Below are 55,169 nucleotides of genomic sequence, written 5' to 3' on the forward strand. Positions count from 1 at the left end.
CAATTTCCTGCTCGCTCCCGATTGGTCCGCCGGAGACGACACGCAAAACATCGCCCAAAATCTGCTTGCCCGTCTCGACGACCTGCCCGATCTTCCTCCCAAGATCGGCATTGCCATCGACACCGGCCCTGCTCCCTGCCTCACCCGCGTCCCCGCCGATTTCCGCTTCGAACGCAGTTCCCCTGGCGCCCTGCTGCTCCGCGCCGAAGGACACGCCTTCGGCACGCCCACCTCTGCGGAAACGGCCGTTCAGGATCTGATCGCGCTCACCCGCTGGTTCCTGGCAACGGACGGAGCCACCTCCGGCCGTATGGCGCGGCACAAAGCACCGCTGCTAGTACATCCCAAGGTCGCTCCCGCTGCGGCACGCCCGATTCCGCAGCTTCTCACCCAGGCTCCCGGTCCCTTTCACGGCATCCCCTTCGGTCGGCTCGACGCTGACAGCCTCACCGCTCTGGCCGGACAGCAAGGCGTTGTCGCGCTGCGCCTTACCCCATGGCGCGGCCTGATTCTCGAAGGCGGCACGACCAGCCCCGATCACGCCTTCACCGACCCGTTGCTCCGCATCGACGCATGTCCCGGCGCACCGGCCTGCCCGCAGGCCAGCGTAGCGACCCGCGGCCTCGCCACCCGGCTTGCACCCCTTGTCGACGGCTCGCTGCATGTTTCCGGCTGCGCCAAGGGCTGCGCGCGTCCAAGGCCTGCCGACATCGTCCTCACCGGCAATCGGGGCCGCTTCGACCTTTCCCGCAAGGCCCGCGCCGGATCGCCGCCCGACCAGGCCAGCCTTGCCCCCGACCAGATTCTCGCCCTCTTCGGAAGCCACTAATGCCCCATATCTACGAAACCGATGGCGCCGCCATCTACCGGCAATCCTTCCGCACCATCCGTGCCGAGGCCGATCTCGCTCGCTTCTCGACGGAGGAAGAACGCATCGCGGTCCGCATGATCCACGCGGCGGGGCTGGTCGGCCTGGCTTCCCACATCCGCTTTTCCCCTACTTTCGCCCGGACCGCCATCGCTGCGCTGGAGGCAGGGGCGGCGATCCTATGCGATGCGCGCATGGTGTCCGAAGGCGTCACCACAAGACGCTTGCCTGCCCAAAACCCGATCCTTTGCACGCTGAACGATCCACAAGTTCCAACGCTGGCGGCGCAAATGTCGAACACCCGCTCGGCGGCCGCGCTCGAACTCTGGCGCCCGCATCTGGAGGGGGCGCTGGTCGCGATCGGCAATGCCCCCACAGCGCTTTTCCATCTGCTCAATATGCTGGAAGACCCCGCCTGTCCCCGCCCCGCCGCGATCATCGGTTGCCCGGTCGGCTTCGTCGGCGCGGCGGAGTCCAAGGAAGCGCTCTGGCAGAGTCAGCCCGTCCCCTGCTGCATCGTGGAGGGCCGTCTGGGCGGCAGCGCCATCACGGTCGCGGCGATCAATGCGATAGCGAGTCCGGCAGAATGACCAACGGCATCATCCATGGCGTAGGCCTGGGCCCCGGCGCGCAGGACCTGATGAGCGTCCGCGCCGACCGCCTGATCCGCGAAGCCAGCCATGTCTCCTATTTCCGCAAAAGGGGAAAATCCGGCCATGCCCGCCGGATCGTGGAGGGCATGTTGCGTCCTGACGCCATCGAATATCCGATGGAATATCCGGTGACGACGGAAATCCCGCTGTCCGACCCGCGCTATAATGAAGTCCTGTCCGGCTTCTACGCCGATTGCACCGCCCATCTGGACCGGCTTTCCGCCACTGGCGAGGATGTGGTGGTCCTCTGCGAAGGCGATCCCTTTTTCTACGGCAGCTTCATGCACCTGCACAGCCGTCTCTCGGCGCCCGTAAAGATCGTCCCCGGCATCACCGGCATGTCCGGCGCCTGGACCGCCAGTGGCACGCCGATCAGTTGGGGCGACGATGTGACGACGGTGCTGATGGCTACCTTGCCTGAAGAGGAACTGGCCCGCCGTATCCGTGACACAAACGCGCTGGTCGTCATGAAGATCGGCCGCAACCTCCCCAAGCTCCGCCGCGCTGTCGAAGCGGCCGGCAAGCAGGACTGCGCCTGGCTGGTGGAATATGCGACCATGGCCGATCAGCGGATCACGCCTTTGGCGGAGGCAATCGATGTCACCGCCTATTTCTCGATCCTGCTGATCCACGGGCAGGGCCGCCGTCCATGACGGGCTGGATCGCCATAGCAGGCCTCGGCCCAGGAGCGGACGCGCTCATCACGCCGGAGGTATCGGATGCGCTGGCGGAGGCGAGCGACGTCATCGGCTATATCCCCTATGTCGCCCGCATTGCGGAACGTCCCGGCCTGACGCTCCATGCCACGGACAACCGCGTCGAACTGGATCGCGCCACCCACGCATTGACCCTCGCCGCGCAAGGGAAGCGGGTGGCGGTCGTGTCCTCCGGCGATCCCGGCGTCTTCGCCATGGCCTCCGCCCTGTTCGAGGCGCTCGAAGCGGGTCCGAAGGAATGGCGCATGCTCGACATCCGCGTCCTCCCCGGCATCACCGCCATGCTCGCCGCCGCCGCGAAGGCGGGTGCGCCGCTCGGCCATGATTTCTGCGCCATCAACCTGTCCGACAATCTCAAGCCCTGGCCGCTGATCGAGCGCCGCCTGCGCCTCGCTGTACAGGCCGATTTCGCCATGGCCTTCTACAATCCGCGCTCCAGGTCTCGCCCTGAAGGCTTCGGACGCGCATTGGATGTCTTGCGCGAGGAATGCTGCGAGGATCGCCTCATCCTGTTCGCCCGCGCCGTCTCGACACCGGAAGAGAGCCTGCATATCGTCCCCTTGAGCGGGGCCACTCCGGACATGGCCGACATGCGCACCATCGTCATCGTCGGGTCCAGCCGCACCCGCCTGATCGAGCGGCCCGGCCAGCCCATCCTCTACACTCCCCGCTCTGCCGCATGACCCAGCCATTCCAGCACCCCGGAGACCTCATGCGTCACCTGCGCGGCGGGACAGGGGGGGCGGTCGATCATCACGACCGGCAGTCCCAGCGACCGAGCCGCGATCAGCTTCGCTTGCGCGCCGCTGCCCCCCGCATTTTTCGAGATGATGATGTCGATGCCATGATCGCGCATCAACCTTATGTCTCCATCACTGGTGAAAGGGCCCCGGTCGACCACCAGACTATGGCGCGGCAGTCCCGGCGCAACGACCGGCATGTCGACGAAGCGCAACAGATAATGATGCTGCGGCTGTACGGCGAAAGCGTCGACATGCATTCGTCCCAACGCCAGCATCACATTCCGGGCGGACCCGTTCAGCGTCGCCACGGCTCCGGCAATGTCCGGCACATGCGTCCAGCGATCCCCCTCCGCCGCGACCCAGGACGGCCTGGTCAGCATGATATGCTCCACTCCGGCCTCTCGCGCAGCCGCCACGGCATGCTCGCTCATCGTCGCGGCGAAGGGATGGGTCGCATCGACCAGATGGGTGACGCGCTCGTCCCGCAGATGGCGAACCAGCCCCGCGACGCCGCCGAAACCGCCGACGCGCACCGGGACGGGCTGCGCTCGTGGCCTGTCCGTCCGCCCGGCATAGCTCAACACAGCGGGCGCGTGTCGCTCGGCCAGTGCCGCAGCAAGCGCGCTGGCCTCGGTCGTCCCGCCCAATATGAGGATATTGGAAATGCCCGAAGCTCCTGAAGGTCACTGGCCTGACGGTCCCTGGCTGACGATCGTCGGGATCGGAGAAGACGGCCTGGATGGCCTGTCGTCCGCCGCCCGCGACGCGCTGGAGGACGCCGCGCTCATCATGGGAGCGCCGCGCCATCTCGCGCTGCTGCCTGCCTTTAAGGCGGAAACCCTGATCTGGCCAGTCCCGTTCGAAGAGGGCGTTCGGGCGTTGCTGGCCCGGCGTGGCAAACCCACCGTCATGCTGGCCTCGGGCGATCCCTTCTGGTTCGGCGCGGGCGCCAGCGTCACGCGACATCTGGAGCGGCAGGAATGGACGGCGCACCCCGCACCGTCCACCTTTGCTCTCGCCGCCGCCCGACTAGGCTGGCCGCTTCAGGATATGGAATGCCACGGTCTCCATGCCGCGCCGCTGACACGGCTGCGCCCAAGCCTCGTGCCGGGCCGCCGCGCCATCCTGCTGCTGCGCGACGGCCCGGCGGTGGGCGAACTGGCTGCCTGGCTGAAAGAGCAAGGATTCGGCACCTCGACCATCCATGTGCTGGAAGCGCTGGACGGCCCGCGCGAGCGCATCCGCCAAAGCACGGCGGAAACGCTGGACTTTGCCGACATCGCCCATCCCGTCGCGGTCGGCCTGTCGATGACGGGCGAAGGCCGGACACTTCCCCGCTCCAGCGGTATCCCCGACGACTGGTTCGACCATGACGGCCAGATCACCAAGCGCCCCGCCCGCGCCCTGACCCTGTCCGCGCTGGCGCCCCGCCCCAGTGAAACGCTTTGGGACATAGGGGCAGGGTCCGGCTCGATCGCCATAGAATGGCTTCTCGCCCATCCCTCGACGGATGCGGTCGCTTTCGAAGCCGATCCCGAACGCGCCGCCCGTACACGCGCCAACGCCTTCGCGTTGGGGGTGGACCGCCTGGCCGTCATCGAAGGCAGAGCCCCGGACATTCTGGGCGGCCGGTCCCGCCCCGACGCCGTCTTCATCGGTGGGGGTCTCAGCCAAGCTCTGCTTGAAACGCTGTTCGCCCTGCCCGGCGGACCCACGCGCCTCGTCGCCAACGCCGTTACACTGGAATCCGAAACGCTGCTTGCCCAATGGCATGCCGCCAAGGGCGGCGAGCTGCTCCGCATCGAACTATCGCAGGCAGCGCCCCTCGGCACCCGTCGCGGCTGGCGTTCCGCCTATCCGCTGGTGCAGTGGAGCGTCACGCTATGATCGTCGCCGGCTTCGGCTTCCGGACGAGCGCGTCCATTGCCTCGCTGGAATCTGCGCTGGAAGAGGCGACGGGCGCAAAGATTACCGTGGATGCGCTCGCCACGCTGGATCGCAAAGCCGACCAGCTCGCCCCATTGGCGCACAAGCTGTCCCTCCCCCTCATCGCCATCACAGCGGACCGTCTGGCCAATCAACCAACGATCACCCGATCTCCCGCCAGCATCGCAGCCTATGGCACCGGCAGCGTGGCCGAAGCTGCCGCCCTCGCCGCCCTCGCCCCCCATGCGCGCCTGCTCGCTCCCCGCGCCTTCTCACCCGATCGCCTTGCGAGTTGCGCCCTAGCCGAAAGCCGCCGCCCATGACCGTCCATTTCATTGGCGCAGGTCCCGGCGCGCCCGACCTCATCACCCTGCGCGGGCGCGACCTGATCGCAAGCTGCCCCGTCTGCCTCTATGCCGGTTCGCTCGTGCCCGCCGCCTTGCTCGATCACTGCCCGCCGGGTGCGCGAATCGTGAACAGCGCGCCGCTCACCCTGGACGAAATCATCGCCATCATGGCTGAGGCCGATGAAGCAGGGCAGGATATCGCCCGCCTCCATTCCGGCGACCCGTCTGTCTGGTCGGCCATGGGGGAGCAACTCCGGCGCCTGAAAGCACTCGGCATCCCCACCAGCATCACGCCCGGCGTCCCGTCCTTCGCCGCCGCCGCCGCCGCGATCGGCGCGGAACTGACCCTGCCCGAACTCGGCCAGTCGCTCGTCCTCACCCGCACCCCCGGTCGCGCCAGCGCCATGCCGCCCGGCGAAAGCCTGACCGCCTTCGGAGCGACGGGCGCCACGCTCGCCATCCATCTTTCGATCCATAATCTGGCTCAGGTAGTAGGCGACCTTACGCCGCTTTATGGCGCCGCATGCCCCGTGGCCGTGGTCTGGCGCGCAAGCTGGCCCGACCAGAGGATCGTCCGCGCCACGCTCGCCACCATCGCGCAAGCCGCAGCCGATGGCCCCGAACGCACCGCCATCATCCTGGTCGGCCCGGTGCTGGGCAATGAGGATTTCATGGAAAGCAGCCTTTATGCCCCCAGCTATGACCGCCGGTTCCGTCCGGCCAGCGCCGATTCCGTCTTCATCGACAAGCCATGACGCCCGGCTTGCTCATAGCCGCCCCCCGCTCCGGATCGGGCAAGACGACCGTCACGCTCGGCCTGCTGCGCGCCTTCACTCGCATGGGGCTCAGGGTTCAGCCGTTCAAGTCCGGCCCCGACTATATCGACCCCGCCTTTCAGCAGGCCGCAGCCCGCCGTCCGTCCTTCAACCTCGATAGCTGGGCCATGTCCCGCACGCGAATCGCCGCCATCGCGGACGGGCCGGATGCCGATCTTATCCTGACGGAAGGCGTGATGGGTCTGTTCGACGGCGCGCCCGCCAGCGGAGAAGCAGGCACCGGCTCCAGCGCCGACATCGCCGCCCTGTTCGGCTGGCCGGTCGTCCTCGTCATGGACGTGTCGGGCCAGAGCCAGTCCGCCGCCGCCATCGCCAGCGGCTTCCGGAGCCTGCGTTCCGATATCGCCATGGCAGGCGTGATCCTCAACCATGTCGCCAGCGAGCGTCATGAAAGGCTGATCCGCGCAGCAATGGCGCAGGCGGGCATAGCGGTCCTCGGGGCCATCCCTCGCTCCGCCGAACTCGGCTTGCCGGAACGGCATCTCGGACTGGTCCAGGCCAGCGAACAGACCGATCTCGACCGGGTCATCGATCGCATGGCCGACATCGTCGCCGCTCATGTGGACCTGAACGCGATCCGCGAGGCTGCCTGTCCGACGATACCGCAAGACCGTTGCGCAGTCCCGTCGATACCGCCCGGCCAGCGCATCGCCATCGCCCAGGACGAAGCCTTTTCCTTCACCTACGCGCATCTTCTGTCGGACTGGCGAAGCGCGGGGGCGGAAATCCTGCCCTTTTCCCCTCTGGCCGACGAAGCGCCCGCCGCCGATGCCGATGCCGTCTGGCTCCCCGGCGGCTATCCTGAACTGCACGCCGCCCGCATCGCCCATGCGCACCATTTCCTGTCCGGCCTGCGCCGCCATGCGCAAGACCGGCCCGTCCATGGCGAATGCGGCGGCTATATGGTCTTAGGCCAAGCGCTGATCGACGCGCAGGGCCAGGCTCACGCCATGGCGGGCCTGCTCGGCCTGGTCACCAGTTTTGCGGAGCGGCGCCTGCATCTGGGCTATCGCCGGGCACGCCTGCTCGCGCCCATGGGCGGCATGCCCGCCGGTGCGATGCTGAACGGCCATGAATTTCACTATTCCACGATCGTCGAGCAGCCCGACAGCCCGCTGGCGCGCGTGACCGATGCGGAAGGTAACGCCGTCGCATCCAGCGGATCGCATCGCGGCCTCGTCACTGGCAGTTTCTTCCACCTCATCGCCCCCGCATCGGAAGCCTGACATGATCACCCTCCACCTCATCGGCATCGGCACGGGCAATCCCGACCATCTGACTTTCGCGGCGGTGAAGGCGATGAACGCGGCCGACCTGATCCTGCTGCCCCGCAAGGGCGACGAGAAATCCGACCTTATCGACCTGCGCCGGACGATCTGTGCCGAATTGCTGACCAATCCAATCAGGATCGTGGAATTCGATATGCCCCGGCGCGCTGACCGACAGGATTATGTCGACGCCGTCCTCGACTGGCACGACGCTATCGCCGCGCTCTGGATGGAGCAGATCGTTCGGAACCTTCCCGACGGCGGCACGCTTGCGCTGCTGGTCTGGGGCGATCCATCGCTTTACGACAGCAGCCTTCGCATCGCCGCGCGCCTGCCGAACGTCAGGGTCCGCGTCACCCCCGGCATCACGAGCATCCAGGCGTTGACCGCCGCCCACGGCATCTGCCTCAACGATCTGGCAGAGCCCGTGCTGATCACCACCGGCCGCCGCCTTCGCGAACAGGGCTGGCCGGACGGCGCCGACAGCCTTGTCGTCATGCTGGACGGCGATTGCGCCTTCCAGACCTTGGCGGCCCAAGGCATCGACATATGGTGGGGCGCCTATCTGGGCATGCCGCAAGAGACGCTGGCGTATGGCCCGCTGGCCATGACCGGACCAGATATCATCCGACGCCGCACCATGCTCCGCAAGGAACAGGGCTGGATCATGGATATCTATCTTTTACGCAAGCGCGGTCGAGCCCAACGGCCCTGAAGCCGTCAAGCGACGTTGGGCATCAACTCGATGATAGGCCTGCTGGCTACCTGTCGCATGCCGTCGACCGCCATTTCGGCCCGGCGGCGGAATTCAGCGGCCATGGCCTGATGCATCATGCGCGCCGAGGCATCGGCGGTCGTCGCCGCCAGTTGTTCATGCATCCTTGCCCGGTCAAGACACTCTTCTGGTGTAAGAGCATTCGTCATGAATCGAACTCCTGCCTGTCGCGGGGGCTCATCCTCTCCATCGCCTTGGCAGAGCGACAGATCAAACTTCGCCCACGAAAAACCGGCCGTCAACTTAGCCGTTCCTAACACGGATTGAAAACGGAATCTTGCCTGCGCCCAGCACCCGTCCCCCCCCGCGCACCGGTTTAGCGCAACCACCCTGCGGTGGGCTGCGCGCTGTGGCTCTTCAACGCCTTGCGCGTTTCGGAGTCGACCTCCGTCAACAGCACTTCATAACCCCAGAGATTTGCCAGGTTTTGCAAGACCATGGCAGCATCGCCCGCGTCCAGTTGCACGCCATCCAGGACGGCATGCTCCACGATCAGCTTGCGGTCGCCGGCCAGGTCGACATCGACCACCTGGATGTCCGGTTCCTGCCGCCCGATTTCATATTCCCGCGCCAAAGAGCGCCGAATCCGCCGATAACCGCGCTCATCATGAATGGCGTCGACCCGCAACTCCGACTCGCCCTGCCGGTCGAGAATCTTGAACAGCCGCCATTGCCGGATCAGATGAGGACTCAGAAATTGCGAAACGAAGCTTTCATCGCGATAATTGGCCCAGATATCCTTCAACACCTCCATCGCGTCGCCCGATCCGGCGATTTCCGGGAACCATTGCCGGTCCTCCTCCGTCGGCTCGCGGCAGATGCGCTCAATGTCCGACATGATGCCGAAACCCAGCGCATAGGGATTGAACCCACTAAAATGTCCTGAATCATAAGTAGGTTGATAGACGACATTGGTATGGGATTGCAGGAATTCCATGAATGAACCGTCGGTGATCCAACCCCGTTCATGCAGTGTCGTCATGATGCGATAATGGGTATAGGTGGCGCATCCCTCATTCATCGCCTTGGTCTGGCGCTGAGGGTAGAAATATTGCGCGATCAGCCGCACGATCCGCAATATTTCCCGCTGCCAGCTTTCCAGCCGGGGGCCGGTCTTTTCAAGGAAATAGAGGATATTCTCCTGCGGCAGCCCAAGGGCCGCCCGCCTTGCGTCGCTGGGGATCGCGTCGGCCTTGGCTCCTGTGGGTACTGTGCGCCACAGATCGTCATAAATCCGGTCGCGATAGGCCTGACGCTCCGCTTCCCGCGCTGCCTCGGCCTTGAGATCCCTCGGCCGGACGCGAGGATAGCGGTGCACGCCTTGGTTCATCAGCGCATGGGCAGCATCCAGCACCCGCTCGACCGGCAACTGGCCATAGCGCTCCTCGCATTGCGCGATATAGCGCTTGGCGAACTCCAGATAGTCGAGAATCCCTTCCGCATCGGTCCATTGCTTGAAGACATAATTATTCTTGAAGAAATGATTATGTCCGAAGGCGGCATGCGCGATGACCAAAGTCTGCATCGTCGCGCTGTTTTCCTGCATCAGATAGTTGATGCAGGGATCGGAGTTGATGACCAGTTCATAGGCCAAGCCCCGCAGCCCCTTGCGGTACATCATCTCATTGGTCACGAACTGCTTGCCGAAGGACCAATGCTTGTAAAAAAGCGGCATGCCTATGGAGGAATAGGCGTCCAGCATCTGTTCCGCGCTGATGATTTCTATCTGGTTGGGATAGATATCCAGCTTCATTTCCTTGAGCGCGATCGGCTCGATCGTATCATGGATGCGGTTGATGAGCGAAAAGTCCCAATCGCTCCCCGTGAACAGCGGGGCCGGTGCCAAAGCGCCCGTCATGCCAACTCCACCATCATGAACTCCGCTCCGCCACGCCCTTGCGCTGGAACAATTCGCGGAAAACGGGATAGATTTCGCGCCGGTGATGCACCTTGCGCATCACAAAATTGCGGTGGGCCTCGCTGACCGGCGCATAGGCTTGCCACAGCCCGGTCGCCGTACCGACCGTCTCGATATCGGCAAATTCCTCGCGTCCGACCTCCAGATAGGCGAAATATTGGCTGAACGGCAGGATTTCCTGCTGCATCAGGCTGACCACCCGGCCATTGTCGGATTGCATGGTGTCGCCGTCCGACGCCTGCGCCACATAGATGTTCCAATCGTCCGGCCGGAAACGTTCCTGCACCACCTCGATCAGCTTTTCCAGCGCGCTCGATACCAAAGTCCCGCCCGTCACCGTGCTGTAGAAGAAGGTCTGCTCGTCCACTTCCGCCGCCCGGTCGGTATGGTGGATGAACACCACCTCGACATGCTCGTAGCAGCGCGTCAGGAACAAGTGCAACAACGCGAAGAAACGCTTCGCCAGATCCTTCATATGCTCCGTCATGGAGCCGGATACATCCATCAAACAGAACATCACTGCCTGGGCCACCGGCTTGGGCACCGTTTCGAACCGGCGATAGCGCAGGTCGACGGGATCGATATAGGCGATCAGATTGCGCCGCCGGATGATCGTCGAGCGCTCCTCCCGCAAGGCCTCCAGCCGCACGGCGTCGTCGGGCAAGGCGGGATCGCGTGCCTCGATCAGCGCAATCTCTTCCTCGATCCGCGCAAGATCGGCGCCCTTGGGACGACGCAGCGCCAGCCGCCGCGACATCGCCTTCTGCATGGTGCGCGGCACGGACAGGTTGGATGGATTGCCGGCCGTCGAATAGCCAGCGCGCCGAATTCCGTCGACCGCCCCGCCGATCAGCCGCCGCTTGGCCAGGTCCGGCAGCTCCAGATCGTCCAGGAACAGGTCCAGAAACTCTTCCCGGCTGAGAGCGAACTGAAAATCGTCATTCCCCTCACCCTGCCCGGCTTTCGATCCCGCACCCGCGCCGCCGTCGGGCCGCTTGATCCGGTCGCCTTCCATATAGTCGTGATTGCCGGGGAACACCCGTTCGCGATTGCCACCCTGCGCGGCGCGATGCAGCGTCGGTTCGTGGATGACGTCGCGCTGGATCGAAATCTGGCCTTCCTTGTCCAGATCCTTGATGCTGCGGTCCTTTAGACTATCGCGCACCGCCTGCTGCACATAGGCTCTTGCCCTCCGCAAGAAGCGTTGCCTGTTGACCAGGCTCTTGCCTCCTGGATTCAGCCGTCTGTCGACTATGTGCATGGTGGCTTATGCGCCCTCCATCAACCGGCCTGTTTCACGCGGATATACCATTCGACAAGCCGCCGGACCTGCCGCTCAGTATAGCCTCTTTCGATCATCCGCGCGACGAATTCGTCATGCTTGCTCGCGGTGTCGCCATCCTTCTTCGACCCAAAGCTGATGACCGGCAACAGATCCTCGACCTGGCTGAACATCCGCTTCTCTATGACTTCGCGGATCTTCTCGTAACTGGTCCAGGACGGATTGCGCCCGTCATTGCTTGCCCGCATGCGCAGCGCGAATTTCACGACCTCGTTACGGAAATCCTTGGGATTGGCGATGCCTGCGGGCTTTTCCGTCTTAGACAGCTCCTGGTTGATGATTTCCCGGTCCAGCAACTGCCCGGTGTCGGGATCCTTAAAGTCGAGATCTTCGATCCACGCGTCGGCATAGGCGACATAGCGGTCGAAAAGATTCTGCCCATAATCATGGTAGGATTCGAGATAGGCCTTCTGAATCTCATTGCCGATGAACTCAGCGTAGCGCGGCGCCAGCTCGCCCTTGATGAACTCCAGATAGCGCGCCTCGACCTCGGCCGGGAACTGCTCCTGCCGTACCATGCCTTCCAGCACATACATGAGGTGCACCGGGTCGGCCGCGATCTCGATCGTGTCATGGTTGAAGGTGGCCGACAGCGCCTTGAAAGCGAAGCGGGTGGAAATGCCCGACATGCCTTCATCCACGCCCGCGGCATCGCGATATTCCTGCAAGCTCTTGGCCCTGGGGTCGATCTCCCGCAGCATTTCGCCGTCATAGACGCGCATCTTGGAATAGAGATTGCTGTTCTCATGCTCGCGCAGCCGGGTCAGCACCGAAAAGCGCGCCAGCATGTCCAAAGTCCCCGGCGCGCAGGGCGCCTTGCTGAGATCGGATTCCCTCAGCAATTTCTCGTAAACATGCCGTTCTTCAGTGGACTGCAAACTATAGGGCACCTTGATGACGTAGATGCGGTCGATAAAGGCTTCATTATTCTTGTTATTCTTGAAATTCGCCCATTCCGATTCATTGGAGTGGGCCATGATGATGCCGTTATAGGGGATGGCGCCGATATTCTCCGTGCCGATATAATTGCCCTCCTGCGTCGCGGTCAGCAACGGGTGGAGCATCTTGATCGGCGCCTTGAACATCTCGACGAATTCCAGCATGCCCTGGTTCGCCCGGTTGAGACCGCCCGAATAGCTGTAGGCATCGGGATCGTTCTGAGAGAGCATCTCCAGCTTGCGGATGTCGACCTTGCCGACCAGCGAACTGATGTCCTGGTTGTTCTCGTCACCCGGCTCGGTCTTGGCAATGGCGACCTGCCGCATGCGCGAGGGCATCATCTTGACGACCTTGAACTGCGAGATGTCGCCGCCAAACTCGTCCAGCCGCTTACGGCACCAGGGGCTGATCATGCCGGTCAGCCGCCGCCGGGGGATAGCGTAATTTTCCTCGATGAAATCGCCATGCTGCTCGGCATCGAACAGCGCGAGCGGGCTTTCGAAGATCGGGCTGATCTCGTCCCCTGCCTTCAGCACATAGATGGGATGGACCTCCATCAACGCCTTGAGCCGCTCCGCCAGCGACGACTTGCCGCCGCCGACCGGACCCAGCAGGTAGAGTATCTGCTTGCGCTCCTCCAATCCCTGGCTGGCATGGCGCAGGAAACTGACGATATGTTCGATCGTCCCTTCCATGCCGTAGAAATTGGTGAAGCTCTTATAGCGTCGGATCGTCCGGTTCATGAAGATCCGGCCCAACCGCTGATCGCGCGAGGTGTCGATGATCTCCGGCTCGCCGATCGCCGCCAGCAATCGCTCCGGCGCTGATGCATGCATCAATGGATCGTTGCGACACCCCAGCAGATAATCTTCGACGGACATTTCGGCCTGACGCCGATCATCGAACTTCCGCGTAAAGCTGGAAAACAGCTCATTTTTTGTCACTGGCGACTCCCGCTAAAGTAGCCACGGAATGTATATAGACCCATATGGTCCGTAAAAACAGTGTAATAGAAGGATGATAGAGTAAAAAATTCAAATCTGTCCGAAAGTTAATCTGCATAGTTCTATAAAAAAGAACGCACGATGCTCGTCCGGCGAAGCGAAAGCATTTCCGGCATTTGCACGACGGTAATCCTGCGACCGGCAAGACCTTACCGCGCCGCCGTCATGCAGCATCTTCAAATCGGCGCGACGTTCCCCCGCCGCGATCTAATGCATAGTGTCACCTGAGGCCTTGAGAGGGAAGAGGGTAATGGAGATAATCTCGTCAAGGTTGCATTGGTTCCACTGCGCTCTCCCGCCCTGAGTCCGGATCGATCGGTCAGAGTCTGTTTGGAAACGCGCGGAAGAGCGCATTTTAGCGCCGCACCAGCCCTCCCCCTCACCCGGCCACCCATATGATACTGCCGTTGGGTGGCCGGGTGAGGGAGAGGGCTGGTGCGGCTATGCGTCCAAGGGCGCATCTCAGGCCTTCATATCGATCGTGGCTGCCAGTCCCCCATCCGATGCATTGGTCAACCGCACCGACGCTTCGAAACTCAGCGCCAGCGACCGCGCGATGGTGAGGCCGATTCCCGTCCCCGGCCGCCCGCCCGGCTGACCGGCCGTTCCGCGGGTGAAGGGCTCGAACATCTGATCCAGTTGATCGGGCGCTATGCCCGGCCCATGGTCGCGCACCTCGATCAGCACGCGCCCCGCCTGCCGCGCGCAACTGATGTCCGCGCTGCCGCCATATTTGACCGCATTGTTCACCAGATTGCTGATGCAGCGCGTGAGCGCATTGGGCTTGACCCGCACGGTCCCGCCACAGCCCGCCAGGAAACGGACCGGCGATCCCAGATCCTGCGCGTCCTCCGCCATGCTGGTGAGCAGCGAATCGATGTCGATCACCGACCAGTCCTCCTGCGCTTCCGTGCTTGCCGCCAGGTCCAGCCCCTCGCGCACCAGCGTCATCATAGCCTGATGATCCTGCAGCAGCCGCGCCCGCAATTCCTCATTCTCGACCAGTTCCAACCGCAGGCGCAGGCGGGTGAGCGGCGTCTGAAGGTCATGGCTGATCGCGGCAAGCAATTGCGTCCGCTCGGCAAAGCCAGCCCGCACCCGGCGCTGCATCAGGTTGAAGGTGGACAGCGCCGCCCGCACCTCTTCCGGCCCCCGTTCGGGAATTTCCTCCGGGTCGATCGATATGGAGAAGGCCTCGGCCGCCCGTTCCAGCCGGCGCAGCGGCTTGGCGACGAAGCGCGCCACGACGATCGCCAGACCCGCCGAAGAGAGCAGGATCAGCAGCAGATAGACCGGCTTGGCAAGATTGCTGGGCGGCTTGACCAGGCGCGGCAGATAGAGCGCGAGCGACCGCCGCTCGCCCGTGCTGTCGGTAAAGCGGACGACCCAGCAATCGGGCCGCGGCGCGCCGATCAGTCCGGCCGCACGGTTATTCGGATCGGCCTTGCTCGCAGGGAAGCAAAGCCCCGCAGGCACCTGCCCCGCCTCCGGGTTGGAACGCGGCCCGAACCGCGCCTCCAGCGCGTGCGCCAAGGCCGGGTCCGGATCGGTCAGGGCGATTCCGCTCGGCGCCGTCCTGGCGCCCATGATCTGCTGGTCCTTGAGCATCGCCTCGATCCGCACCGGGTCATGACTCAGGCGCTGCGCGATGTCGACGGCGCTCGCCACCACGCGCTGCAGGCGCCAGCGTTCGAAATCGAGATGCCGGGCCTGCTCCGCGACCAGCAGCGCCAGGATGGCGGCGGTCATCATGCCGACCGTCAGCAACAGGAATATCTGTCCCACCAGCGACCGGAAGAAATTGCGCGCCCGCGCCACGACCGGAACCATCATTCGTATGTCACCGTGCTGGCCAGGACGTAGCCTTCGCCGCGCACAGTCAGGATCAGGCCGTCGCCGCCGGGGCTGTCGGCCAGCTTCTGCCGCAACCGGCTGACCTGCAAGTCGATCGACCGATCGAACGCGGCCGTCGCCCGCCGCTCCGGCACCAGCGCCTCGCGGGAAAGCACCATATTGGGCTCCTCTATGAAGCGGGAGAGCAAGCGGAATTCAGCGGAGGACAGCATGATCAGCCGGTCGTCGATGGCGATCAGGCGGCGCTGGAACAGGTCCAGCCGCCAGGGTCCGAAACGCGCGATCCGCGCCGTCTTTTGCCGCACGGGCTCTTCGTTCCGCGATCGCCGCAACAGGTTGCGGATACGCACCAGCAGTTCACGCGGCTCGAACGGCTTGGTCAGATAATCGTCGGCGCCCAGCTCCAGCCCCAGCACCCGGTCGATGGCGCTGCCCCGCGCCGTCACCATGATGATCTGAACGCCGCTGCCCTGCGCCCGCAATTCCCGACACAGCGACAGCCCGTCGCCGTCGGGCAAGTTGAGGTCGAGCACGATCAGGTCGACCGCCTGCGTCGCCAAGAGCGCTTGCAGTTCGCCAAGGCTCCCTGCCGCCAGCACCTCATAGCGTTCCTGCGCAAGCTGGCCGACGATCAGATCCCGGATATCCTCATCATCATCGACGACAATCACGCGGGGCGGACGGGACGGATCGGGCATGGGCGCCTTCTAGCCGCATTTTCGCGTCAAGTCTGCGCCTGCCGCCCGCGCAGATACATAAAGATACAATCCGCTACAGATTGAACCATCGGGACAATAAGTCGCGCTGGAATGGTGCGCGCCAAACGATCATGAGGGCAAGGTCGGCGCCGGATGACGGAGCCGACCTTCGCCCGGCGCGTCCCTCCCCTCCCCCTGCGCCGGGCGAAGATCCCTCTCGTCATTTGGACCCGTCCACCGACCATGCCCAGCCGCCTCTCTGCCCTCCGGATCGCCCCCATCGCGCTTTGTGCGCTGGTCGCCGCCTGCGGTCACAGGGAACCGCCGAAAAAAGGGCCGGTCGAGGTCGGCGTGGTGACGCTGACGACGCAGAATGTCACAGTGTCCACCGAATTGCCCGGCCGCACCGCCTCCACCATGATGTCGGAGGTCAGGCCGCAGGTGGCGGGCGTGGTCCAGAAGCGCCTCTTCACCGAAGGCTCTTATGTGACGGCGGGCCAGCCGCTCTACCAGATCGACCCTTCGCTCTACCGCGCCTCCCGCGACGAGGCGCAGGCGACGCTGGCCAGCGCGCAGGCGACCGCCGCCGCCGCCCAGGCAAAGGCCAATCGCTACCGCACCCTTGGCCAGAGCGAGGCAGTAAGCGCGCAGGATCGCGACGATGTGATCGCCACCGCCCGCCAGGCCGCCGCCGCCGTGAGCCAAGCCCGCGCCACGCTCCAGACCACCGGCATCAACCTCAATTTCACCCAGGTCCGCGCCCCGATCAGCGGGCGCATCGGCCGGTCCTCGGTCACGCCCGGCGCGCTGGTGACCGCCAGCCAGACGACAGCGCTCGCCACCATCCAGCAGCTTGACCCGATCTTCGTCGATGTGACGCAGTCCAGCGCAAAGCTGCTCCAACTGCGCCGCGCCCTCGCCGCCGGCAACGCGCTGCCCGCCAGCGCCACGATCCGGCTGAAACTGGACGACGGCACCGACTATCCGCTCGAAGGCCGCATTGAATTTGCCGAGCCGATCGTCGATCCAGACAGCGGCACCGTCACGCTGCGGGCGCGCTTCCCCAATCCCGACAGCCTGCTGCTGCCGGGCATGTTCGTGCGCGTCGTCGCGCCGCAATCGGTCGTTCCGGGCGCCATCCTCGTGCCGCAACAGGGCATCAGCCGCGACCCCAAGGGCAACGCCACCGCCCTGATCGTGGACAAGTCGGGCAAGGTCGAACGCCGCATCGTCACCGCAGCGCAGGCGGTGGGTGACAAATGGCTGATCACCAGCGGGCTTATAAAAGGCGACAGACTGATCGTGGAGGGCACCGACAAGGTGCAGCCCGGCGACGCGGTGAAACCCGTGCCCGTCGATCAGGCCGCGAAATAAGGGGTCGAGACCTTGCTCAGCCGCTTTTTCATCGAACGGCCCATTTTCGCCTGGGTCATCGCCATCGGCATCATGATGGCGGGCCTGGGCGCGATGCTGACCCTGCCGATCGCCCAATATCCCGACATCGCCCCGCCGTCGGTCAATATCAGCGCCAACTATCCGGGCGCTTCCGCCGAAACCGTCGAGACCAGCGTCACCCAGGTCATCGAGCAGCAACTCACCGGCATTGACGGCCTCATGTATTTCTCCTCCTCGTCGACCGCCAACGGTCAGGCGCGGATCACCGTCACCTTCAAGAAGGGCACCGATCCCGACACCGCGCAGGTGCAGGTGCAGAACAAGGTGCAGCAGGCGCTGAGCCGCCTGCCCAATGCCGTGCAGCAACAGGGGCTGACCGTCACCAAGTCGCAGAATGACTTTTTGATGGTGGTGGGCCTCTACGACCGGACCGACACGGCTTCGCAGGCTGATATTGCCGACTATCTGGTCAATAATTTCCAGGATCCCATCGCCCGCGTCGACGGCGTGGGTTCCTCGCAGATCTTCGGATCGCAATATGCGATGCGCATCTGGCTGGACCCCTATAAGCTGGCGACGGTCAAGCTGATGCCTTCCGACGTGCAAAGCGCCATCGCCAGCCAGAATGTCGAAGTGTCGGCAGGCCAAATCGGCGCCGATCCCGCGCCGGAGGGGCAGCAACTCAACGCCACCGTCACCGCCCGCGCCCGCCTGCAAACGCCCGATCAGTTCCGCAACATCATCGTCAAGACGCAGGGCGACGGTTCGGTCGTCCACCTGTCCGACGTGGCGCGTGTGGAGCTGGGCAATGAAAGCTACACCTCCTCGGCGCGCCTGAACGGCCATCCCGCATCCGGCATGGCGCTTCAGCTCGCTCCGGGCGCCGACGCGCTCAAGACCGCGGAACTGGTCAAGGCCAGGGTGGCGGAACTGTCGACCAACCTGCCGCACGGCTACACCGTCAGCTATCCCCGCGACACCACGCCCTTCATCAAGCTATCGGTCGAGGAAGTCGTCCAGACACTGATCGAGGCGGTCGGGCTGGTCGTGGTGGTGATGTTCCTCTTCCTGCAAAGCTGGCGCGCCACTTTGGTGCCCGCCATCGCCGTGCCGGTGGTGCTGCTCGGCACGTTCGGCGTGCTGGCGCTGTTCGGCTATTCGATCAACACGCTGACCCTGTTCGGCATGGTGCTGGCGATCGGCCTGCTGGTCGACGACGCCATCGTCGTGGTCGAAAATGTCGAACGCATCATGGAGGAGGAAGGGCTTTCCCCCCGTGACGCCACCATCAAGTCGATGGAGGAAATCGGCAACGCCCTGATCGGCATCGCCCTTGTCCTGTCCGCCGTGCTGCTGCCCATGGCCTTTTTCGGCGGGTCGACGGGCGTCATCTACCGGCAATTTTCGATCACTATCGTTTCCTCCATGCTGCTTTCGGTGCTGGTCGCGCTGATCCTCTCCCCCGCGCTCTGCGCCACGATCCTGAAACCCATAGGCGAGGAGCATCGCGAACGCGGCTGGACCGGCAGGTTCAACCGCTGGTTCAGCCGCGTCACCAACGGCTATATGAGCCAGCTCAACGGCTTCATCGGCCGCCGGACCTTTTTCTGGATCGGCTATGCCGTCATTCTCGCCCTGCTCTGGCTGCTGTTCGTCCGCTTGCCGACCAGCTTCCTGCCGGTGGAGGATCAGGGGCAGGTGATGGTCCAGATCACCCTGCCCGCCGGCGCCAAATCCTCCCGCACGGCCGCAGCGGTGGAGCGCGTCCAGAATTATTTCATGAGCGATGAGAAGGACAATGTCGCCTTCGCCTTCGTGACCCAGGGCTTCAGTTTCGCGGGACAGGGCGAAAATACCGCGCAGGGATTCATCAACCTGGCCCCATGGGACGAGCGCAAGGGGGCGGCCAACAGCGCGACGATGATCGCGAACCGCGCCACCAAGCAGCTCGCCGCGATCCGCGATGCGAAGGCGCTGGCCATGACCCCGCCCTCCATTCGCGGCCTGGGCCAGTCCAACGGCTTCACCTTCGAGCTGCTGAACACCGGCGGCCTCAGCCGCGAGCGCTTTCTAGCGCTGCGCAACCAGCTTATGAAGGCCGCCGCGAACGACCCGAAACTGGCCGGCGTGCGCGCCGCCACGCTGGAGGACACGCCGCAACTCAAGGTCGACGTTGATTCCGAGAAACTCGCCGTCCTCGGCCTTACCCAAAGCAGCGTCGACAATGTGCTGAGCGCCGCCTGGGGCAGCACCTATATCAACGATTTCGTCGACCGTGGCCGGGTGAAGCGCGTCTATATGCAAGCCGACGCGCCATATCGCGCGCTGCCGACGGACCTCGACAACTGGCAGGTGCGGTCCAGCACCACCGGCGAAATGGTGCCCTTCTCCGCCTTCGCCACCACCCATTGGACGATGGGGCCGACCACCGTGTCGCGCTATAACGGACAGTCCTCCTATGAAATCCAGGGCCAGGCCGCGCCCGGCGCCAGCTCGGGCGAGGCGATGGACGAGATGGTGAAGCTGCAAAAGCAGCTCCCCGCAGGCACCGGCTATGCCTGGAGCGGCCTGTCCTATCAGGAGCAGCTTTCCGGCGGGCAGGCGCCACTGCTCTATGGCCTGTCGGTGCTGGTGGTATTCCTGTGCCTCGCCGCGCTCTATGAAAGCTGGTCGATCCCGCTCGCGGTGCTGCTGGTCATCCCGCTCGGCCTGATCGGCGCGGTGCTGGCGGTGACGCTGCGCGGGCTGGAGAACAACATCTATTTCCAGGTCGGCCTGCTCACAACCATGGGCCTGGCCGCCAAGAACGCGATCCTGATCGTCGAATTCGCGGAACTCGCCTATCTGCAAGGCAAGGACGCCACGACCGCCGCTCTGGAAGCGGCGCGCCTGCGCTTCCGGCCGATCCTGATGACTTCGCTGGCCTTCATCGCAGGCGTCATTCCGCTGGCCATCGCCACGGGCGCGGGCGCGCAGAGCCGCGTCGCCATCGGCACGGCGGTGGTCGGCGGCATGCTGACCGCTACCGTGCTCGCCATCTTCTATGTCCCTCTCTTCTTCCTGACGATCATGCGCATCTTCAACCGCGAGAATCCGCCGCCCGCCGCTGCCCCCGCCACGGAGGTTCCGGCATGAAGCGCGCCCTCCTCGCCCTGACCTCGGCCGCCGCATTGTCGGCCTGCAACATGGCGCCCCATTATGTCCGCCCCACGCCGCCCGTGCCCGCCAGCTTCCCCAGCGGCCAGGCCTATGCGCCGACGGTCGCCACGGAAAAGCCCGGCCTGCCCTGGACCGCATTGGTGGGCGACCAACGCCTCAGGACGGTGATCGAACGCGCCCTCGCCAATAATCGCGACCTGCGCGCCGCGCTCGCCAATGTGGAGGCTGCCCGCGCCCAATATCGGGTCCAGCGCGCCGCCCAGCTTCCCGCCGTCACGGGCGAGGCGGCGGCCAGCTTCGTCCGGCGGAACGACGACCGCCAGAACAGCTACAGTGCCGACATCGGTTTCAGCGCGTTCGAGATCGACCTGTTCGGCCGGGTGAAGAACCTCACCCGCTCGGCGCTCGAATCCTATCTCGCGACGGAGGAAGGAGCGCGGGCGACCCGCATCACCCTGATCGCAGAGACGGCCAGCGCCTATGCCACCCTGGCCGCCGACCAGGAATTGCTGGCGCTTTCCCGCCAGACACTGGCCAGCGCGGAACGCACGCTGGCCCTCACCCGGTCTCTCAATGGTGCGGGCCTGATCGGCAAGCTCGACGTGCATCAGGCCGAAACCACGGTGGAGCAGGCGCGCAGCGATATTGCCGCGACAATCACCCAGGTCGCTCAGGATCGGAATGCGCTTGATCTTCTCGTCGGTGCCCCGGTCGAGGACGCCTTGCTGCCCCAATCGCTGCAAGAGCTGACCGGCAGCGTCGCAAAGGTGCCCGCAGGCCTTTCTTCCGACGTGCTACTCCAGCGCCCCGACGTGTTGCAGGCCGAACATCAGCTCAAGGCCGCCAATGCCGATATCGGGGCAGCGCGGGCGGCGATGTTTCCGAAAATCAGCCTGACCGCAGCCATCGGCGTGGCGAGTTCGGCGCTGTCCTCGCTCTTCACCGGCGGGGGCTTTGCCTGGTCCGCGGCGCCATCTGCGACCATGCCGATCTTCGGTGGCGGCGCACGCGGCAATATTGACTATAGCAAGGCGCAGCGCGACATCAGCCTCGCCCAATATGAAAAGGCGATCCAGACGGCCTTTCAGGAAGTGTCCGACGCCCTCGCCCGCGAAGGCACGATCGACGACCAGCAGGCTGCCCAGCAACGTCTGATCCTTGCCAGCCGGCGCAGCTACACACTGGCCGAGGAACGCTATCGCGCGGGCATCGATACCTTCCTCAACAGCCTGACCAGCCAGCGCAGTCTCTACAATGCTCAACAAAGCGCCATCGCGACGAACCTGACACTGATCCGGAACCGCATCCTGCTCTATCGGGTCATCGGCGCGGATTTTGCGAGCGGACGATAGGCCGCCGTCCACAAAAAAGAAGCCCGCCGAACATGTCCGGCGGGCTTTTTCTGTTCAAGCTTCTGTCAACTTGCCCTCAATGCAATCCTGAGCCACCGCCTGCGAGTTCCTTGGCGATGGAGCCGACCATGTCCTTGGCGTCACCGAACAGCATCTGGGTATTGCTGTTATAGTAGATCGGATTGTCGATCCCGGCGAAGCCCGCATTCATCGACCGCTTGATCACAAACACCGACTTGGCGCGATCCGCCTCGATGATCGGCATGCCGGCAATGGCGCTCTGCGGATCGTCGCGCGCCGACGGGTTGATCGTGTCGTTCGCCCCGATGATCAGCGCCACGTCCGCCTGGGGCAGTTCCGGGTTGATGTCGTCCAGCTCGATCAACTGCTCATAGGGCACATTGGCCTCGGCCAGCAGCACGTTCATGTGCCCCGGCATGCGGCCCGCCACGGGATGGATCGCGAACTTCACGTCCACGCCCTTCTTGGTCAGCGCCTGATACAGCTCGCTCACCTTATGCTGCGCCTGCGCCACGGCCATGCCATAGCCGGGGATGATCACGACGACACTGGCATTTTCGAGCTGCATCGCCGCTTCCTCGGCGGACGCGGAGCGCACCACCCGATCGTCCTTGCCGCCCGCCACGCCCGCCACGACCTTGCCGAAGCCGCCGAACATGACGTTGGCGAAGCTGCGGTTCATCGCCTTGCACATGATGACCGCCAGGATGAAGCCCGAAGCACCGTCCAACGCGCCCGCCACGATCAGCAGCTTGTTGCCCAGCGCAAAGCCCATGGCGCTCGCCGCCAGACCCGCATAGCTGTTCAGAAGCGCGATGACGGTCGGCATGTCCGCGCCGCCGATCGGGATCACCAGCAGCACGCCGAACAGCAGAGCCAGCGCGACGAAGGCAGGGAACAGCCAGGTCTGCGTCGGATCGATCGCCAGCATGGCCCCGATCACCACCGTCGCCAGCGCCACGCCGCCGTTCAGCACGCGCTGACCAACGAAGGACACCGGCCGGCTGCCCATGATCTCCTGCAATTTGGCAAAGGCGATGACCGATGCGGTGCAGGTCAGGAAACCCAGCAGCATCTCGAACATCAGCGCCCACATGATGAAGCCGCCCGCATATTCGGCATGGGCATGCTTGTAATATTCCGCCGCACCGATCAGACCGACCGCCAGCGCGCCGAAAGCGTGACTGATCGCGGTCCGCTGCGGAATGGCGGTCATCGGCATCAGCAGCGCCATCGGAATGCCCGCCGCCGCGCCCGCGATCATCGCGATGATGATGAGATTATAGTCGACCACCTCATGCTGCACGAGCGCGCCGATAATGGCCACGACCATGCCGATCTCGCCTGCCCGCACGCCCCGGCGCGCGGTCGAGGGGTGGCTCATCCACATGAGCGCCAGGATGAACAGCGAAGACGAGAGGATCGCCGCAAAGGGCACGAATGCGTTCATCTCACTTCCCCCGCGGCTTGAACATCTTGAGCATGCGGTCGGTGATCATGAAGCCTGAAACCAGGTTCACCGTCGCGCAGAACACTGCGATAAAGCCCAGCGTCTTCGCCAGCGGCGTCGCGCCTTCCTCCCCCGTGATCGTGATCGCACCCACGACCACCACCGCCGCAATCGCATTGGTCAGCGACATCAGCGGCGAATGCAGCAGCGGCGATACCTTCTTAATCAACTGAAAACCCACAAAGGCCGCCAATATGAACACGAACAAATAATCGGGATTAAGCGAACTCACAGACCATCCCCCTGATTGAGCAGGCACGAAACCGAGCGAAAATGCCGCCCATCATATTCAGCCAATAATGATTGGTGGTAGCGTTTACGACGCTCATGCCGCCTGCCGGACCAGCCGCCTTCCATAAACCCCTCCACAGCTTTTCAGCCGTCTCCGCCTTTATTGCCTCGGATGGCAGCAGGCAAGACGCACGAACCCAAATATTACACGGGCATTTTGCGCAACGAAGTTTTCTTATCCCCCCGTCTAGGTCGCGTTTCTGTTCACCCACAGAATGGCGATCAGCTTGCAATTCCGTCGGTTGATCATTAAAATTCTATACTATGGTGCAATATTAAGCTTTCAACGTCAAGGGCAACCCCGCCGCCAGCAATATGACCTCCCGGCACAGGGTCGCCATTTGCTGGTTGAGCCACCCCGCCTCGTCCCGGAATCGCCGGGCCAGGGCGTTATCGGGCACGATGCCCAGTCCCACTTCATTGGCCACCAATGTGACGGGGATGGGACAAGCGACGACAGCATCCGCCAAAGCGGCCCGGGCCGCCGCAATATCCGCCTCAGCCAGCATGAGATTGGAAAGCCAGAGGGTGAGGCAGTCGACCAGGATCGCGTCCGCCCTCCCAGCGGCTTCGGATAACGCCTCAGCCAGGTCCATGGGCGCGTCGATGGTCAGCCAGCGGCTGCCGCGCTCGCTCCGGTGGCGCGCGATCCGCTCCTCCATCTCCACATCGAAGGCCTGCGCCGTTGCGATATAAGCCAGGCTGCCGCCCGAAATGGCCTCGCACCGCTCCTGCGCATAGCGGCTCTTGCCGGAACGGCATCCGCCCAGCACCAGCAACGTCGTCATCCGATTCCCTCCCCGATCGCGGCCAGACCCCACAACATCAGGCAGGCCCATAAATAGATTCGAAGCGCGGCCCGCAGGGCGCGGACATCCGCTTCGCCACCCGTCCCGATCCATGGCTTGTCATGCAGCACGCCGTCATAGCGGATCGGCCCGGCCAGCCTGATCACCAGCGCTCCGGCCATGGCGGCCTCCGGCCAACCCGCATTGGGCGAGGCATGGCGTCCATGGTCCCGCCACATCACGGCCCATCCTCCGCCGCCCGCGATGCAAAGGACAAAGGCCGCCAGCCGCGCCGGCGTCCAGTTCAGCAGATCGTCGAATCGCGCTGCAGCCCAGCCGAAATCCGTGAAAGGCGCCTCCTTGTGCCCGATCATGCTGTCAGCGGTGTTCACGGCCTTATAGGCCCAGATTCCCGGCAGCCCTAACAGCAGGAGCCAGAACAGCGGCGCGACGATTCCATCGCAGAAGCTTTCGGCCAGGCTCTCGATCCCGGCCCTGGCAACGCCCGCTTCGTCCAGCGAATCCGTATCGCGTCCCACGATCCGGCCCACCGCGCGTCGCGCGGCATCCAGCTCTCCCCTCGCCAGCGCGCGCGCCACGGACGCCACATGCGCATAAAGGCTGCGCTGCGCCAGCGCCGGCCAGGCCGCCAGCGCGAGCCAGATCCACGCCATATCCCCCGCCCACCTGCGGATTACCCATTCCAACGCGAGACCGGAACCTCCCGCAACGCCCAGCAACAGCAACAGCAGGGCAATTCCGGCCCATCGCCGGGTCGGGTTGCTCCAGGCTTCCCGGTTCCACCGCCGCTCCACCGCGCCGATGATCCGCGCAAAACCACCCACCGGATGCCCGATCCGCGCATATAGCCAGACCGGCCAGCCTAGCGCGGCATCCAGCATCAGCGCCGCCAGCGCCACCGGCTCAGCCATCCGCCAAGGCCCGGCCGAGCCGCGCCAGCGCGATCGCATCGCCGGGCAGACCAAGCCGCAGCCAGCGCCGATTTTCCTCAAAGGGTCGCGTCAGGATCGCTCGTCGCGCCAGCCGGTCGAACAGGGCCGGTCCATCCTCCACCTCCACCAGCCGGAACAGCGGACATTCCCCCCGCGCCGCCAGTCCGTGCCGCGCCAGCACTTCATCCAGTTGCGCCGCGCGTTCCGCCAAAGCCACAATCGCCTCTTCGATCCATGCCCGGTCATCATAGGCCGCACGCCCGAACGCGATCGCCGCAGCAGAGACCGGCCATTCCCCCAGCATCCGCCGCGCTTCCGCGACGATCGCGCGCGGCCCGATGAGAAAGCCCAGCCGCACGCCCGCCAGCCCGAAGAACTTGCCGAAGGATCGCAACAGGATCAGCCGCCGCTCGTCCCCGACCACATCCGCCAGGCTGCATGACGGCATGGCATCGGCATAGGCTTCGTCGATAATCAGCCATCCCCCGGCCCGCTCCAGTCCCACCAGCCATTCCAGCAGACGGGCAGGCGGCAGGATGCGGCCATCAGGATTGTTGGGATTGGCGAGCAGCAGGGCGACCGCTTCCCGAGGCGCATCTTCCCCGGCGGCGATCGGGTGGCCCTTCGTGAAAATCTCGGCATGGGTGCGATAGCTTGGCAGCCGCCAGCGACCGGGCATGTCCAGCATCCGGCCCATCAGCCGCAACCCGGCTTCGCTCCCCGGCACAGTGCAGAGATGATCGGGATCGACGCCGAAATGTGCCGCCGCCGCCGCTTCCAGGGCCGCCAGATCATGCGGGTCGGGCAGGCATCGCCAATCGACCGAGATGCGATCGGCCCCCGGCCATGTCAGAGGGCTGATCCCCGTCGACAGGTCGATCCAGTCCGCGCCGCCATAGACCGCCCGCGCCTCGGCCAGTCGCCCGCCATGCCAGGTGAAGCCGCTCATCGCGCCAGCACCATCACGGCCAGCAGGCCGCTTTCCAGCAGTTCGATGCCAGCGCCATGTCCATCCCCGGAAATGCCGCCGATCCGCGACCGCAGCCACAGTCCCCAGAGCGGAATCAATATGACTGCCGCCCATAAGGCAGGCACCCAGAAACCCAATATCAGCCCCAGCGCCGTCCAGAGGATGAGGGGTACCGGCCGCCAGCCTGCTCGAAATCGGCTCGCCAGCCCTTCGTGCAGTGGCGGCAACCATCGCGTCCAGACCAGCGGCCCGATGCGCGCCGCCATCGCCACGGGAACCAGCATCCACAGCGGGAAATTTTCCACCCACAACCGCAGCAGCACCAGCTTGGCCAGCAATTGCAGCCCGATGGCGACCACGCCGAAACTGCCGATATGCGGATCGGCCAGAACGGCGGACAGGCGTGTCCGGTCGCCATGCGCCGCCCCCGCCGCGTCCGCGATATCGCCCAATCCGTCGAGATGCAGCGCGCCGGTGACGGCAACCCAGGCGATCAGGCCGAACAGGGCGCCCGCCCATGGATCGATCCGGAGACCGAGACCGGCCCCGCCAGCGACGATCAGGCCCACGGCGATTCCCGTGGCGGGAAACCAACGGATCGCGGCGGCGAAATCGAATTCATCGACGTCCAGCGCGGGCAAGGGCAAGCGCGTCATCAATTGCAGGGCCAGCACCAGCCGCTTCATGGCATCAGCCCTGTGATCTGCACCGACGGCTGCTCGCCGGGCCAGACCCGCAGGCTCAGCACCGCGCCATAGGGCAGGTCGACCGCCCAACCCTGCCGCACGTCGAAGTTGCACAGGACAGCCAGCGCCGCCCGCATCGCTCCGGCATGACAAATCACCAGCACCGGCTCGCCAAGGTCGCCCAGCCCGTCCCGTATCCGGCCGCAAAGATCGGTCCAGCTTTCGCCCTCCGGCGGTGGAAAGCCATCCGGATCGTCCCAGAAGCGGGCCAGATCGGCAGAAGGAAGAGTCGCCGGGTCGGCGCCCTCCCAACGTCCGAAATACAGTTCCCGCCAACGGCTGTCGACACCATGGCCGACGCCTCGCTCCGCCGCTATGACCTCCCCCGGTGCCCGCGCCCGGGCAAGGTCGGACGTCACCACCCGCGCAAAGTCCAATCCTCGCGCGCGCTCAACGCACAGCGCGATCCCGTCGGCTTCCGGCGGTGCATCCAAATGCCCCAGCAACCGCCCGGCAAGCTGCGGCGCGCCATGGCGCATCAGGTGGAGCGGAAAAGCCTTCACAAAGCACCAGCCACTGCCGCTTCCGCAAAGGTCGCCATGCCGGCATGGGCAGCCAGCGCCGACCGCACGATCTGCGTCGCCACCGCAGCGCCGCTGCCCTCGCCCAGCCGCATGTCCAGCCGCAGCAGCGGGTCCAGCGTCAGCGCCGCCAACAGGCGCTCATGGCCTGCCTCGGCCGACATATGCGCCGCCAGGCAATGGCCGACGATCGCCGGACTGTCCTTCGCCAACGGGGCGACCGCCGCGCAACCGATGAAACCATCCAGCATCACCGGCACGCGCAACATCCGCGCCGCCAGCACCGCACCCGCCAGCGCCGCGATCTCGCGCCCGCCCAGCCGCCGCAGCGTTTCGAAGGCGTCGGCACAATGCATCCCATGCAAGGCGAGCGCCTGCGCCACCGCTTCGGCCTTGCGCGCCAGTCCATCGCCGTCCACGCCCGTGCCGCGCCCGACCCAATGCGCCGCCGCGCCGCCAAAGGCCTGCGCGCAAAGCGCCGCCGCTGGCGTGCTGTTGGCAATGCCCATCTCGCCCAGCAGCAGCAGGTCGAGGCCCGGTTCGACCGCCGCCGCCCCGGCATTGATCGCGGCCAGGCATTCCGCCTCGCTCATCGCCGCTTCGACACAAATGTCTCCTGTCGGCCGTTCCAGATCGAGCGCCGCCACGGTCAGTTCCGCGCCGCAGGCTTGCGCCAAAGCATTGATCGCCGCGCCGCCATGGCGGAAATTCGCGACCATCTGGGCCGTGACCTCCGCCGGGAAGGCGCTGACCCCCCGCGCCGCCACGCCATGATTGCCCGCGAAGATCGCCGCACGGATGCGCTCGGCCCGAGGCTTTTCCCGTCCTTGCCAGCCCGCCATGAACAGGGCGATCTCTTCCAGCCGCCCCAGCGATCCGGCGGGCTTCGTCAGCACCGCCTGCCGCGCCGCCGCCGCTGCGACGGCGCTTTCGTCCCGCAAGGGCAAATCCGCCAGCGCAGCGGCAAAGGCCGCACGATCATCGAACCGGATCATGAGCAGATGAAGCCTTCGGGCGGCGTTCGGACGATGAAATGCCCCTTCACCCCCTGCGGCCAGTCGGCATAGCGCACCACGCCCTCCTCGCTTGCGGCATGGCGCACCGCATAATCCAGTATCGCGCGGGCGGCCTCCTCATCCGGCGTGAAGTCGCCCAGAACATAGCCGACCTTGCCGGTCCCCCGGATATGCACGGTGCAATGCCGCTGGCAGGCGAAGAGGCAGGGCATGTCCTGCACCACGACCGCCGCATAGGCGGGGTCGCTCTCCTGCATTTTTTGGAGCGCCTCGGTCAGCAATGCGCCGCCACGCCGACCATCCTCATCCTCCCTGCTCTCCGCCGACAGACGGCAGGTCGAACAGACCACCACCGACGCCCCGCGCCCGACGGCCCGCAACATCAGCGACAGCTCCACATATCAGTCATTCCGCTTCCTCCAGCCCGACGGCAAATGCCCGGCCAGGAAACCAGGCAGAGGAGGACAGGCCGACACCGGACGGGCGACAGAACTCCCCCTGCACGGTCACGCCGGCAAGGCGATGGCTGTCGCTTCGCGAGGGAAAACCCCGTTCGGCCGGCGCACCCTGTCCGGTCGAAGAACGACTGCGTCAGGCAGGTCTCCTGGCTCACGGGTCGATGCTTCCCGGCCGCCTTCTCGGAACCTTGTCCCAATGGCGTGATGGCCGGATCGCTCGCCGCTTACAGTTGCAGGGGCAGCGCGGGCCTTCCACCCGACTTCCCTTTTCATCCCCTTTCGGGGAACCTGTCGCGCCGATGCTGATAAAGACCCCGTCGTTCCATCGCAAGGGGGGTAGAAAAGCATGGTCTTTCCTGACGCCGCAGCACGGAAATATGCGGCGGCGCTACCATGGTTAGACTTCTCTTCACCTCCCCAAACTGCTATCATCCGACAAAATAAGGGAGAGGGTCATGGCTATTCTGACGCGCTGGATGGACTGGATCTGTCGGCTGTTCGCCTGCACGGCGGAAAACGATATGCGGGTCAACAGGTTGATCGCGCACATCCCTTCCGACACCAACGACCGCTAAGCCGCCCGCGCTGGGTGTCTCTCGCGCCGCTTGACGCTCCCGATGGAACGGCGGCGCCTCTGGCCGATATTATGGCCATGTTGGCCAACGACCTGGTCGCCACTCTCATCCGCCTCTGTCTCGCCATGCCCAACCGCCGCGGTTCCGCTGCCCGGGATCAAGAGCGCTGACCATTGCACGTGCCTCCGCGATAGGGGAAGAGGCTGCACGATGCCGACGGAAATCCAGATTGCGATTCGGGGCATGGCCGGACTCGGCCTCATGGGCATGACCCCGCCCAAGGCGGTCGGTGGCCCGGGCACCCGTTGAGGAGAAAGATATGACCGATATACACGACCGGGACATCATCATCGCGGGCTATGCCCGAACCCCGATGGGCGGTTTTCAGGGCGCGCTCTCCGGCGTGTCCGCTACCGAACTGGGCGCCGTCGCGGTGAAGGCGGCCGTCGAACGCTCCGGGGTCGCGCCCGAAGCCATCGACCGCATCTATATGGGTTGCGTCCTCCCCGCCGCTCTGGGCCAGGCTCCTGCACGCCAGGCGGCATTGGGCGCGGGCCTTCCGCAATCGATCGAGGCCACCACCGTCAACAAGATGTGCGGGTCCGGCATGCAGGCGGCGATCATGGCGGCCGAAGCGCTCTCCGCAGGCTCCGTCGACGTCGTCGTCGCGGGCGGCATGGAAAGCATGACGAACGCGCCCTATGCCTTGCCCAAGCATCGGTCCGGCGCGCGCATCGGCCATGACCGGGTCATCGACACGATGATGATGGACGGGCTGGAGGACGCCTATGATCGCGGCAAGCCCATGGGCGCCTTTGCCGAGGATACGGCGCGCGATTATCAGTTCACCCGCGCAGAGATGGACGCCTATGCGATCGAGAGTCTCGCCCGCGCCAATGCCGCGATCAGCAGCGGCGCCTTCGCCGGGGAAGTGGCGCCCGTCACGGTCAAGACCCGCAACGGCGAAGTCCAGGTCGATAAGGACGAACAGCCGGGCAATGCGAGGCCGGAGAAAATCCCGTCCCTGAAACCTGCCTTCGCCAAGGATGGCGCGATCACCGCGGCTTCCTCCGCCTCGATTTCGGACGGCGCGGCGGCGCTGGTGCTGACCCGTGCCGATGTGGCGGAGAAGCTGGGCCTGACGCGGGAAGCCCGCATCGTCGCCACCGCCGCCCATGCCCACGCCCCGGCGCTGTTCACCACCGCCCCGGTCTTCGCGATCCGCAAGGCGCTGGAAAAGGCGGGCTGGTCAGCTGGGGATGTCGATCTCTACGAAGTCAATGAAGCCTTCGCCGCCGTCGCCATGATCGCTATGCGCGACCTGAGCATTCCGCATGACAAGATCAACGTCAATGGCGGCGCCACCGCTCTCGGCCATCCCATCGGCGCGAGCGGCGCGCGTATCATCGCCACGCTGATCGCGGCTCTCAAGGCGCGCGGCCTGAAGAAAGGCGTCGCCGCGCTCTGCATCGGCGGCGGCGAAGCCACGGCGGTCGCCCTGGAAGTCCTGTAAGGGGGAACGGATATGAATATCGAAGGACTGGCCGCCATCGTCACCGGCGGCGCATCCGGCCTGGGCGCCGCCACCGCTCGCGCCCTCGCCGCCAGGGGCGCCCGCGTCACCCTGTTTGACCTCAACGAAGAGGAAGGCGTGAAACTCGCGGCCGACATTGGCGGCCTGTTCCAGCGCGTCAACGTCACCGACGAGGACAGCGTCAATGCCGGCCTCGACGCGGCGGAGGCCGCCCATGGCACTGCCCGCATCGCCGTCAATTGCGCGGGCGTAGCCCCTGCCATCAAGGCGGTCGGGCGCGAATTCGTCCCCCATCCGATCGACAGTTTCCGCAAGGCGGTGGAAATCAACCTTACCGGCACATTCCTGATCGCCTCGCGCTTTGCCGCCCGGCTGCAACAGGCCGAAGCGATCGGTGAGGAACGCGGCGTCATCGTCAACACCGCGTCGGTCGCGGCTTTCGACGGGCAGATCGGCCAAGCCGCCTATGCCGCATCCAAGGGCGGCGTGGTCGGCCTGACGCTTCCCCTCGCCCGCGAATTCGCGCAGTCGCTGATCCGCGTCGTCACCATCGCGCCGGGTATTTTCTGGACGCCGATGCTGGCGGGACTGCCTCAGGCGGCGCAGGATTCGCTCGGCAAGCAGGTTCCGCATCCCAGCCGCCTGGGCAAGCCGGAGGAATATGCGATGCTGGTCGAATCGATCATCGCCAACCCCATGCTGAACGGCGAAACCATCCGCCTCGACGGCGCCATCCGCATGGCGCCCAAATAGGCCACGAGCCGTCTTTTACGCTCTCGCGCAAGGTTAAGGCGTTTCATTCACGCTTCTTTCCGCCTGGCAGTTGTCGACGCAGCCACCAGAAACCTTTTCCGGTCCTTCACACGTTCGCACAGAAGGAGAACCAGAGCGGGAACCAGAACAAGGAAGGACAGGTCCGCCGGTTCCAGTGGAGCGAAGTGGAGTATGCGACGCAGCGGCTCCACGGTCAGGATCAATGCGCAAGCTATCGACACCACGGCCGCGACATAGCGCAGTGAAGGGTTGTTGCGCCAAACGGCGCGCGTCAGGGATGTGCTGAAGGATCTGTTCACCAACACCAGCGCCATGATGGAAGCGACCAGGGCGAAGAAAAGGAGCGCCCTCACGCGATCGGGAGCGAAGCCCCAATATGTCGTGGCGATGTGAAGCCCAAGAAGCAGCGCGAAAGCGATCCCGCCATAGAGGATGCTCGGCAGGACCAGCGCCGCGGAAAAGAGGCGTTCAGCCGGATCACGGGGCGGTCTCTGCATGATGCGGCTTTCTTCCCGTTCGGCTTCGAAGACGAGCGCGCAGACGGGATCGATGATCATTTCGAGCAAGGCGATCTGGATCGGCCCAAGTACCAGCGGCAGGTTCAGCAGCAGCGGCGCCACAGCCAGACCCGCGATCGGCACATGGACGGCGAAGATGAAGCCGATGGCCTTGCGGATATTGTCGTAGATGCGGCGGCCCAGGCGAATGGCGACGATGATCGCGCCGAAATCATCCTCCACCAGGACAATGGCCGCCGCCTCCCGCGCCACATCGGTGCCGCGCCTGCCCATGGCGATGCCGATATGGGCCGCCTTGAGCGCAGGCGCGTCGTTGACGCCATCTCCGGTCATCGCGACCACTTCGCCCGCCGCCTTGAGCGCCGAGACGATCCGCAGTTTCTGTTCCGGCATCGTGCGCGCGAAAATGGCCACGTCCTTCACCCGCGCGCGCAGCTCCCCGTCTGACAGTGCCTTGACTTCATCGCCTGTCATGAGCGCGCCTGAGCCAATCCCCGCTTGTGCCGCAATCGCCTGCGCGGTGACGGGATAGTCGCCGGTGATCATCACAACCCGGATTCCGGCCGAATGACTTTGGGTTATCGCTTCGGGAACTCCCGCCCGCAGCGGGTCGGACAGGCCGACCAGTCCCAGAAGGCTGAAGTCATGCGCTTCATGCCCCTTGCCAAGATCATCCCCGACCGTGTTCGCATAGGCCACGCCCAGAACACGCATGCCGCGGGCCGCCATGGCGTGGACCGCCCGCTCCAGCGCCAGATGGGCCTCAGCATCCAGCCGGCAAAGGCGCGCGATCGCTTCCGGCGCGCCCTTGGCGGCGGCGAACAAAGGCTCACCGGCTTCCACCGGCCGCCACACATTGGACATCGCCAGCAGGTCCGGCCGAAGACCATTGGTGTGAACCAGTTCCCAATCCTCGCGAGCGGGAACCCTGGCATCCCTTGCGGCGGCGTGGAAGGCCACCTCCATCGGATCGACCGGGACCGGCGCGCTCGCCAGGGCCGCCGCGCCGATCAGCTCATGGAATTCGGGCCGTGGAGACCCGTCGCTCAGTGCCGCCATGCTGCCGGACGGGAGCCAAAGCTCCATCACCGTCATACGGTTCTGGGTCAGCGTTCCCGTCTTGTCGGTGCACAGCACTGTAGCGGCGCCCAGCGCTTCTATGGCCGAAGCCCGTCGGGTGAGCACGCCGACCTGCGCGATGCGCCAGGCGCCCATGGCAAGGAAGATGGTGAGGACCACCGGGAACTCTTCGGGCAACAGCGACATGGCGGTCGCGATGCCAGCCAGCAATGCGGCCATCCAATCGCCGCGCAACGAGCCATAGAGCAGAACCACCAACAGCGCGATGGTCACGCCGCCAATGGCGCACAGGCTGACCATCCGGGCAGTTTCCCTCTGCAGATGCGGAGCCTCGGTTTCCAATGTTTCCAGAAACCGCCCGATCTGGCCGATGCGGCTGCGCATGCCGGTAGCGGTCACCCGCGCGATGCCGCCGCCACGCGTGACGACGGCGCCCGAAAAGAGATGAGGCGTGTCGTCACCGCCCGGTTCTGCCTGCTCCGGATCGCTTGCCTGCGCGGCGCGTTTATGTACCGGAACCGCCTCGCCGGTCAGCAGGGATTCGTCCGCCTCCAGTTCCTGGGCTTCGACCAGCAGCGCATCCGCTGCGATGCGGTCGCCCGCTTCCAGCACCAATATGTCGCCGTTCACGACCTCGCGGCCTGGGACACGCAAGGTCTCCCCATCGCGTATCACGAGCGCGCGCGGCGCCGACAGGTCGCGAAGCGCCTCCAGCGTGCGTTCGGTGCGCGCCTCCTGCACGATCGTGATGATGATGGACAAGCCCGCAAATCCCAGCAGGATCAGCGCCTCCGTCCTGTCGCCGAGCAGCAGATAAATGGCGCCCGCCGCCAGCAACATGGCGAACATGGGTTCGCGCAGCACTTCCATCGTGATCCGCAGGGGCGTCCGCCGGTTCGGCCGGGGAAGCTCATTGGGGCCATCCTCGGCCAGCCGCTCACGCGCCTGCGAAGTGGAAAGGCCGGTAAGACCAAGCTGTCCACCCACCATCACCACGCCTCATCTCCCCCGATATGGTTGGCACTGGCGCCGTTGACTGCTGGAAAATCAATAAGCCCTGCATTGCCGTCTATCAGGATAACTACGGACTGCCCCAGCCGTGATATGATCTATTGATCATGGAGATGCCGCAAGTGGGAGAAGTTCGGTTGGACACATCATCGCTCACGCTCACATTTCACGGCGCCGCTGGCACGGTCACCGGCTCCTGCATGGAATTGCGGCTGGGCGATCGCAGCATCCTTGTCGACTGCGGTCTGTTCCAGGGGTCGCGCAGCCTGGAAACCCTGAATCATGGCGACTTCAGCTTCGATCCGCGAAAGATCGACGCGGTCGTGCTGACGCATGCGCATATCGACCATTGCGGGCTTCTGCCGAAGCTTTCGGCCCAGGGATTTGACCGGCCGATCTGGTGCACGCCCGCGACGTCGGACCTGCTGGAATATATGCTGGCCGATGCGGGGCGCATCCAGGAAAGCGAAGCCGACCGCCGCAACCGGCGGCGCGACCGGGCGGGCGAGCGGAACTTCGTGCCGCTCTACACCGAAGAGGATGCCTTGCGCGCATGGCGGCTGAGCCGTCCTGTGCCCCTGTCAGACTGGTTCGATCCGGCGCCCGGCTTCAGGGCGCGATTCTGGAACGCGGGCCATATATTGGGCGCTGCATCGGTGGAGATAGAGGCAGCGGGCGTACGACTGCTCTTCTCCGGCGATCTCGGCCCGGACAACAAGGCCTTTCATCCCGACCCGCAGGCGCCGTCCGGCCTAGATCATGTCGTCTGCGAATCGACCTATGGCGACCGGGCACGCGACAAGTTCACGATCGAACAGCGCCGCAGCCAATTGGAAGCGGAGATCAAGCAGGCGCTGGCCAACGGCGGCAATCTTGTCATTCCCAGCTTCGCGCTGGAAAGGACGCAGGAATTGCTGCTCGACCTTGCCAGGCTCGCGGACGCCAACCGCATCCCCAATGTGCCGATCTTCGTCGACTCTCCGCTCGCCAGCCGCGCGACCAAGGTCTTTGCGGCCCATGCCTCGGAGATGGAAGATATGGATGGGCAGGACGTCTTCCGTCACCCGTCCATCCATTATGTCGAGGATGTGGCGGAATCGATCCGGCTCAACACCATCTCGGGCGCGATCATCATAGCGGCGTCCGGCATGTGCGAAGCTGGACGCATCCGGCACCATCTGAAGCATAATCTGTTTCGGCGGGAATCCACCGTGCTCTTCATCGGCTTCCAGGCCAAGGGCACATTGGGCAGGGTATTGCTGGACGGGGCGCAGCGCGTGCGCATTTCCGGCGAGGACGTGAATGTGCGGGCGCGCATCCGGCGCATCGACAGCTATTCCGCCCATGCCGACCGCGACGAATTGCACCGCTGGATCGCCGACCGCCGGCCCATTGCGGGCAGCCTGTTCCTCGACCATGGGGAGCAGGAAGCGGTCGCTTCGCTGCGCGAACTCGTCCAGGCGGACGATCCGGCCGCCAGCATCGTCACGCCGCAGATCGGAGAGACCTATGCTCTGGAACCGGGCGCACCCGCGCGCAGGATCCAGACGGGCCGCGTCGACATGGACCTGCTCGCCGGGCCGGACTGGCAGAATGACTATGCCGATTTCGTCACCCATCTGAAACAGCATCTGGGCCGGATCAGGAGCGAACGGGCACGCCGCGAGGCGCTCGCCCAGATGCGGCGCGTGCTCGACACATATGAGGATGCGAGGCATCGTCGCTCGACGGCAAAATGATGGAGTTTTCCATGAACAGCGCCTCTCCTTCCGGCATCCGCCACGCCGTGGTGCTTGCTCATCCCGATCCGAAGAGCTTCAACGCCGCCATCGCCACGGCCTATTGCGAGGCCGTTAGCCAGGCAGGCCAGGAAGCCGTGCTGCGCGATCTGTATCGCATGCGCTTCGATCCGGTCCTGAAGAATGAGGAGCGGCCTGACCGGAAGGGATACCGCATGTCGCCCGATGTCGGCGCAGAGCGTGAACTGCTGGACGGCGCACAGGTCTTCACCCTTATCTTCCCGATCTGGTTCGGCATGCCGCCAGCCATGATGACGGGCTATGTCGATCGCGTATTGGGGGCAAGCGTCACGGCCCGTCAAATCCAGGAAGGATCGGACACGGGCCTGCTGGGCAAGGGCCATCTGTGCACCATCACGACCTCCGGCGCTTCGGAGGACTGGCTGGATGCCCAGGGCCAGACCCAGGCGCTACGAGAGCTGTCCGGCACCTATCTGTTCCGCGGCTTCGCCATGCGATCGAGCGAGACATTGCACATCGGTGACGTGGTCGAGGGCGCGACCGCCGCCTTCATCGAAGCCAATCTGGATCGGGTGCGCAGGCGTGCGCGAAACATCTGCGCTCGGGTGGCGCAGGAAATCTTTGGAACGCCGCTTCCACCGGAAACCAGCGACGGCAGTTGACGCACCATTTCGTTCCGAGGAAGACATGCTGACCATAAAGCGCCTCGCTATCGACACTTATCCGGAAAACACCGCCTTCCTGCTGCGCCGGAGCAACGGCTATTCGGCGGAACAGTTTCAGGCTCTGCGCAAGATACGGGTCAGCGGCGAGAGTGCGGAAATCCTGGCCACCCTGGCGCTGGTCGATGAACCTCTGCTGCTGAAGCCGGGCGAAATCGGCTTGGGCGAACAGGCGTTCAGGCGGCTTGGCCTGCCCGAAGGAACGTGCGTCGCCGTCGAGCAGGCCAGGCCGCCCGCCAGCCTGGAATTCGTCCGCCGCAAGATTGACGGCGACACGCTGGAAGATGACGAGATCGCGGCCATCATCCGGGACATCGCCGCACATCTTTATTCGCCGATGGAGATAGGGGCATTCCTGGTCGCCTGCGCCGGCTTCATGAGCACGCAGGAAACGCTGGCGATGACCCGCGCCATGGCGAAGCTTGGCAACCGCTTCGACTGGAAGGCGCCTCTGGTCGTCGACAAACATTGCATCGGCGGCATTCCGGGCAACCGCACCTCGATGATCGTCGTGCCCATTGTCGCGGCGCACGGCCTCATCATGCCCAAGACGTCCTCGCGCGCGATCACTTCTCCGTCCGGCACGGCCGACACGATGGAAGTGCTCGCCAATGTCGACCTGTCCGAAGAAGCCATGAGGGCCATAGTGGCGCGGGAAAAGGCCGTGCTGGCATGGGGCGGCCGGGTGAACCTGTCGCCCGCGGACGATGTGCTGATATCGGTCGAACGGCCGCTGCGCATCGATACGTTCGATCAGATGGTGGCGTCCATTCTCTCCAAGAAGCTTTCCGCCGGTTCCACCCATCTGGTGCTCGACATCCCTGTCGGTCCCACTGCCAAGGTCCGCACCCAGGATGAGGCGGTGCGGTTGCGCAAGCTGTTCGAGCATGTCGCAGACAAGCTCGGCCTCGTCACCGACATCGTGATCACGGACGGATCCCAGCCGGTCGGTAACGGCGTCGGGCCGGTGCTGGAGGCCCGCGATGTCATGGCCGTGCTCCGCAACGATGCCGATGCGCCGCCGGACCTGCGCGAACATGCGCTGTTCCTGGCGGGGCGTGTGCTGGACTTCGATCCGGCCCTTCGCGGCGGCAGAGGCTATGCGCGGGCGATGGATCTGCTGGCGTCGGGCAAGGCGCTCGCCGCGATGGAGCGGCTGATCGAGGCGCAGGGACGCCAGCCGATCCGCTATGCTCCGGGAGAGCATGTGCATGAGGTCCGCGCAGAGGAAGGCGGGCGGGTGACCGCCATCGACTGTCACCGCATCGCCCGCATCGCCCGGCTTGCCGGGGCGCCGATGGACAAGGGGGCGGGCATCGACCTGCTGCACAAGGTCGGGGCGGAGGTGCGCAAGGGCCAGTCGCTCTACCGCATCCATGCACAGTCCGCGACGGGCCTGGGCTTTGCCCGCGATCTGGCCGCAGAAGATTCCGGCTATGAGGTTACGCAGTGATCACAGTCGTCTTTGGCTTTGAGGATAGCATGGCGGCAGCCGAAAGGCTCGGCGTCCTGCTCGAGCTGCCCACCTTCCAGGTCGAAACCCGCCGCTTTCCCGATCGGGAATGTCTGGTCCGGATGCCCGCGCCGGCCCGCACAGCCATCCTCTATCGCTCGCTCAACGATCCGGACGGAAAAATCGTCGAACTGTTGCTCGCTGCCTCCGCCGCGCGCGACCGGGGCGCGGAGCGCGTCATCCTGGTCGCGCCTTATCTTGCCTATATGCGGCAGGACAGAGCCTTCCATCCGGGCGAGGCAGTCAGCCAGCGTGTCATCGGCCGTCTCATCGCGGATCATTTCGACGCTTTATTGACCGTTGACCCGCATCTTCATCGTATCGCGGATTTGAGCGAAGCCGTTCCCGGCATTCCGGCGATCAGCCTGTCGGCTGCCCCCTTGCTCGCCAGCCTCATCGATCGCGCAGGCCATCCCGTCATCATCGGACCGGACGATGAGTCCCGGCAATGGACACAAAGCATCGCCGCGCCGCTTGGCCTCGACATGCTGGTGGCATCCAAGGAACGGAGCGGCGACCGCGATGTCAGCCTCACCCTGCCGGAGGCCGATCGAGTGCGCGGACGCCCGGCCATATTGGTGGACGACATCATTTCCAGCGGCCGGACGCTGATCGAAGCGGCAAGGCTGTTACGCGCGGCCGGCGCCTTGTCGGTCGAGGCGCTGGTTACCCATTGTCTCGCAACCGCCGCCGATCTCGCATTGATGAGGGCGGAAGGAATGGAGCGAATCTCCAGCACCGACAGCGTCAATGGCCCCACAAACAAGGCCTGTCTCGCGCCGCGGCTCTCGCAGGCTCTTCAGGAACATGGCTTGATCTAGAGCGTTTCTAAGCAGATAGAACTCATCCGCTGACTCGGAAAACGCGCCGAAACAAAGGCCTAGAGCAGCCGATCCGATGCAATCGGGTCGGATTCTGCTCTAGGACGGTCTGCGATCCGATTGCATATGATCAACCGTTCTTATGCCTTTGATTTCAGGCAAAACGCGCCAGCAACTGGTTGAGCAATGGGTGCAGCCGGCGGATTTCATCGCGATGCGTGGCAGACAGCTTCGCCAGCAGATCCAGCGCGTCGGGCGTCAACTGCAACTGCGCGCGTCGCCGGTCCGTCGCGCTGGCGTGGCGCGTGACCAACCCCAGCTTCTCCAGTCGATCCACAAGGCCCGTGGCGCTATGCGGTTTCAGCAGCAAGCGCCGCGCGATATAGCCGACCGTGGCATCCTCCGCAGGCGCGGCACGCAGGGCCAGCAGAGCTTGATGCTGCTGCGGCGTCAGCCCCATCTGCGCCGCCCGCTCACTGCTGAAAGCCTGAAACTGGCGCAGCGCGAAGCGGAATTCCGCCAGAGCCGCATAATCCTCATCGTTCAACATGGCGCCGTCTGTTTCCATGGTACCTTCATCTTAAAATATATCGTGTGGCGACAAAATTGCGCGGCACCGTAGCAAGAAAGAGAGATTTTTGCATGATTCGGAAAGCCTTCACTTCAACCGAGCCTGCCATGCCGAACCGCTGTGCGTGATACGCGGGGTGTTGGGGTCTATGACGATGCCGCCCGAACCATCGCCGACAATGGCCGAGGAACCGTGATACGCAGCCATGGCAGTTGCCGCCAGCGGCAGATTGCCCCTATTGTATCGCAGGCTCATTGGCACGACGAGGATGTTCGTATCGACCCCTGTGCCATAATCGCCGCCGGAACAGCCCGAACGCAAGTTATGCTCAACGCAAATTTAGTAATTTGAAAATAAACAGGGAATCATCCTTGAGCTGGTTCGGATCCATCGGCGTCATCGACGGAGCCTATCAGGCGCGCTCTCAGATTTCACGCAAAGTCGACATGGGAAATGGCGATTGGGCGTCGAGGGCGGCAGGGAGATCCATCCTACACTCGCGGAATGGTGGGCGCGGCGATCGGCCGCGCGATTTCCAACAAGCTGGATCTTCAATTGGGAACCGGCGTGACGATCCGGGCCGATCAGAAAGCGAAGCCCTATTTTTCCCTTGGGATCAGCAAATTGTTCTGATTTCTTGATTTCCGCAACGGTCGCGATTCACCACAATTCCGCAGCGGCCATGTTTATCGAACAACAGGTCGAAGCTGACAATCCGACAGTGCCTCGTGGCATCTCTGCCCGAAGCGCCCGGCGGTGCCGGGCGCAGCTTGCCAGTCCCAAGCGGTCAATCCAACATTGCGTCCCTCCGGCTCCTATCATTGTCGCCTATATGAACATTTCGCTGATCTGCACATTGATGTGCTGAACGCCGAGCAGATCCAGATCGGCGTCCGCTATGTTGAAGGCGAAGTCCAGATTGGCGTCGATTGTCCCGCTCGTCTGCTGCACGAAACCGATGTCCACGATCTTCAGAACATCGTTGTCGGTCGGATCCCATGCCGTCAGGCTGCCCGTGGCGTTGCTGCCGCCATTGGTGCCGACAGCGCCGTTCAGGTTGATGGCGTTGCCCGTCAACCCATTGGCGCTTTGCATGATCTGGATGCCCTGTATCTGGTACGTCTCGCCAGCGGCCGTGTAGTCATTCTGCTCGATGATGAGCAAGGCATCATTGTTGTCGAGCGTGAACTCGCTATTGTACGGCAAGGGAATGTTCGCATTGCCCTTGATCAGGTCCGCGTTCTGGACGTTGACGGCCCTGGTAATTTCATTGCCGTTCGCATCTTTCAGGTCGAGGATCACGATGAGGTCTTCGGAGTTACCGATGCCGTCGAACTTGACGACAACGCCGCTGGCCTTTGCGGTCGGGTCAAGCCTTTCATTGCCGCCCCCGGGCGCACCTGGATTGACATCGGTAAGGATGTTCTCCTGGAAGAACCGCAGAGTCAGCAGTTCACCTTTCTGGATCGTATCCCCGGCGACGCCATTGGTCGATTGCGTGGCGCTGACCCAGTCCTCGTTGACGTTGGTGACCAGGTCATGGGCTCCCTGCGTGAACGCGGTATCGGTGGGCGGCCCATTGGGCGCGCCATCCCCGGTCGAGTTGAATCCGAACCCGATCTGTTGGGTGGTCGAGTTCGCGGTGAACTGAACAAAGAAGGGATTCGGATCGGCATTCGGCGTCAGTTGCTCTGCGACGATCAACGGATGTCCCGTATTGCCGGTGGGCTGCTTGGCGACCAGTTCGCTGGTGTGCAGCACGTTGAAGCTGAACCCGTCAATCACGTCGTTCAGGGTGATCGTGTAGGTGTCGGCTGCCTTGTCAAAGACAAGAGTGCCGCCCGCCGTGGCATCCTGCACGCCGGATGTGATCGGATCCTTGTCGTAATGGAACGAGAAGTCGAACGACGCAGAGGTGGTGGTCTCAGCCGTGAGGGTTGCGACCGCATTGGTGATGCCGGGATTCTGCGCGTTATCGACCGTGCCGGTCAGATCGATCTGCACTCCATTGAGAGAAGCGTTGGTATCGACAAAGTCGCTACCTCCCGCCGCATATTCGGCGGCCGTGCGCTTGTCCGTCATGTCGTAGCCAAAGGCGCCGCTGGCCGTCGCTCCCACCGCGTTACCCAGTTCTTCGGGCGTTTGATTACCCGGAGCAACGGGATCAGCGTCGAACGGAACCGTAAGCGTCGGATCGGTGTCGCTGAAGGTCAGCGACAGCCCACCCGTGGTCACGCTTTGCGATGACACGACGTCATTGTCGCCGTCCGTCACCGTCACCGTGGCCACCACGTTGATCAGACCGCTAAGGTCGAGCGTGTTATCCTCGCCCACGCCTTGCGGCGCGTTCGAATGCTCCAGCGCAACCAGCGCCGTCAACGTCACCGTCGTGCCGGACAGCGTTACGGTGAATGCCGTCGCATCGAGCACGGTGTCGCCATCGCTGTCATATTGACCCGAAATCTGATTGGCCGAGTCTACCACCAGCGTGATCGAATGGTTGCCGGCCGTCGTCAGCAGCCCGGTCGCGGCCGCCCCGGCCAGCGCCAGCGCGTAGGTCACATTGGACGTCTGGCCGTCGACCGCGCCCGCCGTGTAGGTGGGCGGCGTGATCGTCACCTGGCTCTGTCCGCCAGCCCCGCTTGCCTCGACCACCTCGGCGGCGCCGACGATCGGCGGTGCCGTGATCGAGAGCGTTGGATCGGTATCGTCAAAGGTCAGCGACAGCCCCGCACTCGTGCTTTGCGATGACACGACGTCATTGTCCCCGTCCGTCACCGTCACCGTCGCCACAACGTTGATCAGGCCGTTGAGGTCGAGCGTATTGTCCTCGCCCACGCCTTGCGGCGCGTTCGAATGCTCCAGCGCGACCAGCGACCTCAGCGTCACCGTCGTGCCGGACAGCGTTACGGTGAACGCCGTCGCATCGAGCGTGGTGTTGCCGTCGCTGTCATATTTGCCCGAAATCTGGTTGGCCGAATCCACCACCAACGTGATCGGATGGTTGCCGGCCGTCGTCAGCAGCCCGGTCGCGGACGCCCCGGCCAGCGCCAGCGCATAGGTGACATTCGTCGTCTGGCCGTCGACCGCGCCCGCCGTGTAGGAGGGCGGCGTGATCGTCGCCTGGCTCTGACCGCCAGCCCCGCTCGCCTCGACCACCTCGGCGGCGCCGACAACCGGCGCTGCCGTGATCGAGAGCGTCGGATCGGTGTCGTCGAAAGTCAGCGACAGACCCGCACTCGTGCTTTGCGACGAGACGACGTCATTGTCCCCGTCCGTCACCGTCACCGTCGCCACCACATTGATCAGGCCGTTGAGATCGAGCGTGTTATCCTCGCCCACGCCTTGCGGCGCGTTCGAATGCTCCAGCGCGACCAACGACCTCAGCGTCACCGTCGTGCCGGACAGTGTCACCGTGAACGCCGTCGCATCGAGCGTGGTGTTGCCGTCGCTGTCATATTTGCCCGAAATCTGATTGGCCGAATCCACCACCAGCGTGATCGGATGGTTGCCGGCCGTCGTCAGCAGCCCGGTCGCGGACGCCCCGGCCAGCGCCAGCGCGTAGGTCACATTCGTCGTGAAGCCGTCGGCCGCGCCCGCGGTGAAGGTGGGCGGCGTGATCGTCGCCTGGCTCTGACCGCCAGCCCCGCTCGCCTCGACCACCTCGGCGGCGCCGACGACCGGCGCTGCCGTGATCGAGAGCGTCGGCCCGTCATCGTCAAAATTGATGAAAGAGCCGACCTGTTCGACATAGGCGTTGGGAGTTTGCGACGAGAAATGGAATTCGGTGACGTCGAGCCCTTCGTTGGAATCGACCCCTGTAATCGTCAGTCGATCCATTGGGCTGCTCGTGGTGATATCCACGGTCGTGATGTTATCGAGTCCCCTGATGGTGACGGCATTGGTTCCCAGACCGCTGACGACGATGTCCACACTCCCCGCGACATCATAAGTGCCATCTGCGGTGATGGGGCTCGCGAGCCCCGATTGGCCTGTCAACTTGATGCTGGTAATGGGCGCGGCGGTGGTCGGGCTGCCGTCCCAGAAGTTCAGGCCTTGCTCGTTGCCCTGGACGTTGAAGGCGCTGATCGTGATGTCCACCCGCAAATTCGGATTGGAAGGCGTGATCTGATTGACGGTGAATCCGGCCTTCGTGATGGTTTCGATATGACTGCCATACTGGATCTGGGAAGCGCTCCCCGCAGCCAAGGTGCCGCCGGTCACGAAATCGACCTGGAGCTTTTCGGTCGGATTGATGCTCTGGTTATTGACGCCGAATCCCTGCGTGCTCACATTGGCCTGGGCATTGGCCGCCCCCAGGAAGCCCGTCACCAATATCTGCTTGGCAGCATCGCTGGGCGAATTGATGACGTAGAATTCGTGATTGCCGGGCGCGGCATTCTGGCCCGAGAAGCTGACCGTGGTGGTTCCCGACACCGCGGCGAACACATGATCGGCCAAATCGATGCGGTCGTCCGGATCGGTCGCGACCGGATGGAGCAACGGCACATATTGCACCGTATACAGGTCCGCCGTGGTGGCGCTGGTGCTCATCAGCGCGAATGAATAGGCGAGCGGTCCGGTTGCTGCGGGCATGGCGGCCGCGTCGGACGTGCCGATCACGCCGATGACGACATTTGCATGGGTTGCGTCCTGGAACAGCCAGACATAATTGCCGTCGACCGTTCGAATGCCGCTGTTCACGCCCACGGTAGTGGAAAACGGAGTTCCAGAGATACTCTGGGCGAGAACGACTGAGGTGATGGTTTCTCCCGCGCTCGCCGTAGCCTGCACGAAATCGGCCTGGAAGGCGACCTGCGGCGAACTCAGCCCGCCTGCACTGTCAAGCGACAGGAGATATTGCACCGTGGCGTTGTTGTGCGGCGAAAGGGACGAGTTGACGTCATCATCCTGAAGGCCGGTGGTCTCGTCGACGATGAGGTCTTGGGCCAGGATATCGAGCGCCATGATCATTCTCCTTGGATATCGGCCAACTCATTGGTTATTGGGTGATCAACTCATGTGCTGACCGCGCCGTGCCGAATGTGCGGCGTCGCCAAAAAACGCCATTGGGGTCTTTCAGGAATAAATCCCTACCTTGTCAGCCTGCGCATCAAGCGAGCCATATTGGTCCGTCACGATGGGGGGCTGGAGCAAAGCCCGAATGACGCGTTGCCATGGCCGGTCCAGCGATCAGAATCGCCGGGCGGCCACCGCCATCGAAATGACTATGCTTGAAGAATAGGGTTTTTCATCGCCATTCTCCTGTTCACCGGAGGAAATGCAGCGATCCGTTATCGTTATTCCCAATCCATTTCAGACAGATGTCACTTGCATTTTCAAGTGCAGCAACTACGACGCCCCGTTCCAAGATCTTGGAACGCGGAGTTGATTCGGATAGGATTGACCGGCCAAGATAATGCTGCCGATCGGGGACGGAGTCTATTGCGCGGATGGATTATGACGTCCGCTGTACAATACAGAACCGTCTGGCATATTTCACTTGATGGATATGCGACTCACTTACGCAGGCGCATAGTGCCTGTTCCTCCTCTTGGAGGAACCCGACAGCCCCGCCTCGGCCCCCTTCCGAGGCGGGGCTAATCGAATGCCGGAACCATCCAAGTTGAGGCGCCCATGCGCCCTGCGGACATGTGCGCCCAGAAAAGCTGCCACCGCACCCGATGCAACGCCGAAAGCCAATCCATATGGCAGGTATCATCGCTTTTAAGCGCACCTTCAGGCACCGAACGTCCACGCGCAAGCCGGCAAGCAACAGCGCGTGATTGGTGATGGATTTCGAACCCGGCAATGCGATGCGCGCCCTGCAGGGTGCCGCCGGCGGCATGATGGAAAGTCCCCGTTGGTGAAGCGGGCTCTAGTCAAGGGCCATGGATCAAATTCTTTTTTGACTGTTGCTATTCGACGTCAGCCCCCAGCAGGGGGAAGGCGGGGCGTTCGCCATATCAGGCTTGCAACGCTCGATCGTCTCGAGACATGATCGCAGGGACTGTTTGCGGATTGAGTTTGGCTACGGCTACAAACTGCTTCACGAAGTGATTGGGATGGAGCGAAGGCCAGCCTTGTCGACGGCGGTCCGCATATTGTCATAGACCTGCCCTAGCGTGGCACGCCACCCAGCACGCGGAAAAGCATCATTATCGAGCAGCGAGCAAGTGGACTTTATCCGGCTCTCCGGGAAGATTGCGAAGCGACCCGGCCGGAAGGCGTCGAGCTTATCCCCTCTTTGGCTCAGGAGATCATTCTCCTGGTAAGCGCTGTTCTCAGCCCACGTTGATCCAGGGCATGAGCTCATGAACGCGATTGGCGGGATGGCCGTTGGCGAGCGCGCTGAGGGTCTGGGTCAGCCAGTCATGAGGATTGATGCCGCCCAGCTTGCAGTTTTCGATGAGCGTGGCGATGACCGCCCAGTTGTCGCCGCCTTCGTCGGAGCCGGCGAAGAGCGCGTTCTTTCGGTTCAAAGCCAAGGGGCGGATTGATCTCTCGACGGTGTTGGTGTCGAGTTCGATGCGGCCGTCGTCGATGAAGCGGACGAGGCCAGCCCAGCGGGTGGTCGCATAGCGAATGGCTTCAGCCAGCTTGCTCTTGGCGCTGATCTGCCGGAGCCGGCCATCGAGATAGAGCTTGAGATCCTCGATGATGATGCGGCTGCGTTCGGAGCGCTGAAGGCGGCGGTGTTCAGCGGTCGAGCCGCGCACCTCGTCTTCGATGGCATAGAGCATGGCGATCCGACGCAATATCTCGGCCGCGACCGGCGAACTGGCGGCTAGATCATAGAATTTGCGCCGAACATGCGCCTTATGTCGAGATCGACATAAGGCGCATTATCCAGAGCATGGTTTTATCTGGGGCGACGCGATTCTGACGTCCGGGATCGGCGGGAAAGGTCAGTGTGGATCTCGTGATAAAATCATAGGGACCGCAGGTACGAAAGCAGATCCGGCTTTGGCTTCCAAGGCGTGGCCTTTGCGGGTTCGATACCGGCGTGCTTCCAAAAGTTCTGTAGCGCATCGCGCTTCATCTTCAGGTTCGTCGAGATATACCGGTTCGTGGTCGCGATGCTGGAATGACCGAGATAATCGCGGATCACGGTCACGTCGGTGCCCGACTGCAGGAGCGCGACGGCGCAGCTGTGGCGGAAAACGTGAGGAGTGATGCGGTCACGCGCCAGCCTGGGTCGATCCTGGACGACTGGCGAGGCATGCTTGGTAAGGATGTACGCGACTCCATCGCGGGTCAGCGGTTGGCCGTGGCGGTTCATGAAAACATGCTGCTGGCCCGCAGCGCCCGACAGGTTTTGCAGGCGCCGCAACGCGTCGGCCGTCTCGCGCCATAACGGAACGAGCCGCTCCTTGCGGCCCTTCCCACGCAATCGGGCCTGGTGCGGTGGCGTCAGTTGAAGGTCCTGCCACAGCAGGCCGGTTGCTTCGCTCACTCTGGCGCCGCAATTATAGAGGAAAAGCAGCAGCGTGTAATCGCGCCAGCCACTGCGGGTCCGCCGATCGGGATGGGCGATGATGGCCCGCACGTCGGTTGCTTCGAGGTAGGTTGCGGGCTTCTGCCTCGCCCGCTTCGACGGCAGCGCCAACACCTGCGTGTAACGGAGCGCATTGTCGAGATCGTTGCGCAAGAGGTGCTTGAAGAAGCTGCGAAGCGCGGCACGGCGGCAGTTGCGCGTCGCGGTGGAGTTGGATCTTCCGCCCTCGAGATGATCGAGGAACCCAGCGACGGTGTCGGCGTCGAGATCCTCCAGCACAAGCGCGGCGACCTCGCGGCCGCGCCGCTGGGCAACGAACTGAAACAGCAGCTTGAGCGTGTCGCGATAGGCGCGCGTCGTATGTGGGCTCGCGCCGCGCTGACGCGGCAGATAGTTGGAGAAGAACGACTCCACCAAAGCGAACAGCATCTGAGGTCCTGCCTTACTCATCGTGGCTGCCTGGCGTGTCGCATATGTTGTTCGAAGCGCGTGCTCGCGAGTTCCAGGAGTTGCGGCGTCGCCTTCAGATAGACCTCGGTGCCAATGACGTTCTGGTGCCCGAGATAGGCCGAAAGCCAGGGGAGCTTGGCGTGAATGTCAGCACCTTCCTCCGCCCATGCTGTCAGGCGGTGAACCGCGAACGCATGCCGAAACTCATATGGGCGCGCTCCGACGCGCCCCTGCGCAGGCTTAATATCGAGGCGGCGCAGGAGCTTGCGAATAGCGTCGGACGCCGCGTGGGTATGGAGTGGCGCGCCGTTGAGGCGAACGAACAGAGCTTCGCAATCCCCTTGACCACGATCGTGAAGCACCCGGCATCGATCATCGACATAGAGGCCAAGCTCTGCGACAAGATCGTCGCGCATGGGGACGATACGCGTACGCCGCTTGCTGTTGCGTATGAGCAAGGTCCCACGGTCGAGATCGACATCATCCATGGTCAGACGCACCGCCTCGCCGAGCCTGAGGCCGGTGCAGTAAAGCACGAGAATCAGCCTTCGCAGCATAGATGCCCATATGAAGCGGCCTTGGTGCGCTGACGCGGCGGCGAGAATGCAGCGGATCTCGTCGCGGCTGAAAATGTAAGGAAAGAACGTCGACTCCTTCACCGGCGCAAAGGCGTGCTCGGGCACATAGCTGGTGGGATCGCGACGACGGCGATGCAGGCAAAGTTGACGAATGACCCCGAACTCGTTGCCGAGCGTGACGGCCTTGCGGTCGGGCAAACGCCCACACCAGCGGCTAATCGCTTCGGCCAGCGAAATATCGACATCGTCGCCCCACTGGTCTTCGACGAAGCGAAGGAAGCGTTCGATCTCAAACTCGCCGCGTCGATAGGGATGGCCCATGGCGCGCTTGAACGCCAGGAAGCTCGCGGCGTCGTTCCTTAACTCTTCCAGGACGATGACGGTGGTCATGTCGGCACCGGCAATGCGATCTCGCGCAGGGACGCGGTGGCGATCCGCACATAGGCCGAGACCGACTCTGGATCCCGGTGACCAAGGAGATCCGATATCACTTGGGGCCGCGCACCCAGGTCTATCTGGCGCGCCGCGTGAGAATGTCGCAATACATGGCTGCCCAGAAATGGTGCATCGATCCCCGCGATCTTCGCATGCTTCATCACGATGTGGCGTATCGCGCTCGAAGCCGCGAATGGCTCCAGCGGCATCTTCATCTGCACGAAAAGATGGCGGGTGGGTGTATCAGCGGGCCGGCCGTGGCGTAGATACTCTGCCAGCGCCTTGGCGACGGGTGGCAACAGCGGCAGCGTGAATGCAACGCCCGTCTTTGGGCGAAGGACTGACAGTGTGCTATTATCCCAGTCGATATCCCGAAACTGCAAGCGGATGATCTCGCCGGCGCCAAAGCCATAGGTGCTCATCATCAGCAGGATCGCGTAGTCGCGAAGGCCCTGCGGACTTGATCTGTCCACGGCCATCAGGAGCCGCTTCACATTGTCCCAGGAAAGGGCGCGTCTCGGTCGCTCGTGCCGTCGTTGCACGGGCGCGATCACGGCCTCGCTGATATCGACCGGACTCTGTCCACTCCAGTGCAGGAAACGGGAAAAGCAGCGTACCGTGCAAGCAAGATCGCTCACATGCGATCGGGAATATCGCGCGGCGCGGCCAACCAGAAATGCATCGACATCGGTTATCTGCATCGAGTGCCAGTCCTTGCCGGCCTGAATCAAGTAATCCTGAAGCTTACCGATGTGGCCCAGCTTTTTGTGAACCGTCACCTCTGGATTACCGCGATGCTGGGTCAGATAGGCGGCATACTGCGCGAGCAACGGCGGCAGCAAAGCCTTCCCTGGACGAGGCGGTCGCCAGTCAGGTGGGGCAAGCCCCAAGCAATGATAGACACGGCTGAGCGACAGCAGGGCGCTGCTGGAAAGTCTGAGAGAAAGCGGGTCTAGCCCCCGTCGCTCCGCATACCAGTCTTTGAAGCGGCCAACGCGTTCAAGGGTCAACTCTTCTCGCTCGACCAGGCCGTGCAAGGCGCAATAGGTACGAAACTGCTGGATGCGGATCAGATAAACAATCGTTGTTCCTGCCCCAAGGCGCCGCTCGGCGCTCCAGATGCGGCGGATATCGTCGGGGGTGGGCGCGGCAGGGTCGGCTGCGGCGATATGATCGACATGTACGGGCATGGCTTTACCTCGATCGGCAAAGCGTAGCTGACGCTGAAAACGTGATCACGCCCCGCATCGTGTTGGCAAGAGCCATCGGCATCGCCGACACTGCCTATCCTCTGGATGGGTCGGAGTCCCAAGGGGGCCGGAATACAGTGCAACAGCTCCGGGGAAAGGGCTAGGCGGAGCGTCGCAAGGGCCGGAACGTCGCTCACCGGCAAGCCCGGCCTCGCCAGCCGGGGCGCCATCAATTTGACGGCGGCAACGGATCTGCGCACCGCGACAACGCGGCGGCGAAGCCAGCGCACCGCGCCTGGAAGGGAAATATCCGGGCCGCGCGCTGCGTCTGCGGCGGCTTCCATGCTTCGTTCCGACGCGGCTATCCCAACGATGCGATCGATCGCGGCAAGCGAACCGGGCAGGCGAGCGGCGAGAAAATCCGGGAGCAGGCTGAATGTTATGTGCCCCTGTGGGCAGTAGCAGCGAGCGATCCGTACACCCGGACTGGTCAGGCGCGCATAGCTACCGTGCCGCCGAAATGCACAGCCGCCGCTCGGATGGAGCGGGCAGCGCAACAGTCGCGCGCGCCGCCACTCCTGCGTGGCGACATAGTCCTCGATCGTCGACCTGGTACGCAATGGTATCTGCAACGTCGCCCCCCGCGCGGCGGCCCCCGACTGCGAGGTCGCTGCTTTTATCTGGAGCCCAGTGCGCCGAAATCTCCGGCAAGCCCGGATTATATCCCAAAACGCCCCAGATAAAACCATGCTCTGGATAATGGGACCAGCAGAATGCGAGGCTGAGTCGCTGTCCGCGGCGTTTGGCGAGAGCTATATAGCCGCCATAGCCATCGACCTGCAGGATGCCTGCAAAGTCTCCAAGGTGGATGTCGGGCCGCTCGGCCTTGCGGTCTGCCGCATAGACATAGGCGACCATCGGCGGACCTGCGCCACCCCATGGTCGATCATCGCGGGCATAGACCCATAGCTGGCCGGTCTTCGTTCTGCCGCGTCCTGGGTCAAGCACCGGCGCGGTAGTCTCGTCTGCGAACAGGCGCTCGGATCGCCGCAACTCCTCAAGGGTCCGGTCGCGCAGCGGCCGCAGATACCATGCTGCCCGGCCCACCCAGTCCGCCAGGGTGGAGCGATCGAGCCTGATATCCTGCCGGGCATAGATCTGAGCCTGCCGGTATAGCGGAACATGATCGGCATACTTCGACACCAGCACCTGGGCGATCAACGCTTCGGTCGGGATCCCGCCTTCGACTATCCGCGCCGGAGCAGGCGTCTGGACGATCGCGCCTTCGCACGAGCGACAGCCATAGCGCGGGCGGCGTGTCGCCAGCACGCGGAAGGTGGTGGGCACGACGTCCAGGCGCTCAGCGACGTCTTCGCCGATCTGGTGGAGCGGTCCCCTGCAGCAAGGGCAGGCCTTGTCGTCGATATCGACAATCTGTTCGATCCGCTCGAGGTGCGCGGGCAATGAGCCGCGGTTGGTTTTGCGGGGCTGATCGCTGCGGGAACGCGGCGCAATAGCTTCTCTGGCCGCGCGGGCATGCCCAAGCGCCGTCTCGACATCTTCCAGTCCCAACTGGAGCTGATCGGCATCGAGCTGTTCGGACCGGCTGCCGAAACGATGCCGCATGAAGGCCTTGATGATCGACTGAAGGCGCTCGATCTCGGCGTCCGCTTCGCCCTTGGCGACGTTCAGCTCCGCCAGTCGGACCTCAGATGCGGCCCGCTCGTCCGCCAGCATCCGGGACTGCTCCAGGACGAGCGCACGAAGCGCGTCAATGTCGTCGGGGAGGTCCGCTTGCGTGAGCATGGCGACAGTGAATCAGGAGCGAAAAGCCCCGTCAACCGGCAATCTGCGGAGCCTGCGGTCGACGGCCGCCATGGACTCGGCGCCAGTCCAATCCCTCCAGAAGCGCACCAAGTTGAGCGGCGGAAAGGCGCATCACGCCGTCCTGGATACCGGGCCACTTGAAGCCGCCTTGCTCCAGACGCTTCGCCATCAGGCACAGGCCGGTTCCGTCCCACCAGATCAGCTTGATCCGGTCGGCACGCTTGGCCCGGAAGACGTAGATCACGCCGGAAAATGCATCACCGCCATATTGCGCGCTCACCAACGCAGCCAAGGCATCCGGCCCTTTGCGAAAGTCCACAGGGCGGGTCGCCACCATCACGCGGGCACCAACTCCTGGTCCGATCATCGCGTCGCCCTGAGCGCTTCGATGACCGCCGCGATAATGCCAGCATCCGCGCCGCGACCGATCTTCACCGCTACGCCGTCAATCTCCAGCTCGACCGCGCTGTCCCTGCCAGGCCGGTGCTTGCACGGACGCTTTGCCGGAACTGGCTCGATCGACGGTGGCTCTTCAATGATCGCCGGAACAAACGCAGGCGCCATCGTGGGGGACACTGGCAGCGTCACGCCGCGAGCCTCCATCTGCTTGCGCAGTTGCCGCCGCCAGGTGAACAACTGCGATGGGCTAAGGCCGTGCCGACGAGCAACGGCGCAGACCGTCTCCTGCTTGGAATAACTCTCCGCGATGATCGCAGCCTTCACTTCGGGCGGCCAGTCCCGCCGCTGTCCTGCGCCGGTGAAAACCTCGAACCGCTGAACCTTGCTGGTGCCAGCTTCGTCACATGGCATCGTCATAGCACCAGCATCCTCCATCCTGATCAGGAGGCGCAGACTCGGGACTACCCTTTACGGCCGCAAGGTGGGGCCGCGGCACCGCTTACTTCTCCTGTCCAAAATGATGAACTGAAGATCGACGTTCGCGGTGATCTGGCGTGTATCCTGTCGATTACGGGAGAACGCAAGAAGCCCGCCTGGGAGGCGGGCATGAGGTGTGCGGAGGCCGCATATTGTATGTGAATGGGTTGTGTATGTTTTCAAAGCGCGAGCTGCAATGCCTGGCGACGCCCTACTCTTCCGGGGCTTGAGCCACAGTACCATCGGCGCAGACTGGTTTCACGGCCGAGTTCGGGATGGGATCGGGTGGGTCACAGACGCTATGGTCACCAAGCAATGAAGCTTGCGCTTTGGGTTTCAATCGATGCCGTGCACTTAAGGTAATGATGTCTGGCATGAGGGTTGATCACCACATGTCGCTGACGCTGGTTTTATCCAGTGTTGTCATTGATGGTGGGACTCTCAGGCGCGATCAGAGCAATTAGGACCGGTTAGCTCCATATGTTACCACACTTCTACATCCGGCCTATCAAGGTCGTGGTCTACGACCGCTCGAAGAAATCTTATCTTGAGGGAGGCTTCCCGCTTAGATGCTTTCAGCGGTTATCCCGTCCATACATAGCTACCCTGCTGCGCCCTTGGCAGGACGACAGGTACACCAGAGGTATGTTCAACCCGGTCCTCTCGTACTAGGGTCAACTCCTCTCAAATTTCGACGCCCACGGCAGATAGGGACCAAACTGTCTCGCGACGTTCTGAACCCAGCTCACGTACCACTTTAATTGGCGAACAGCCAAACCCTTGGGACCTGCTCCAGCCCCAGGATGTGATGAGCCGACATCGAGGTGCCAAACGATTCCGTCGATATGAGCTCTTGGGAATCATCAGCCTGTTATCCCCGGCGTACCTTTTATCCGTTGAGCGATGGCCCTTCCACGAGGGACCACCGGATCACTATGACCGACTTTCGTCTCTGCTCGACTTGTCAGTCTCGCAGTCAGGCGGGCTTATGCCATTGCACTCTAACAGACGGTTTCCAACCGTCCTGAGCCCACCATCGCGCGCCTCCGTTACTCTTTAGGAGGCGACCGCCCCAGTCAAACTACCCGCCACAGAGGGTCCCTGCACCGGATAACGGTGCGAGGTTAGACATCAGAAAACAACAGGGTGGTATTTCACCTATGGCTCCACCAGATCTGGCGACCTGGCTTCAAAGCCTCCCACCTATGCTACACAGTTCTTTCCTAATGCCACTCTGAAGCTGCAGTAAAGGTGCACGGGGTCTTTCCGTCTAACCGCGGGTACTCCGCATCTTCACGGAGAATTCAATTTCGCTGAGCATATCCTGGAGACAGTGGGGAAGTCGTTACGCCATTCGTGCAGGTCGGAACTTACCCGACAAGGAATTTCGCTACCTTAGGACCGTTATAGTTACGGCCGCCGTTTACCTGGGCTTCAATTCAGTGCTTGCACACCTCCTCTTAACCTTCAGGCACCGGGCAGGCGTCAGGCCCTATACGTCGTCTTGAAGCCGACTTAGCAGAGCCCTGTGTTTTTGCTAAACAGTCGCTACCCCCTGGCCTGTGCCCCCCACAAGTGCTTGCGCATATGTGGGGCCTCCTTCTTCCGAAGGTACGGAGGCAATTTGCCGAGTTCCTTCAGGATACTTCTCTCAAACGCCTTGGTATACTCTACCATTCCACCTGTGTCGGTTTAGGGTACGGTCTATACGGTGGGGCTATTTCCTGGGACAACTTCCCTGCCCGGACCAATCCAATAAGGCCGAACAAGTTACGCCATCCGTCACACACCACCAGGCCCACGAATATTAACGTGGTTCCCATCGACTACCCCCTTCGGGCTCGTCTTAGGGGCCGGCTTACCCTGCTCAGATTAGCTTTAAGCAGGAACCCTTGGAATTTCGGCGACAGTGCATCTCACACTGTTAATCGCTACTCATGTCTGCATTCGCACTTCCGATACCTCCACCACCCATTACCAGATGGCTTCAACGGCCTACGGAACGCTCCGCTACCGCGTGATCGTAAACGATCACACCCTAAGCTTCGGTGCACGTCTTGAGCCCCGTTACATCTTCGCCGCAGAACCTCTTATTTAGACCAGTGAGCTGTTACGCTTTCTTTAAAGGATGGCTGCTTCTAAGCCAACCTCCTGGTTGTTTTGGAAGTTCCACATGCTTTCCCACTTAGACGTGACTTGGGGACCTTAGCTGTAGGTTAGGGCTGTTTCCCTTTTGACGACGGACCTTAGCACCCGCCGTCTGTCTGCCGGACTAGACTCGTTGGTATTCGGAGTTTGGTTAGAGTTGGTAGATCTCGCGACCCCCGCATCCATCCAGTGCTCTACCCCCAACGGCAATCATCCGACGC

At 63.6% G+C, this 55,169-nt stretch carries 44 protein-coding genes, 2 rRNA genes, 2 pseudogenes and 1 riboswitch (2 of these 49 only partly in view); of the genes and pseudogenes, 19 read left to right on the top strand and 29 right to left on the bottom strand.

What is annotated here, in order from left to right:
* The 4 genes in view from VVT58_RS16740 to cobJ are tightly spaced (each overlapping or abutting the next) and all read left to right on the top strand, a layout consistent with a single transcriptional unit that may run on beyond the window.
* Positions 1-829, top strand: partial view of a cobalamin biosynthesis protein CobG gene (locus VVT58_RS16740; protein WP_327754604.1) — the 3' portion only. 236 nt of this gene lie to the left of the window's left edge; the window shows 829 of its 1,065 coding nt (coding positions 237-1,065); its start codon lies off the left edge, out of view; its stop codon occupies positions 827-829.
* Positions 829-1,458: a precorrin-8X methylmutase gene (locus tag VVT58_RS16745; RefSeq protein ID WP_327754569.1), complete on the top strand. Its 630-nt coding sequence runs from the start codon at positions 829-831 to the stop codon at positions 1,456-1,458. The genes VVT58_RS16740 and VVT58_RS16745 overlap by 1 nt, the downstream gene beginning before the upstream one ends.
* Complete coding sequence (gene cobI, locus VVT58_RS16750; protein WP_327754571.1) at positions 1,455-2,174, top strand: precorrin-2 C(20)-methyltransferase; 720 nt, start codon at positions 1,455-1,457, stop codon at positions 2,172-2,174. Before VVT58_RS16745 ends, cobI begins: the two co-directional genes overlap by 4 nt.
* The gene (gene cobJ, locus VVT58_RS16755) at positions 2,171-2,920 is read left to right on the top strand and encodes a precorrin-3B C(17)-methyltransferase (RefSeq protein ID WP_327754572.1); all 750 of its coding nucleotides are present in this window, start codon (positions 2,171-2,173) and stop codon (positions 2,918-2,920) included. The genes cobI and cobJ overlap by 4 nt, the downstream gene beginning before the upstream one ends.
* Here cobJ and VVT58_RS16760 read toward each other — a convergent pair.
* Entirely contained in the window at positions 2,896-3,645 is a 750-nt protein-coding gene (locus VVT58_RS16760) for a cobalt-precorrin-6A reductase (RefSeq protein ID WP_327754605.1), read from the bottom strand. The two genes, cobJ and VVT58_RS16760, sit on opposite strands and share 25 nt — an antisense overlap.
* On the opposite strand from VVT58_RS16760, the gene cbiE reads away from it, so the two are divergent.
* The 5 genes from cbiE to cobF are packed head-to-tail and all read left to right on the top strand — an operon-like array spanning position 3,644 to position 8,072.
* Entirely contained in the window at positions 3,644-4,867 is a 1,224-nt protein-coding gene (cbiE, locus tag VVT58_RS16765; RefSeq protein ID WP_327754573.1) for a precorrin-6y C5,15-methyltransferase (decarboxylating) subunit CbiE, read from the top strand. The genes VVT58_RS16760 and cbiE overlap by 2 nt on opposite strands.
* A complete protein-coding gene (locus VVT58_RS16770; protein ID WP_327754574.1) occupies positions 4,864-5,229 on the top strand; it encodes a cobalamin biosynthesis protein in 366 nt (121 codons plus the stop codon). The genes cbiE and VVT58_RS16770 overlap by 4 nt, the downstream gene beginning before the upstream one ends.
* Positions 5,226-6,008 (top strand): precorrin-4 C(11)-methyltransferase, encoded by a 783-nt coding sequence (cobM, locus tag VVT58_RS16775; protein ID WP_327754575.1) that lies wholly within the window; start codon positions 5,226-5,228, stop codon positions 6,006-6,008. The genes VVT58_RS16770 and cobM overlap by 4 nt, the downstream gene beginning before the upstream one ends.
* On the top strand, positions 6,005-7,315 hold the full coding sequence (locus VVT58_RS16780; RefSeq protein ID WP_327754576.1) for a cobyrinate a,c-diamide synthase: 1,311 nt from the start codon (positions 6,005-6,007) through the stop codon (positions 7,313-7,315). The genes cobM and VVT58_RS16780 overlap by 4 nt, the downstream gene beginning before the upstream one ends.
* Position 7,316: 1 nt before the next feature.
* Positions 7,317-8,072: a precorrin-6A synthase (deacetylating) gene (cobF, locus tag VVT58_RS16785; RefSeq protein WP_327754577.1), complete on the top strand. Its 756-nt coding sequence runs from the start codon at positions 7,317-7,319 to the stop codon at positions 8,070-8,072.
* Positions 8,073-8,077: 5 nt separating this feature from the next.
* On the opposite strand, the gene VVT58_RS16790 is transcribed toward cobF, so the two are convergent.
* The 6 genes from VVT58_RS16790 to VVT58_RS16815 form a co-directional block, all read right to left on the bottom strand.
* On the bottom strand, positions 8,078-8,281 hold the full coding sequence (locus VVT58_RS16790) for a hypothetical protein (protein ID WP_327754578.1): 204 nt from the start codon (positions 8,279-8,281) through the stop codon (positions 8,078-8,080).
* A 167-nt stretch (positions 8,282-8,448) separates the two neighbouring features.
* On the bottom strand, positions 8,449-9,990 hold the full coding sequence (locus VVT58_RS16795) for a SpoVR family protein (protein WP_327754579.1): 1,542 nt from the start codon (positions 9,988-9,990) through the stop codon (positions 8,449-8,451).
* A gap of 13 nt (positions 9,991-10,003) precedes the next feature.
* Complete coding sequence (locus VVT58_RS16800; RefSeq protein WP_066562538.1) at positions 10,004-11,311, bottom strand: YeaH/YhbH family protein; 1,308 nt, start codon at positions 11,309-11,311, stop codon at positions 10,004-10,006.
* A gap of 20 nt (positions 11,312-11,331) precedes the next feature.
* Complete coding sequence (locus VVT58_RS16805) at positions 11,332-13,275, bottom strand: PrkA family serine protein kinase (protein ID WP_066562540.1); 1,944 nt, start codon at positions 13,273-13,275, stop codon at positions 11,332-11,334.
* A gap of 522 nt (positions 13,276-13,797) precedes the next feature.
* Complete coding sequence (locus VVT58_RS16810; protein WP_327754580.1) at positions 13,798-15,168, bottom strand: ATP-binding protein; 1,371 nt, start codon at positions 15,166-15,168, stop codon at positions 13,798-13,800.
* Positions 15,165-15,887 (bottom strand): response regulator transcription factor, encoded by a 723-nt coding sequence (locus VVT58_RS16815; protein ID WP_327754581.1) that lies wholly within the window; start codon positions 15,885-15,887, stop codon positions 15,165-15,167. The genes VVT58_RS16810 and VVT58_RS16815 overlap by 4 nt, the downstream gene beginning before the upstream one ends.
* 243 nt (positions 15,888-16,130) lie before the next feature.
* Between VVT58_RS16815 and VVT58_RS16820 the strand changes: the two genes are divergently transcribed.
* From VVT58_RS16820 to VVT58_RS16830, 3 genes are read left to right on the top strand one after another with little or no spacing between them, the layout of a single operon-like run.
* Entirely contained in the window at positions 16,131-17,261 is a 1,131-nt protein-coding gene (locus VVT58_RS16820) for an efflux RND transporter periplasmic adaptor subunit (protein ID WP_327754606.1), read from the top strand.
* A gap of 12 nt (positions 17,262-17,273) precedes the next feature.
* On the top strand, positions 17,274-20,417 hold the full coding sequence (locus VVT58_RS16825) for an efflux RND transporter permease subunit (RefSeq protein WP_327754582.1): 3,144 nt from the start codon (positions 17,274-17,276) through the stop codon (positions 20,415-20,417).
* Positions 20,414-21,793 (top strand): efflux transporter outer membrane subunit, encoded by a 1,380-nt coding sequence (locus VVT58_RS16830; protein ID WP_327754583.1) that lies wholly within the window; start codon positions 20,414-20,416, stop codon positions 21,791-21,793. Before VVT58_RS16825 ends, VVT58_RS16830 begins: the two co-directional genes overlap by 4 nt.
* 76 nt (positions 21,794-21,869) lie before the next feature.
* Here the strand turns inward: VVT58_RS16830 and VVT58_RS16835 are convergent, their stop codons facing one another.
* The 9 genes from VVT58_RS16835 to VVT58_RS16875 form a co-directional block, all read right to left on the bottom strand.
* On the bottom strand, positions 21,870-23,264 hold the full coding sequence (locus VVT58_RS16835; RefSeq protein WP_327754584.1) for an NAD(P)(+) transhydrogenase (Re/Si-specific) subunit beta: 1,395 nt from the start codon (positions 23,262-23,264) through the stop codon (positions 21,870-21,872).
* Position 23,265: 1 nt separating this feature from the next.
* Positions 23,266-23,556: an NAD(P) transhydrogenase subunit alpha gene (locus tag VVT58_RS16840; protein WP_082749005.1), complete on the bottom strand. Its 291-nt coding sequence runs from the start codon at positions 23,554-23,556 to the stop codon at positions 23,266-23,268.
* Between the two features lie 334 nt (positions 23,557-23,890).
* Positions 23,891-24,403 carry a bifunctional adenosylcobinamide kinase/adenosylcobinamide-phosphate guanylyltransferase gene (gene cobU / locus VVT58_RS16845; RefSeq protein ID WP_327754585.1) on the bottom strand — a complete coding sequence of 171 codons (513 nt, stop codon included), beginning with the start codon at positions 24,401-24,403 and terminating at the stop codon, positions 23,891-23,893.
* Positions 24,400-25,335 (bottom strand): adenosylcobinamide-phosphate synthase CbiB, encoded by a 936-nt coding sequence (gene cbiB / locus VVT58_RS16850; RefSeq protein WP_327754586.1) that lies wholly within the window; start codon positions 25,333-25,335, stop codon positions 24,400-24,402. The genes cobU and cbiB overlap by 4 nt, the downstream gene beginning before the upstream one ends.
* Positions 25,328-26,305, bottom strand: coding sequence for an aminotransferase class I/II-fold pyridoxal phosphate-dependent enzyme (locus tag VVT58_RS16855; RefSeq protein ID WP_327754587.1), 978 nt, complete (start codon positions 26,303-26,305; stop codon positions 25,328-25,330). The genes cbiB and VVT58_RS16855 overlap by 8 nt, the downstream gene beginning before the upstream one ends.
* Positions 26,302-27,012: an adenosylcobinamide-GDP ribazoletransferase gene (locus VVT58_RS16860; RefSeq protein ID WP_327754588.1), complete on the bottom strand. Its 711-nt coding sequence runs from the start codon at positions 27,010-27,012 to the stop codon at positions 26,302-26,304. Before VVT58_RS16860 ends, VVT58_RS16855 begins: the two co-directional genes overlap by 4 nt.
* The gene (locus tag VVT58_RS16865) at positions 27,009-27,575 is read right to left on the bottom strand and encodes a histidine phosphatase family protein (RefSeq protein ID WP_327754589.1); all 567 of its coding nucleotides are present in this window, start codon (positions 27,573-27,575) and stop codon (positions 27,009-27,011) included. The genes VVT58_RS16860 and VVT58_RS16865 overlap by 4 nt, the downstream gene beginning before the upstream one ends.
* Positions 27,572-28,588, bottom strand: a complete 1,017-nt coding sequence (gene cobT / locus VVT58_RS16870; protein ID WP_327754590.1) for a nicotinate-nucleotide--dimethylbenzimidazole phosphoribosyltransferase — start codon at positions 28,586-28,588, stop codon at positions 27,572-27,574. Before cobT ends, VVT58_RS16865 begins: the two co-directional genes overlap by 4 nt.
* On the bottom strand, positions 28,585-28,992 hold the full coding sequence (locus VVT58_RS16875) for a DUF1636 domain-containing protein (RefSeq protein ID WP_327754591.1): 408 nt from the start codon (positions 28,990-28,992) through the stop codon (positions 28,585-28,587). Before VVT58_RS16875 ends, cobT begins: the two co-directional genes overlap by 4 nt.
* 193 nt (positions 28,993-29,185) lie before the next feature.
* Positions 29,186-29,374, bottom strand: a riboswitch (cobalamin riboswitch).
* Positions 29,375-29,961: 587 nt separating this feature from the next.
* Between VVT58_RS16875 and VVT58_RS16880 the strand changes: the two genes are divergently transcribed.
* Both VVT58_RS16880 and VVT58_RS16885 read left to right on the top strand, forming a co-directional pair.
* Positions 29,962-31,155, top strand: a complete 1,194-nt coding sequence (locus VVT58_RS16880) for an acetyl-CoA C-acyltransferase (RefSeq protein WP_327754592.1) — start codon at positions 29,962-29,964, stop codon at positions 31,153-31,155.
* A 12-nt stretch (positions 31,156-31,167) separates the two neighbouring features.
* Entirely contained in the window at positions 31,168-31,929 is a 762-nt protein-coding gene (locus tag VVT58_RS16885) for an SDR family NAD(P)-dependent oxidoreductase (RefSeq protein ID WP_327754593.1), read from the top strand.
* 47 nt (positions 31,930-31,976) lie between these two features.
* Here the strand turns inward: VVT58_RS16885 and VVT58_RS16890 are convergent, their stop codons facing one another.
* Positions 31,977-34,538 carry a cation-translocating P-type ATPase gene (locus tag VVT58_RS16890; protein WP_327754607.1) on the bottom strand — a complete coding sequence of 854 codons (2,562 nt, stop codon included), beginning with the start codon at positions 34,536-34,538 and terminating at the stop codon, positions 31,977-31,979.
* Between the two features lie 158 nt (positions 34,539-34,696).
* Between VVT58_RS16890 and VVT58_RS16895 the strand changes: the two genes are divergently transcribed.
* Genes VVT58_RS16895 through VVT58_RS16910 form a run of 4 tightly spaced genes read left to right on the top strand, consistent with a single transcriptional unit; the run spans position 34,697 to position 39,375 of the window.
* Positions 34,697-36,298 (top strand): MBL fold metallo-hydrolase, encoded by a 1,602-nt coding sequence (locus VVT58_RS16895; protein ID WP_327754594.1) that lies wholly within the window; start codon positions 34,697-34,699, stop codon positions 36,296-36,298.
* An 11-nt stretch (positions 36,299-36,309) separates the two neighbouring features.
* Positions 36,310-36,981 (top strand): NAD(P)H-dependent oxidoreductase, encoded by a 672-nt coding sequence (locus VVT58_RS16900; RefSeq protein ID WP_327754595.1) that lies wholly within the window; start codon positions 36,310-36,312, stop codon positions 36,979-36,981.
* 25 nt (positions 36,982-37,006) lie between these two features.
* Positions 37,007-38,494 carry a thymidine phosphorylase family protein gene (locus VVT58_RS16905; RefSeq protein WP_327754596.1) on the top strand — a complete coding sequence of 496 codons (1,488 nt, stop codon included), beginning with the start codon at positions 37,007-37,009 and terminating at the stop codon, positions 38,492-38,494.
* Positions 38,491-39,375 (top strand): ribose-phosphate diphosphokinase, encoded by an 885-nt coding sequence (locus VVT58_RS16910; RefSeq protein WP_327754597.1) that lies wholly within the window; start codon positions 38,491-38,493, stop codon positions 39,373-39,375. Before VVT58_RS16905 ends, VVT58_RS16910 begins: the two co-directional genes overlap by 4 nt.
* Positions 39,376-39,529: 154 nt before the next feature.
* On the opposite strand, the gene VVT58_RS16915 is transcribed toward VVT58_RS16910, so the two are convergent.
* A complete protein-coding gene (locus VVT58_RS16915; RefSeq protein ID WP_066562566.1) occupies positions 39,530-39,943 on the bottom strand; it encodes a MarR family winged helix-turn-helix transcriptional regulator in 414 nt (137 codons plus the stop codon).
* Positions 39,944-40,033: 90 nt separating this feature from the next.
* Positions 40,034-40,267 carry a hypothetical protein gene (locus VVT58_RS16920; protein WP_327754598.1) on the bottom strand — a complete coding sequence of 78 codons (234 nt, stop codon included), beginning with the start codon at positions 40,265-40,267 and terminating at the stop codon, positions 40,034-40,036.
* 132 nt (positions 40,268-40,399) lie between these two features.
* On the opposite strand from VVT58_RS16920, the gene VVT58_RS16925 reads away from it, so the two are divergent.
* On the top strand, positions 40,400-40,579 hold the full coding sequence (locus VVT58_RS16925; protein WP_327754599.1) for a hypothetical protein: 180 nt from the start codon (positions 40,400-40,402) through the stop codon (positions 40,577-40,579).
* 195 nt (positions 40,580-40,774) lie between these two features.
* Here VVT58_RS16925 and VVT58_RS16930 read toward each other — a convergent pair whose 3' ends face one another.
* The 10 genes and pseudogenes from VVT58_RS16930 to VVT58_RS16975 all read right to left on the bottom strand — a co-directional run.
* The gene (locus VVT58_RS16930) at positions 40,775-44,914 is read right to left on the bottom strand and encodes a DUF5801 repeats-in-toxin domain-containing protein (RefSeq protein WP_327754600.1); all 4,140 of its coding nucleotides are present in this window, start codon (positions 44,912-44,914) and stop codon (positions 40,775-40,777) included.
* 1,316 nt (positions 44,915-46,230) lie between these two features.
* Positions 46,231-46,764, bottom strand: a pseudogene (locus VVT58_RS16935) (transposase); the annotation flags it as partial.
* Between the two features lie 113 nt (positions 46,765-46,877).
* Positions 46,878-47,894 (bottom strand): site-specific integrase, encoded by a 1,017-nt coding sequence (locus VVT58_RS16940; RefSeq protein ID WP_066563385.1) that lies wholly within the window; start codon positions 47,892-47,894, stop codon positions 46,878-46,880.
* Positions 47,891-48,862 (bottom strand): tyrosine-type recombinase/integrase, encoded by a 972-nt coding sequence (locus tag VVT58_RS16945; RefSeq protein ID WP_066563387.1) that lies wholly within the window; start codon positions 48,860-48,862, stop codon positions 47,891-47,893. The genes VVT58_RS16940 and VVT58_RS16945 overlap by 4 nt, the downstream gene beginning before the upstream one ends.
* Complete coding sequence (locus VVT58_RS16950; protein ID WP_327754311.1) at positions 48,859-50,097, bottom strand: site-specific integrase; 1,239 nt, start codon at positions 50,095-50,097, stop codon at positions 48,859-48,861. Before VVT58_RS16950 ends, VVT58_RS16945 begins: the two co-directional genes overlap by 4 nt.
* Positions 50,098-50,856: 759 nt before the next feature.
* Positions 50,857-51,834, bottom strand: a pseudogene (gene tnpC / locus VVT58_RS16955) (IS66 family transposase); the annotation flags it as partial.
* Positions 51,835-51,934: 100 nt separating this feature from the next.
* A complete protein-coding gene (gene tnpB / locus VVT58_RS16960; protein WP_037462191.1) occupies positions 51,935-52,291 on the bottom strand; it encodes an IS66 family insertion sequence element accessory protein TnpB in 357 nt (118 codons plus the stop codon).
* Positions 52,288-52,740 carry an IS66-like element accessory protein TnpA gene (gene tnpA / locus VVT58_RS16965; protein ID WP_352000123.1) on the bottom strand — a complete coding sequence of 151 codons (453 nt, stop codon included), beginning with the start codon at positions 52,738-52,740 and terminating at the stop codon, positions 52,288-52,290. The genes tnpB and tnpA overlap by 4 nt, the downstream gene beginning before the upstream one ends.
* A 258-nt stretch (positions 52,741-52,998) precedes the next feature.
* Positions 52,999-53,113 (bottom strand): 5S ribosomal RNA (gene rrf / locus VVT58_RS16970).
* 127 nt (positions 53,114-53,240) lie between these two features.
* Positions 53,241-55,169, bottom strand: a 23S ribosomal RNA gene (locus VVT58_RS16975) (it continues 869 nt past the right edge of the window).

This window comes from Sphingobium sp. SJ10-10, from assembly GCF_036038995.2.
GTDB lineage: Bacteria > Pseudomonadota > Alphaproteobacteria > Sphingomonadales > Sphingomonadaceae > Sphingobium.

Coding starts and splice junctions, on each gene's coding strand:
- tnpA (WP_352000123.1), bottom strand. CDS start 52,740: ATGACGATGCCATGTGACGAAGCTGGCACCAGCAAGGTTCAGCGGTTC.
- VVT58_RS16810 (WP_327754580.1), bottom strand. CDS start 15,168: ATGATGGTTCCGGTCGTGGCGCGGGCGCGCAATTTCTTCCGGTCGCTG.
- VVT58_RS16945 (WP_066563387.1), bottom strand. CDS start 48,862: ATGACCACCGTCATCGTCCTGGAAGAGTTAAGGAACGACGCCGCGAGC.
- VVT58_RS16835 (WP_327754584.1), bottom strand. CDS start 23,264: ATGAACGCATTCGTGCCCTTTGCGGCGATCCTCTCGTCTTCGCTGTTC.
- cobT (WP_327754590.1), bottom strand. CDS start 28,588: ATGATCCGGTTCGATGATCGTGCGGCCTTTGCCGCTGCGCTGGCGGAT.
- VVT58_RS16815 (WP_327754581.1), bottom strand. CDS start 15,887: ATGCCCGATCCGTCCCGTCCGCCCCGCGTGATTGTCGTCGATGATGAT.
- VVT58_RS16925 (WP_327754599.1), top strand. CDS start 40,400: ATGGCGATTGGGCGTCGAGGGCGGCAGGGAGATCCATCCTACACTCGC.
- cbiE (WP_327754573.1), top strand. CDS start 3,644: ATGCCCGAAGCTCCTGAAGGTCACTGGCCTGACGGTCCCTGGCTGACG.
- VVT58_RS16790 (WP_327754578.1), bottom strand. CDS start 8,281: ATGACGAATGCTCTTACACCAGAAGAGTGTCTTGACCGGGCAAGGATG.
- VVT58_RS16900 (WP_327754595.1), top strand. CDS start 36,310: ATGAACAGCGCCTCTCCTTCCGGCATCCGCCACGCCGTGGTGCTTGCT.
- VVT58_RS16890 (WP_327754607.1), bottom strand. CDS start 34,538: ATGGTGGGTGGACAGCTTGGTCTTACCGGCCTTTCCACTTCGCAGGCG.
- VVT58_RS16780 (WP_327754576.1), top strand. CDS start 6,005: ATGACGCCCGGCTTGCTCATAGCCGCCCCCCGCTCCGGATCGGGCAAG.
- VVT58_RS16930 (WP_327754600.1), bottom strand. CDS start 44,914: ATGGCGCTCGATATCCTGGCCCAAGACCTCATCGTCGACGAGACCACC.
- cbiB (WP_327754586.1), bottom strand. CDS start 25,335: ATGGCTGAGCCGGTGGCGCTGGCGGCGCTGATGCTGGATGCCGCGCTA.
- VVT58_RS16820 (WP_327754606.1), top strand. CDS start 16,131: ATGCCCAGCCGCCTCTCTGCCCTCCGGATCGCCCCCATCGCGCTTTGT.
- VVT58_RS16855 (WP_327754587.1), bottom strand. CDS start 26,305: ATGAGCGGCTTCACCTGGCATGGCGGGCGACTGGCCGAGGCGCGGGCG.
- VVT58_RS16940 (WP_066563385.1), bottom strand. CDS start 47,894: ATGAGTAAGGCAGGACCTCAGATGCTGTTCGCTTTGGTGGAGTCGTTC.
- VVT58_RS16875 (WP_327754591.1), bottom strand. CDS start 28,992: ATGTTGCGGGCCGTCGGGCGCGGGGCGTCGGTGGTGGTCTGTTCGACC.
- cobM (WP_327754575.1), top strand. CDS start 5,226: ATGACCGTCCATTTCATTGGCGCAGGTCCCGGCGCGCCCGACCTCATC.
- cobI (WP_327754571.1), top strand. CDS start 1,455: ATGACCAACGGCATCATCCATGGCGTAGGCCTGGGCCCCGGCGCGCAG.
- tnpB (WP_037462191.1), bottom strand. CDS start 52,291: ATGATCGGACCAGGAGTTGGTGCCCGCGTGATGGTGGCGACCCGCCCT.
- VVT58_RS16880 (WP_327754592.1), top strand. CDS start 29,962: ATGACCGATATACACGACCGGGACATCATCATCGCGGGCTATGCCCGA.
- cobF (WP_327754577.1), top strand. CDS start 7,317: ATGATCACCCTCCACCTCATCGGCATCGGCACGGGCAATCCCGACCAT.
- VVT58_RS16950 (WP_327754311.1), bottom strand. CDS start 50,097: ATGCCCGTACATGTCGATCATATCGCCGCAGCCGACCCTGCCGCGCCC.
- VVT58_RS16800 (WP_066562538.1), bottom strand. CDS start 11,311: ATGCACATAGTCGACAGACGGCTGAATCCAGGAGGCAAGAGCCTGGTC.
- VVT58_RS16860 (WP_327754588.1), bottom strand. CDS start 27,012: ATGAAGCGGCTGGTGCTGGCCCTGCAATTGATGACGCGCTTGCCCTTG.
- VVT58_RS16830 (WP_327754583.1), top strand. CDS start 20,414: ATGAAGCGCGCCCTCCTCGCCCTGACCTCGGCCGCCGCATTGTCGGCC.
- cobJ (WP_327754572.1), top strand. CDS start 2,171: ATGACGGGCTGGATCGCCATAGCAGGCCTCGGCCCAGGAGCGGACGCG.
- VVT58_RS16770 (WP_327754574.1), top strand. CDS start 4,864: ATGATCGTCGCCGGCTTCGGCTTCCGGACGAGCGCGTCCATTGCCTCG.
- VVT58_RS16885 (WP_327754593.1), top strand. CDS start 31,168: ATGAATATCGAAGGACTGGCCGCCATCGTCACCGGCGGCGCATCCGGC.
- VVT58_RS16905 (WP_327754596.1), top strand. CDS start 37,007: ATGCTGACCATAAAGCGCCTCGCTATCGACACTTATCCGGAAAACACC.
- cobU (WP_327754585.1), bottom strand. CDS start 24,403: ATGACGACGTTGCTGGTGCTGGGCGGATGCCGTTCCGGCAAGAGCCGC.
- VVT58_RS16745 (WP_327754569.1), top strand. CDS start 829: ATGCCCCATATCTACGAAACCGATGGCGCCGCCATCTACCGGCAATCC.
- VVT58_RS16915 (WP_066562566.1), bottom strand. CDS start 39,943: ATGGAAACAGACGGCGCCATGTTGAACGATGAGGATTATGCGGCTCTG.
- VVT58_RS16795 (WP_327754579.1), bottom strand. CDS start 9,990: ATGACGGGCGCTTTGGCACCGGCCCCGCTGTTCACGGGGAGCGATTGG.